This is a genomic window from Chryseobacterium luteum (assembly GCF_000737785.1).
GTDB lineage: Bacteria > Bacteroidota > Bacteroidia > Flavobacteriales > Weeksellaceae > Chryseobacterium > Chryseobacterium luteum.
On record NZ_JPRO01000012.1, the window covers coordinates 1 to 57,671 of the forward strand.

General features: G+C 36.4%; 55 protein-coding genes and 1 pseudogene. 24 read left to right on the plus strand and 32 right to left on the minus strand.

Annotated elements, in window-relative coordinates; all coding sequences use genetic code 11:
• From IX38_RS12800 to IX38_RS22645, 13 genes are all read right to left on the minus strand, one after another.
• The coding region (locus IX38_RS12800; protein ID WP_228377957.1) for a DUF7151 family protein at nucleotides 1-378 on the minus strand (378 nt) is incomplete at its 3' end.
• A gap of 98 nt (nucleotides 379-476) precedes the next feature.
• Nucleotides 477-1,643: a DUF7151 family protein gene (locus IX38_RS12805; protein WP_034705626.1), complete on the minus strand. Its 1,167-nt coding sequence runs from the start codon at nucleotides 1,641-1,643 to the stop codon at nucleotides 477-479.
• Between the two features lie 250 nt (nucleotides 1,644-1,893).
• A complete protein-coding gene (locus tag IX38_RS23220) occupies nucleotides 1,894-2,295 on the minus strand; it encodes a hypothetical protein (protein ID WP_228377958.1) in 402 nt (133 codons plus the stop codon).
• A 414-nt stretch (nucleotides 2,296-2,709) separates the two neighbouring features.
• Nucleotides 2,710-3,639: an alpha/beta fold hydrolase gene (locus IX38_RS12815; protein WP_034705628.1), complete on the minus strand. Its 930-nt coding sequence runs from the start codon at nucleotides 3,637-3,639 to the stop codon at nucleotides 2,710-2,712.
• 65 nt (nucleotides 3,640-3,704) lie between these two features.
• Nucleotides 3,705-4,598 (minus strand): clan AA aspartic protease, encoded by an 894-nt coding sequence (locus tag IX38_RS12820; protein WP_117585901.1) that lies wholly within the window; start codon nucleotides 4,596-4,598, stop codon nucleotides 3,705-3,707.
• 135 nt (nucleotides 4,599-4,733) lie between these two features.
• The gene (locus IX38_RS12825; RefSeq protein WP_034705632.1) at nucleotides 4,734-5,879 is read right to left on the minus strand and encodes a serine hydrolase domain-containing protein; all 1,146 of its coding nucleotides are present in this window, start codon (nucleotides 5,877-5,879) and stop codon (nucleotides 4,734-4,736) included.
• A gap of 254 nt (nucleotides 5,880-6,133) precedes the next feature.
• Nucleotides 6,134-6,949 (minus strand): hypothetical protein, encoded by an 816-nt coding sequence (locus IX38_RS12830; protein WP_165570737.1) that lies wholly within the window; start codon nucleotides 6,947-6,949, stop codon nucleotides 6,134-6,136.
• Between the two features lie 214 nt (nucleotides 6,950-7,163).
• On the minus strand, nucleotides 7,164-8,408 hold the full coding sequence (locus tag IX38_RS12835) for a DUF1266 domain-containing protein (RefSeq protein ID WP_034705636.1): 1,245 nt from the start codon (nucleotides 8,406-8,408) through the stop codon (nucleotides 7,164-7,166).
• A gap of 205 nt (nucleotides 8,409-8,613) precedes the next feature.
• Nucleotides 8,614-9,183 carry a suppressor of fused domain protein gene (locus IX38_RS12840; protein WP_034705638.1) on the minus strand — a complete coding sequence of 190 codons (570 nt, stop codon included), beginning with the start codon at nucleotides 9,181-9,183 and terminating at the stop codon, nucleotides 8,614-8,616.
• Nucleotides 9,176-9,355, minus strand: a complete 180-nt coding sequence (locus tag IX38_RS12845; RefSeq protein ID WP_034705640.1) for a hypothetical protein — start codon at nucleotides 9,353-9,355, stop codon at nucleotides 9,176-9,178. Before IX38_RS12845 ends, IX38_RS12840 begins: the two co-directional genes overlap by 8 nt.
• Before the next feature lie 231 nt (nucleotides 9,356-9,586).
• Nucleotides 9,587-10,144, minus strand: coding sequence for a hypothetical protein (locus IX38_RS12850; RefSeq protein WP_131368684.1), 558 nt, complete (start codon nucleotides 10,142-10,144; stop codon nucleotides 9,587-9,589).
• Nucleotides 10,145-10,442: 298 nt separating this feature from the next.
• Nucleotides 10,443-10,577 (minus strand): hypothetical protein, encoded by a 135-nt coding sequence (locus IX38_RS23370; protein WP_262483454.1) that lies wholly within the window; start codon nucleotides 10,575-10,577, stop codon nucleotides 10,443-10,445.
• A 343-nt stretch (nucleotides 10,578-10,920) separates the two neighbouring features.
• Nucleotides 10,921-11,097 (minus strand): topoisomerase C-terminal repeat-containing protein, encoded by a 177-nt coding sequence (locus IX38_RS22645; protein ID WP_117585902.1) that lies wholly within the window; start codon nucleotides 11,095-11,097, stop codon nucleotides 10,921-10,923.
• A 52-nt stretch (nucleotides 11,098-11,149) separates the two neighbouring features.
• On the opposite strand from IX38_RS22645, the gene IX38_RS12855 reads away from it, so the two are divergent.
• Nucleotides 11,150-12,343, plus strand: coding sequence for a hypothetical protein (locus IX38_RS12855; protein WP_131368685.1), 1,194 nt, complete (start codon nucleotides 11,150-11,152; stop codon nucleotides 12,341-12,343).
• 11 nt (nucleotides 12,344-12,354) lie between these two features.
• The gene (locus IX38_RS12860) at nucleotides 12,355-13,080 is read left to right on the plus strand and encodes a peptidase associated/transthyretin-like domain-containing protein (protein ID WP_034705644.1); all 726 of its coding nucleotides are present in this window, start codon (nucleotides 12,355-12,357) and stop codon (nucleotides 13,078-13,080) included.
• Nucleotides 13,081-13,176: 96 nt separating this feature from the next.
• On the opposite strand, the gene IX38_RS12865 is transcribed toward IX38_RS12860, so the two are convergent.
• Together IX38_RS12865 and IX38_RS12870 are read right to left on the minus strand one after the other, a co-directional pair.
• Nucleotides 13,177-13,410, minus strand: a complete 234-nt coding sequence (locus IX38_RS12865; RefSeq protein WP_034705645.1) for a hypothetical protein — start codon at nucleotides 13,408-13,410, stop codon at nucleotides 13,177-13,179.
• Nucleotides 13,394-13,993: a hypothetical protein gene (locus IX38_RS12870; RefSeq protein WP_034705647.1), complete on the minus strand. Its 600-nt coding sequence runs from the start codon at nucleotides 13,991-13,993 to the stop codon at nucleotides 13,394-13,396. Before IX38_RS12870 ends, IX38_RS12865 begins: the two co-directional genes overlap by 17 nt.
• Nucleotides 13,994-14,395: 402 nt before the next feature.
• Here IX38_RS12870 and IX38_RS12875 point away from each other — a divergent pair, with 402 nt between their 5' ends.
• The 7 genes from IX38_RS12875 (at nucleotide 14,396) to IX38_RS12905 (ending at nucleotide 23,358) form a co-directional block, all read left to right on the plus strand.
• Complete coding sequence (locus tag IX38_RS12875) at nucleotides 14,396-15,253, plus strand: lamin tail domain-containing protein (RefSeq protein WP_034705649.1); 858 nt, start codon at nucleotides 14,396-14,398, stop codon at nucleotides 15,251-15,253.
• Nucleotides 15,254-16,296: 1,043 nt separating this feature from the next.
• Nucleotides 16,297-16,734 carry a hypothetical protein gene (locus IX38_RS12880; protein WP_034705651.1) on the plus strand — a complete coding sequence of 146 codons (438 nt, stop codon included), beginning with the start codon at nucleotides 16,297-16,299 and terminating at the stop codon, nucleotides 16,732-16,734.
• A gap of 127 nt (nucleotides 16,735-16,861) precedes the next feature.
• Nucleotides 16,862-17,278: a hypothetical protein gene (locus tag IX38_RS21995; protein ID WP_051884727.1), complete on the plus strand. Its 417-nt coding sequence runs from the start codon at nucleotides 16,862-16,864 to the stop codon at nucleotides 17,276-17,278.
• 93 nt (nucleotides 17,279-17,371) lie between these two features.
• Nucleotides 17,372-17,878 (plus strand): cupin domain-containing protein, encoded by a 507-nt coding sequence (locus IX38_RS12890; protein WP_034705652.1) that lies wholly within the window; start codon nucleotides 17,372-17,374, stop codon nucleotides 17,876-17,878.
• Nucleotides 17,879-18,420: 542 nt separating this feature from the next.
• Nucleotides 18,421-19,911: a tellurite resistance TerB C-terminal domain-containing protein gene (locus tag IX38_RS12895; protein WP_034705654.1), complete on the plus strand. Its 1,491-nt coding sequence runs from the start codon at nucleotides 18,421-18,423 to the stop codon at nucleotides 19,909-19,911.
• Nucleotides 19,904-21,220, plus strand: coding sequence for an ATP-binding protein (locus tag IX38_RS12900; protein WP_034705656.1), 1,317 nt, complete (start codon nucleotides 19,904-19,906; stop codon nucleotides 21,218-21,220). Before IX38_RS12895 ends, IX38_RS12900 begins: the two co-directional genes overlap by 8 nt.
• A complete protein-coding gene (locus IX38_RS12905; RefSeq protein ID WP_034705658.1) occupies nucleotides 21,217-23,358 on the plus strand; it encodes a DEAD/DEAH box helicase in 2,142 nt (713 codons plus the stop codon). The genes IX38_RS12900 and IX38_RS12905 overlap by 4 nt, the downstream gene beginning before the upstream one ends.
• Before the next feature lie 131 nt (nucleotides 23,359-23,489).
• Here the strand turns inward: IX38_RS12905 and IX38_RS12910 are convergent, their stop codons facing one another.
• From IX38_RS12910 to IX38_RS12945, 8 genes are all read right to left on the minus strand, one after another.
• Nucleotides 23,490-23,828: a helix-turn-helix domain-containing protein gene (locus IX38_RS12910; RefSeq protein ID WP_034705660.1), complete on the minus strand. Its 339-nt coding sequence runs from the start codon at nucleotides 23,826-23,828 to the stop codon at nucleotides 23,490-23,492.
• A gap of 41 nt (nucleotides 23,829-23,869) precedes the next feature.
• Nucleotides 23,870-25,057: a site-specific integrase gene (locus tag IX38_RS12915; RefSeq protein ID WP_084680271.1), complete on the minus strand. Its 1,188-nt coding sequence runs from the start codon at nucleotides 25,055-25,057 to the stop codon at nucleotides 23,870-23,872.
• 138 nt (nucleotides 25,058-25,195) lie between these two features.
• Nucleotides 25,196-25,783 (minus strand): helix-turn-helix domain-containing protein, encoded by a 588-nt coding sequence (locus IX38_RS22395; RefSeq protein WP_034705662.1) that lies wholly within the window; start codon nucleotides 25,781-25,783, stop codon nucleotides 25,196-25,198.
• Nucleotides 25,784-26,010: 227 nt separating this feature from the next.
• The gene (gene mnmE / locus IX38_RS12925; protein WP_034705664.1) at nucleotides 26,011-27,396 is read right to left on the minus strand and encodes a tRNA uridine-5-carboxymethylaminomethyl(34) synthesis GTPase MnmE; all 1,386 of its coding nucleotides are present in this window, start codon (nucleotides 27,394-27,396) and stop codon (nucleotides 26,011-26,013) included.
• Nucleotides 27,397-27,496: 100 nt separating this feature from the next.
• Nucleotides 27,497-28,075 carry an NAD(P)H-dependent oxidoreductase gene (locus tag IX38_RS12930; RefSeq protein ID WP_034705666.1) on the minus strand — a complete coding sequence of 193 codons (579 nt, stop codon included), beginning with the start codon at nucleotides 28,073-28,075 and terminating at the stop codon, nucleotides 27,497-27,499.
• Nucleotides 28,072-29,094 carry a saccharopine dehydrogenase family protein gene (locus IX38_RS12935; protein ID WP_034705667.1) on the minus strand — a complete coding sequence of 341 codons (1,023 nt, stop codon included), beginning with the start codon at nucleotides 29,092-29,094 and terminating at the stop codon, nucleotides 28,072-28,074. Before IX38_RS12935 ends, IX38_RS12930 begins: the two co-directional genes overlap by 4 nt.
• A gap of 108 nt (nucleotides 29,095-29,202) precedes the next feature.
• Nucleotides 29,203-29,769: a Crp/Fnr family transcriptional regulator gene (locus IX38_RS12940; protein ID WP_034705668.1), complete on the minus strand. Its 567-nt coding sequence runs from the start codon at nucleotides 29,767-29,769 to the stop codon at nucleotides 29,203-29,205.
• 521 nt (nucleotides 29,770-30,290) lie between these two features.
• Nucleotides 30,291-32,060 (minus strand): aminopeptidase P family protein, encoded by a 1,770-nt coding sequence (locus IX38_RS12945; RefSeq protein ID WP_034705670.1) that lies wholly within the window; start codon nucleotides 32,058-32,060, stop codon nucleotides 30,291-30,293.
• Between the two features lie 347 nt (nucleotides 32,061-32,407).
• Here IX38_RS12945 and IX38_RS12950 point away from each other — a divergent pair, with 347 nt between their 5' ends.
• The 6 genes from IX38_RS12950 to IX38_RS12970 all read left to right on the plus strand — a co-directional run bounded on the left by IX38_RS12950 (nucleotide 32,408) and on the right by IX38_RS12970 (nucleotide 37,024).
• Nucleotides 32,408-32,845, plus strand: a complete 438-nt coding sequence (locus IX38_RS12950; RefSeq protein WP_034705671.1) for a DUF6526 family protein — start codon at nucleotides 32,408-32,410, stop codon at nucleotides 32,843-32,845.
• A gap of 32 nt (nucleotides 32,846-32,877) precedes the next feature.
• The gene (locus tag IX38_RS22400; protein WP_084680272.1) at nucleotides 32,878-33,045 is read left to right on the plus strand and encodes a phosphatidate cytidylyltransferase; all 168 of its coding nucleotides are present in this window, start codon (nucleotides 32,878-32,880) and stop codon (nucleotides 33,043-33,045) included.
• A gap of 9 nt (nucleotides 33,046-33,054) precedes the next feature.
• Nucleotides 33,055-34,161, plus strand: coding sequence for a DNA topoisomerase IB (locus tag IX38_RS12955; protein WP_034705673.1), 1,107 nt, complete (start codon nucleotides 33,055-33,057; stop codon nucleotides 34,159-34,161).
• Nucleotides 34,162-34,448: 287 nt separating this feature from the next.
• On the plus strand, nucleotides 34,449-36,074 hold the full coding sequence (gene pruA, locus IX38_RS12960) for an L-glutamate gamma-semialdehyde dehydrogenase (RefSeq protein WP_034705675.1): 1,626 nt from the start codon (nucleotides 34,449-34,451) through the stop codon (nucleotides 36,072-36,074).
• Between the two features lie 320 nt (nucleotides 36,075-36,394).
• The gene (locus IX38_RS12965; protein WP_034705677.1) at nucleotides 36,395-36,616 is read left to right on the plus strand and encodes a hypothetical protein; all 222 of its coding nucleotides are present in this window, start codon (nucleotides 36,395-36,397) and stop codon (nucleotides 36,614-36,616) included.
• Between the two features lie 198 nt (nucleotides 36,617-36,814).
• Nucleotides 36,815-37,024: a hypothetical protein gene (locus IX38_RS12970; RefSeq protein WP_034705679.1), complete on the plus strand. Its 210-nt coding sequence runs from the start codon at nucleotides 36,815-36,817 to the stop codon at nucleotides 37,022-37,024.
• Nucleotides 37,025-37,623: 599 nt separating this feature from the next.
• Here IX38_RS12970 and IX38_RS12975 read toward each other — a convergent pair.
• Nucleotides 37,624-39,261: an AraC family transcriptional regulator gene (locus IX38_RS12975; RefSeq protein ID WP_165570738.1), complete on the minus strand. Its 1,638-nt coding sequence runs from the start codon at nucleotides 39,259-39,261 to the stop codon at nucleotides 37,624-37,626.
• Between the two features lie 287 nt (nucleotides 39,262-39,548).
• On the opposite strand from IX38_RS12975, the gene IX38_RS12980 reads away from it, so the two are divergent.
• Complete coding sequence (locus tag IX38_RS12980) at nucleotides 39,549-40,709, plus strand: thioredoxin family protein (RefSeq protein ID WP_034705683.1); 1,161 nt, start codon at nucleotides 39,549-39,551, stop codon at nucleotides 40,707-40,709.
• A gap of 170 nt (nucleotides 40,710-40,879) precedes the next feature.
• On the opposite strand, the gene IX38_RS12985 is transcribed toward IX38_RS12980, so the two are convergent.
• Nucleotides 40,880-41,902, minus strand: coding sequence for a 3-oxoacyl-ACP synthase III family protein (locus IX38_RS12985; protein ID WP_034705685.1), 1,023 nt, complete (start codon nucleotides 41,900-41,902; stop codon nucleotides 40,880-40,882).
• Between the two features lie 73 nt (nucleotides 41,903-41,975).
• Between IX38_RS12985 and IX38_RS12990 the strand changes: the two genes are divergently transcribed.
• Entirely contained in the window at nucleotides 41,976-42,875 is a 900-nt protein-coding gene (locus tag IX38_RS12990) for a magnesium transporter CorA family protein (protein ID WP_034705687.1), read from the plus strand.
• Nucleotides 42,876-42,917: 42 nt separating this feature from the next.
• The gene (locus tag IX38_RS12995) at nucleotides 42,918-44,504 is read left to right on the plus strand and encodes a patatin-like phospholipase family protein (protein WP_034705689.1); all 1,587 of its coding nucleotides are present in this window, start codon (nucleotides 42,918-42,920) and stop codon (nucleotides 44,502-44,504) included.
• A 296-nt stretch (nucleotides 44,505-44,800) separates the two neighbouring features.
• Here the strand turns inward: IX38_RS12995 and IX38_RS13000 are convergent, their stop codons facing one another.
• Nucleotides 44,801-45,166 (minus strand): helix-turn-helix domain-containing protein, encoded by a 366-nt coding sequence (locus tag IX38_RS13000; protein ID WP_034705690.1) that lies wholly within the window; start codon nucleotides 45,164-45,166, stop codon nucleotides 44,801-44,803.
• 170 nt (nucleotides 45,167-45,336) lie between these two features.
• Here IX38_RS13000 and IX38_RS13005 point away from each other — a divergent pair, with 170 nt between their 5' ends.
• The 4 genes from IX38_RS13005 to IX38_RS13020 all read left to right on the plus strand — a co-directional run bounded on the left by IX38_RS13005 (nucleotide 45,337) and on the right by IX38_RS13020 (nucleotide 48,096).
• Entirely contained in the window at nucleotides 45,337-45,798 is a 462-nt protein-coding gene (locus IX38_RS13005; protein WP_034705691.1) for a hypothetical protein, read from the plus strand.
• Entirely contained in the window at nucleotides 45,776-46,654 is an 879-nt protein-coding gene (locus tag IX38_RS13010) for a hypothetical protein (protein ID WP_131368686.1), read from the plus strand. Before IX38_RS13005 ends, IX38_RS13010 begins: the two co-directional genes overlap by 23 nt.
• Before the next feature lie 18 nt (nucleotides 46,655-46,672).
• On the plus strand, nucleotides 46,673-47,242 hold the full coding sequence (locus IX38_RS13015; RefSeq protein WP_034705694.1) for a DUF6705 family protein: 570 nt from the start codon (nucleotides 46,673-46,675) through the stop codon (nucleotides 47,240-47,242).
• Nucleotides 47,243-47,649: 407 nt separating this feature from the next.
• Entirely contained in the window at nucleotides 47,650-48,096 is a 447-nt protein-coding gene (locus IX38_RS13020; RefSeq protein ID WP_034705696.1) for a hypothetical protein, read from the plus strand.
• A gap of 93 nt (nucleotides 48,097-48,189) precedes the next feature.
• Here IX38_RS13020 and IX38_RS13025 read toward each other — a convergent pair whose 3' ends face one another.
• Complete coding sequence (locus IX38_RS13025) at nucleotides 48,190-48,738, minus strand: DNA-3-methyladenine glycosylase I (protein ID WP_034705698.1); 549 nt, start codon at nucleotides 48,736-48,738, stop codon at nucleotides 48,190-48,192.
• Between the two features lie 239 nt (nucleotides 48,739-48,977).
• Here IX38_RS13025 and IX38_RS13030 point away from each other — a divergent pair, with 239 nt between their 5' ends.
• Together IX38_RS13030 and IX38_RS22405 are read left to right on the plus strand one after the other, a co-directional pair.
• On the plus strand, nucleotides 48,978-49,892 hold the full coding sequence (locus IX38_RS13030; protein WP_034705700.1) for an alpha/beta fold hydrolase: 915 nt from the start codon (nucleotides 48,978-48,980) through the stop codon (nucleotides 49,890-49,892).
• Between the two features lie 265 nt (nucleotides 49,893-50,157).
• A pseudogene (locus IX38_RS22405) lies at nucleotides 50,158-51,394 on the plus strand (IS3 family transposase).
• Between the two features lie 33 nt (nucleotides 51,395-51,427).
• On the opposite strand, the gene IX38_RS13045 reads toward IX38_RS22405, so the two are convergent.
• The 5 genes from IX38_RS13045 to IX38_RS13065 all read right to left on the minus strand — a co-directional run bounded on the left by IX38_RS13045 (nucleotide 51,428) and on the right by IX38_RS13065 (nucleotide 57,598).
• A complete protein-coding gene (locus IX38_RS13045; protein ID WP_034705704.1) occupies nucleotides 51,428-53,005 on the minus strand; it encodes a DHA2 family efflux MFS transporter permease subunit in 1,578 nt (525 codons plus the stop codon).
• A 133-nt stretch (nucleotides 53,006-53,138) separates the two neighbouring features.
• Nucleotides 53,139-54,248 (minus strand): HlyD family secretion protein, encoded by a 1,110-nt coding sequence (locus tag IX38_RS13050; protein ID WP_034705706.1) that lies wholly within the window; start codon nucleotides 54,246-54,248, stop codon nucleotides 53,139-53,141.
• A gap of 17 nt (nucleotides 54,249-54,265) precedes the next feature.
• Complete coding sequence (locus IX38_RS13055) at nucleotides 54,266-55,579, minus strand: TolC family protein (RefSeq protein WP_034705708.1); 1,314 nt, start codon at nucleotides 55,577-55,579, stop codon at nucleotides 54,266-54,268.
• Complete coding sequence (locus IX38_RS13060; RefSeq protein ID WP_034705710.1) at nucleotides 55,563-56,189, minus strand: TetR/AcrR family transcriptional regulator; 627 nt, start codon at nucleotides 56,187-56,189, stop codon at nucleotides 55,563-55,565. The genes IX38_RS13055 and IX38_RS13060 overlap by 17 nt, the downstream gene beginning before the upstream one ends.
• Nucleotides 56,190-56,479: 290 nt before the next feature.
• Complete coding sequence (locus IX38_RS13065; RefSeq protein WP_034705711.1) at nucleotides 56,480-57,598, minus strand: DNA polymerase III subunit; 1,119 nt, start codon at nucleotides 57,596-57,598, stop codon at nucleotides 56,480-56,482.
• Between the last annotated feature and the right edge of the window lie 73 nt (nucleotides 57,599-57,671).

Here is a 57,671-nt window from a genome sequence, read left to right on the forward strand (position 1 = left end):
AACAATCTCAGAGGCATCAAGGATCCCGTTACTATTCGTATCTTGTCCGCTTTCGATTTTTACTCCTCCTGTAGAACAATTACTTCCTGCGACTTCAGTAGTGGTTGTTACCAACGCATTGATACCGTTAGTTCCACCTCCTCCAAAATTAGAAACAGCAGATCCTGATACGGTACCGTTATCGTTGATTGTCAAAAGATTGGTTCCATCAGAATTCTCTACCTTCAATGACTGTGTTGCTGTCGTGTTACCTTTGCCTTTTACATTTAAAGTAGCTGTAGGAGTTGTAGTATTGATTCCCACATTGCCACTATATTGTGCACTAACATAGAAAAAACTACCAAATAGTAGAATAGAAGATAAAATTTTTAATTTCATATTTTAAATTTTAGTGATATAAACTTTTTGGAATAATTTATTTTAATAGAATATTATAATGACCTCAATCTAATATCTATTAAATTATTATATCCAATTTAGAATAACTTCACAATAGAAAGACGCGTTGTTCCGTTTGTAGAAGTAGATGCAGTAAAGTTAGTTTGTATGTTAATTCCTACTATGGAAATGGTATCATTAACAGATAATGAAACTACTGTAGACACAATCCCCGTTGCTCTCGAACCTGCAGGATAGTTTCCACTTTGTCCGATAACTCCATGCGCAATGACATTGGACCCTAATCGTATTGAGGGTCTTACTGCAACAGGATTGGTAGTGCTACTGTTACCACTTACGAGCGATGTATTGATTAGGTATACACCTGCAGAAGTCGCAGTAAATGTAGTACCGTCAAAAGTTCCTACACTACCAACTGTGTAACTACTAAACGTAATTGGAGTTTCCACTGGCGTAGTACTGGATCCCACAGGAAGAACTTGTTCCACAGTATTAGTTGCCATCACACCTATAGCTCCAGTAGCAGTTCCTCCGGAAGAAGAAGGTGTTGCCCACTGACCGTCTCCTCTTAAGTAGGTAGTAGCACTTGCAGTTCCGGTTGCTGAAATTTTGGCCGTAGTTACAGATCCATCGGCTAATTTTCCAGTTGTAACTGCAAGATCATTGATTTTTGCTGTATTGACAGCATTGGTAGCGATCGTTGTAGAACCGGTAGTGCTTATAGAAATATCTCCTGTTACTGTTGTTGGTGCTTGTGGAGAAAAAGGTGCTGCAGACCCCGTAAGATAAATCTGTCCACCTGTAGTACCGTTAGCGAGACTTGTACTGTTACTTCCATTAGAACCATTGCAGACATATCGGGTAGAAACAATCTCAGAGGCATCAAGGATCCCGTTACTATTCGTATCTTGTCCGCTTTCGATTTTTACTCCTCCTGTAGAACAATTACTTCCTGCGACTTCAGTAGTGGTTGTTACCAACGCATTGATACCGTTAGTTCCACCTCCTCCAAAATTAGAAACAGCAGATCCTGATATGGTACCGTTATCGTTGATTGTCAAAAGATTGGTGCCATCAGAATTCTCTACCTTCAATGACTGTGTTATTGTCGTGTTACCTTTGCCTTTTACATTTAAAGTAGCCGTAGGAGCTGTAGTATTGATTCCCACATTGCCGCTATATTGTGCACTGACATAGAAAAAACTACCAAATAGTAGAATAGAAGATAAAATTTTTAATTTCATATTTTAAATTTAAGTGATATAAACTTTCTGGAATGATTTATTTTAATAGAACATTGTAATGACTTCAATCCAAATCCTGTTAAATTAATATTACAAATATACAGATTAACTGTTCCGGCAACTAATTTTTAGTTAAAAAAATATATTTATGTTCAATATTTTATAAGAATAAATAAATTATGTTGACTATTAAGATGTTTTAAAATTCCTTCTTTAAACTTTGTACATTCTAGAGAAGTTTACGTTATAGTTATATCATACTATGGTAGATGCATCTGGTTGTACTGCAGGTATTATGATACCTGAATATCCTGCGAATAGCAGCAATTAGGTTTTCAATTCGCCCAATACTTCCTCCTACTTTCTTATAGGGAAGTATCCCGTTGATGCGCAAGTTCTGCAAAATCCCCAGTGACACCCTTAACTTACGCATATCAGCACTTTTTAACCATTCCTTATCTACTCCACTGTTTGTCTTACCTCCGATTAGTTCTCTAATTTCATTTAGTACTTTCTGCTTGAAAACCTGAAGATCCCTTTTGGTAATAATGTCTATTTCCATAGTTTTTTGTATTTCGGTTACACTTTCCTTGTTGAACCTAAAGATATTCTCCCGAGAGTTTCCGGCTTTTTGAATGGCGTTTAATGGCATCCCATGACTTTATTTGGCACAGTCATGTAGTTATTATTCCGCTCATTGTTCACTTCTAAAGGAAATGATAATCGAAATTCAATACAATCAATTTAAAGCTTATACCGGACACCATCAGTAAGAATATTAAAAACTACTGCAAAAAATTATGATGGACTAGTATTTTGAAAGACAATGGAAAATTTGACTGGTAAGCACTTTTAATACAAGAGCAGAACAATTTTACGGGACAGTGTGACTAACAGAAGTTGGCCCACTAAACAAGGAAAACCAAATTTGAAATGACATATTGTCGGAACTTTATCAAAAATGAAAAATTTGCATGAAAATAACATTGAAAATTCCTAGAACTTAAAAAAGTATCACAAGAAAATAATTTAATCTAATGGACTATAAAGATCAATTGTAATTACATTATGGCTTTAACCATCGTACAATCGTGTTGATAAATATTTGTTGTTGGTCAACAAACATATAATGTGAACAATTTTCAATTAATTTGAAGTTTTGTTTGCTTACTATTTTCTCCATATCGCTTAACTGGTTTTTTGAAAAAATAGCGTCCTGTTGTCCGTAAATCGCAAATAATTTAATGCGTTTTTTTAGATTGATCAGGATCGGTTTGGTGTCAATATTATTTTTACTTTCATTTTTATAGAATAAAATAGGTGCATAGTCATTTCTGATGTTGTTTTTACCAAACTCACTTAGTTCATAATTTTCACGGAGTTGATTTGCTTCTTTGGTGGGAAAAGGCATTTTGAAATAATTATTCTTGCTTGCAACTTCATAACACCGTTTTCTGTACTCAGCCGAATTTTTTGGAAGTTTCTCGATATCCGAAATTTTAGAAAGCATCAAAGTATCTTTTTTTTCTTTATAAATTTCTTTTGTTGTTTTTAGAATTTGGTCATATGTATCTTGTTGTGAAAAAAGAGCGCCGGCAAGTATCAGGGAATTTACTTTTTCAGGGTTTTGCTCTGTATAAAGTGTACCTACCAAGCCCCCAAAACTGTGCGCAATAATATTTGCTTTTTTAATATTGTATTTATCAAAAATTTGATTGAGATCAGCAATTGCTTCCTGATAAGTAAATGTAGCAGTAGTATCGATTGAACGACCTTCGCCACGTCTGTCATAAACGATTACATAAAATCCTTCTGTAGCTAATTTCTGGGCTGTTGTTCCTTCAAAAAGCGTAGAATTCCCTCTCGGCCCGCCATGAATAAAAATGATTGCAGGATTTTTACTTTTTCCATAAGATTTTGAATAAAGAGTATGGTTTGCTTGCGCATTTACTAGTGATGAAATAATAAAGAAAAACAGAAACATTTGTTTTTTCATAGATAAGATTTATTTTAATTGTTTTAGTAGTTATCCAAAATGAATTATTAGAAGATCGCCAATTATTAAATTTTCTTTAAATCCTTGCTTTGATCGATATAATATTCTTTAAACAAATGATTTGGTTTGAGGTAAACCACATTATTTTGAAAGTCCAGAAATAAATTAAACCGTTTTAAAACCTCGTTACCCAAAATATGAATATTTTTTCCTTTGACGGGTTTATTGGTTGTTGTTTGTTGAATAGGTACATTTTTTAATTTGAATTTACCAATGGTAAGCTGTTCTAAATTTGAGGTGATCACAGGAATTTCATTCCCCTGAGCTCCCCTCATGATTGCTTTTTTGATAGTTTTCATTTTTTGGACAGGAAAGTTTTTTTCGCTTAAAAGATTATTGTCCAGCATTGCTGTTCTTTGATAACCGGTATCAAATAGAAAAAAATCCTTACTTGAAACATTTCCCTGTTTTATTTCACTGCTTATCAAGAAGAAATATTTTTTGTAAAATTCCATATTGAGTTTTGAAAAGGCTTTGTTTTCTTCAATATTCTTAGGTAGTTTTGAATGAACGACCATCAAATCTTCATCATAATTGAGCTCTACCACTTTGTTTTTAAAAAGATCCCAGCCAAACCTGCCGTCAGTGCCGTGTCCTGTGAGTTCTGCGTCATAAACTTTGGTACTGTAAATTGTATTGCCAATCTGTAAATCATAAAACTTTTCATAAAGCTCTACTTTAGTTTTTATTTTATTCTTTCTCGTATTATTGGTCAATATCAATTCAGTAGTTCCGGTATCAAAATTTAAGGTTAATGTGTCAATTTTATTAAATACAGCTTTCACGTATATTGTATTTTGCTCATTTATTTTCATTACCAAGCTATCTGGTAATGTTTCCTGTTGTGCACAAATACCATTTGAGACAAGCAGTAATGCAGTAATTAATATCAGTTTCATGATGATAAGTTTAAAATTTAATTATAATGAATAGATCCATGACATTGTAAAATCACCTGACACTGTTGAAAAGAAATTTTAATATGAATTAGCAATTATGATTTTGCAGATCAATCTTTCACAAATATTTGCGAGCTATTTAGATTTGGGATTGTTTAATTTACTTTGTTTTAATACGTTTATTATTTGATGACTGATTTCGGGATTCAGATCACGTTTTTCTTTTAATAAAGTAAATACAGAAATCGTTGTATTTAATTCTGGCAAATACATCACGTCAGTTCCCCACCAACCACCATGGTAATAGCCTGTATTACCGTAGAATGACGGAAAATTATAGAGTCCCAAACAGTAATTGTTTGTCGTTTCCCTAGGATTGCTGTATGTGTATATTTGAGATAAGGTCTTTTTGTCTTTTATTATTTTACCTTCGAACAGATACTGAAAAAACAGTGCTAAATCTTTGGTTGTAGAAGCCAATCCGCCGCCTCCATACAAATCCCATGAAGGATTAAGTTCAAAAGAATCCCAACCGTAAGTGCTGGAATATTGGTGAGCAAATGCTAAAGCGTTTCCTGGTTTCTTTTCTAAATCGACAAACCAGGTAGCATTTAAATTGAGTTTTTCAAAATCTAATAAATCCCGAATTGCAATAGGGAATGATTTCCCGGTCTTTTTTTCTATAATTTCAGATAACAAAAGATAATTGATATCGCCATAAGCGAAAGTTTTTCCTGGCTCCAGAGGCTTTGCGATTTTCATCGAAAGTCCGATCTGTTCGTCTCTCGTCCATTGATGATCGGGATTTTTCCCAACGAAACTGAAATAAGAATCGGTCACGTAATCCGTGATGCCGGAGGTATGGGAGAGTAAATTTCTAACTGTTATTTTATCAAGGCTGTAGCCACTTTTCAATAATAACTTTTTAGTTTTTTCAGATAGCAGATTATTTATTGGCTGGTCTAAAAGAAGTTTTTTATTTTCTACCAATTTCAAGATTGTGGCAGAAAGATAGGTTTTGGTGTTGCTTGCAATTAGAACAGGCTGGTTTTTGTCAATTTTTTCCTTCCCGTATTTATCTGCTGAACCAACTGCATAGGTCCAGGAGATATTTTCATTAGGTGCTTCTACGTGAATCATGATACCAATCGCATCCTGATTCTTATCGTATGTAGAATCTAAGATCTTCTTAAACTGTAATTCATTTTGCTGACCGTAGGAAATTGAAGAAATAAATAAAAATAAAACTCCCAAATAATTTATTAATTTTTGTCTTTGCATTTTTTTAAAGTTGATATTTAAATTTATAAATCAATCATACTTTATTCAAAATAATATTTTAAGTATTTAGAACTAAAATTTATTGAATATTAATTTTCAAATCTACATCGACACATTCATTCTTAAAATGGTTAATAATAACCAATTATTAGTAGATTTCGTTTTCTAAATTTGTATGTAGATAAGATGCTATTGTTGGTTCATTTTACAGCTGTTATCGACGCAATCTTCAAATCCGGACTCATATTATAGAATTAGCCTGCTTTAAATCGTCCTTTGTAAATACGTATGAGACTTTCTAACTCACTGCGTTTTTGGTAATGGGTGACCTCTATATTTTCCCAGCCTCCCGGATACTGAATCTGAAGTGTGTATTCATTACCCCGCTTTGCATGAGTACTGACTGTTATTTTAATATTAAAAATATCATCCCAGCGTATAAAGCCTGTCTCTACAGTAAATATTCCCCAGTCATTCAGGATGATACGGGGCTGATGCCGGGATATATCTATCGCACTGCGGACAATGAAGTATAAAGAATAAGAAATCCATCCTGCTCCAACTATAATCAGGAAGGTTGATGATTCATCTGACCTGAAATTAAAAATCTCTGCCCCAATGCCCATAGCAAGCATGAACAGATAGAAAAAAATTCTGAGCAAAAGCTTGGGTGTAGAGTAGTAAATAATGGTTTCCGAATCAGTACCGGTGTCATCAATAAAAATGTCCGGCACCCCGGTTCTTTGCTGTAGTCTTCGCCACTGGTCCCGTTCGACCGCTGAATGTAGCTGAATCTTATCCAGGAAGCTGCCATAGCCGTAGTAAAGAAAAGCTTTTCTAGCAGCTCTCTTCAACTCTGCTACATCATTTACGTGGCTGAATGCCCAAAGCTTCCAGCGTGTAGTGCGCTTGCTCCAAAACCGAAAAGGCAGGTAAAAAAATATAAAGGAATTAACGATCAGTACTGTACAAAAGACCACCAAGGTTTTCGTAGGTAAAGCATGCTCTCCTGTTACGGCTATGAGAAATAAGGCAATTGGGAACATAAAAAGAGGTAGCCCTATAATCATTACTATTCTTGGTAGAAGCAACATTTGCCGCCCTTTCGCTAATGCCTGATCAACTGAAACTAATTCAGAATTTTCGTATTCATTCATAGGATTACAAGACAGTGTTTTGCAGAATATGAGACATGATTATATAAATCCGTTGCCCTGATTTTCGGGGTTATTTAGCATATTATAGGTAAATAGTCAACCTTGAAAAACATGGATAGACCTGAATTTAACTTCCCAGATTCATATAATATGTCGGAATACTACTTTGTTGTTGTTGTTGTTGTTGTTGTGTATTGTTTATTGATGTTAATCCTTCAAAAAAAATATGATCACCAAGGTCTTTATTAAGAAGTTGCTGCTCTAATTGATACATCAAGTCAAGTATAGTGAAGTTTTTTCCGTTAGCTGCTTTAAGCCTTGCACAAAGTTCCACCTGATACATTCCGTCATCGCTATTGTCTATATTAAACGCATCCTGTTCCTCATCAATTAATTGTTCATTGACGGCAATATCTTCTTTTCCTTTTATCCATACTTCATAAGACACATCAATTTCGGGTTCATCTATAGCTATTTGTTTAGTATCCGGATCAGCCAGTTCTTTAAGAATTACCGTTTGATATTCCGCTAATTCACTATTAAAATTCTCCCGGCTGTCATATTTCCTCCGTTGAAAAGCCCAAACAATATTTGACAATATTCCATTATGTTTTGAATCACTAATTATTTCGGATGCTTCCCAGGAAATATTGTTCCACGGACTTCCTTTTTTGGTTTTTAAATAACCGATGTATTTTTTAAGTACAGATTTTCCTGCGCTGTTATTAAGTCCTACACTGGATTCCCCATCAAAGAATTCTTCGCTAAAATTTTCCCAGTTTGTATAGTGTCTTTTTGCATAAATATTAACGTTCTCCAAAATATCCAGAGCTTCCTCTTTTCCAAGATAACCGACATCTGTAGAAGCAGAAATGATATGGGAAAGTACAGCGCAGATTAAAGCTTTTACACCTTTTTTTTCTGGATTCCACATGTGCAGATCTACCTTTTCTGAATGTGTTCCGTTAAGAATAGTTTCATTTTTATCTATACCCGCCAGATCAAAATATGAGGCTAAAACTTCAATACAGGATGTTCTGTCTGATATGCCAAAATCCCTATTCAGCACCTTAATAAATTCTCCTTTATGCTTTTCTAACTTTGGATATTCTCCAAATCCATACAGGTGAACAGGATACATTTCGTCGTCGTCAGTAAAATTAAAAAGAGTAAACCAATCTCCAAAAATTACAATTCGGAACGGTGCACCCAAGGCAGTACCAAATTTTTCGCGAGCTGAAATTCCATCGATTATGCTTTTATCAACATTAATCCCAGCTTCTTTTTGAGCTTTTTCCTGAGCCAGTTCATTCTTCCCTTCGGCAACACCTTCTTTAAATGAGCTGATGAGTTCTTTGAGAAAATTAATCATACTACTAGTTTTTATATTATATGTTTACTGATGGCAAACGACGTGCCTTAAACGTTTGTTAAACAAAGAAGACTTTTTTTCATTTTAATTACAGCCTCTTGATCATTATTTTATAGGAGCCCCTATTTTATCATTCAAAAAATTATAAAATGATCGATGACCCAGTTTAGCCGAACTTTCCATATAAAAATCAAACCATAGATGCTTAACCAATTATAATGGGAGCCCGGGTAACACTGTACATATCATAAGAAGGATGATTCATAAATTCTTCTAAACCTACAGCCTCGATGGTCTCTTCCTCTTCCTTATAGATTGGATATAATGCTACTAGATTAATATTTCTATCTTCGATTTTAATATTCTCATAATCGTCTGACTCAAGTATTGATGGGGCAAATACAAAAAAAGAAGTCATTTTAGAATCTTTCGATATCTGATCGCCAAAATGTATCACTTCGCCATATTCGAAATTATATTCTTCAATAAGTTCGGCACCTATAAAAGCGAGTGCTTTTCCCCAGTTCATATCAGTAGATTGCACCGTTAACATCAGTTCTGGGCGCCCTTCAGTCCATTCTGGATTGTTAAATTCTGACACTCCAAATGTAATAGATGTGATATAATCCTTTTCAGGTACATTTTCATAATTAAATGAGGCCACAGGCGCACAGGTTTTAATAGCCGAGTCAAATGCAAATATCTCTGGATCCTGAAGAAATATTCTTTCTATATATTCTCTGAAATCTTGTAATCTTCCCTTGCTGTTATCCATTTTTATATTTTTTAAAGAGGTTTAATTGTTCTTGGTCTTCATCTTCTAAAGCAAGAGAATAAGAGCTATGGCTTACCCCCATTGGTTGTTTTTTGCCAACCAAAATTTCTCCTACCTTGTTTTTAGTATATGCATCTGCACCATGTTTTAATAACAGCTCTATAATTTCCAAGTTGTTTGTATAACAGGCAGACCATCATGCATTATTGCCATAGCCATCTCTAATATTGAGGTCGGGTTTATACTTCAAAATTACCTACCGGATTTCTGATAAGTAATTCTTGTGATCCTAATGTTTGTCTAATAATTGTTTTCAGGTAATCTTTCCGTCTTTATAATCAAAATGCTCCTATTATTCTTTTTGGTTTCCCCCATTTATTTTTTAAATGGACAAATATTTTGTCTAGCACCTTAAAATAAAACCCAATTGGCCCCTATAATTTCCCTTAGCAAATGATCGGGGTAAAATCTGTTTTTTAAAATAGGACTCAATCACAGCATGAAGCTCTGCAATATCATTACTGGTCAATTGTTTGCACTGAATAAGTTCAGATTCCCTTTTCACTTTTATTACCGCACCTTTTTCATTGATGGTGAGGATATAGCTAAAAGAAATTTTATCACAGTCGCTGCAATTAGTTGTAACTTTTTTGGCTTCTAAGAAAGGGTTCAGGCACTCACTAAGAAACTTTAACCTTACATCATCATGCCAATCTATTTCCTGTTTTACTTTGTCCATATTTATCGTTGCTGTATCTAGCTGCGGGGGACTTGTTTTGTTTGACATATTTGAATCTCCAGACCTTTTTTTTACTGGGGTATTTTCTTTGTTTCCGTTCAAATTACAGGATGATGTCATGATAAAACAGCAGCACAGTATTCCTATATTTTTTGATATTTTCATTTTAATCAGAGAAGTGTATATTGTTGCTATTGTTTTTCGGAGGAAATATTTTTTCATAAGCCCATATTGTTTTTACCATATCACCCATGCTTTTCCCGGCCAAAAATCTGTTTTAGGATAGGGATAGCATCAGATCTTACAGAATGACTTGTACCAAAACAACCAAATTATCTTTTGATTTAATTTCTCCCAGTTTCGGTACGAACGAGGACAAACTTTTGCATTTTGTCTTTTACGAAATTTAAATAATCTCCACATCATCGCATTACCTCTGTGCACACGGAAGGGAACTTATAATCCGTTTTATTGATTGTAGGTTCCTTTGTCAGCTAAACGATCATAAACCTTATATTCATTAAGTGTTATCTGCTTTGAAGATATAATTGAAATTTTTCACCACTTCTCCTGATGAAGTCTTAAAATCTTTGTCTACTTCATCTGACTCTGCTTTTGAGTAGACCCGTCTGTATACTCCACGAAATACCATCAACCTAAGAGTGTTTTTTTGTCATCTTACTGGACGAACAACCTTAAGATATATTAATAACCCTTTTAATTCTGCTTTCATAATGGTTTATATTTCGTTGTATAGTCGGTACTGCAAAATTAGCACTCATTCCAGATGCACTCCGAAATTAATTAACCGTTGTTAGGATTAAGATTAAGCCAATTAATATAACGTGCTGTGAAAACGGCAATAATAATGCAGAACTGCTGTAGTAAATGTAATACTCTTTTTTTACGTACCCAAAAAAATCAGCATTTAGGGCGTTATTTACAGATCATTATGGCCCATGACGACAATTTAAAACTCTATAACAGCAATTCATATCTTAGTTCTTTTTACCTTTCTTGTTTTCAAATTCAAATGTGGTTTCGCCCTTTTCATTCAGCTTGATAAAGGCATTAAACTTATTTCCTGCTTTACTCTTCATTCCTTTTAGAGTGGTGTTTCCCTTACTTATCAGCGATCCAATATCTAAAATGCTTAACGTGTCTTTAGATGACATGATTTGTAAGTAAAGTACTAAAAGTAAAGCGCATAAAACAAAACCCGCCGATTTGAGATTATATATAGAAGTAAATTATTTTATTTATTTTTACAAAAGCTTAAAGGCAGATCAATTAACAGTATACATCATGTGTAATTCCAAATCATTAATCAAATCGGCTTTTTCGCTCTTTCTTATTCTCATTACTGCATTAATTTCATGTGATCATAAAGACAGTAACATCACTTCTCTGAACTGGTTTGACAAAGCCGATATTTATATAGGCGGCGAACTGGGCGACTCCACTACCTACTGGAAAAACGGAAAAGCCATTAGCCTAGACAAAAAAGGAATGTTTGCCAATGCAGTAACGGTATCCGGTAAAGACACCTATTTAGCAGGTTTTATCGCTATAAAAGATAGTTTAACTAACAACAATACAGCACGTGCGGTATACTGTAAGAATGGAAATATAGTTTTTTTGACTGACGGAAGAACTGCTGCGGTCGCTACTGCTATTGCGGTATCAGGGACAGACATTTATGTAGCTGGTTATGAATACAATGGCGACAAAAATACCGCTGAGCCCGTTCATTCTCAAAAATCAATAGCTAAATACTGGAAGAATGGGATTCCTGTGGTTTTATCAGATGGTCATGCAAACGCCAGTGCCACAGCTATTACAGTCAAAGGAACTGATGTGTATGTAGCAGGCTATGAAAAAGACGAGATCTCTGTAGCCAGATATTGGAAAAACGGTAAACAAACAGCGCTGAAGATTGATAGCAATTTATCAAATGGAGCAAATTATTCAGAGGCCTACTCTATTTTTATTGCAGGGACCGATGTCTATATTGCCGGAACGGAATGCGGACTTGCAGCCTATTGGAAAAATGGCATACCAGTTTTACTGGCTCCCAAAAAGAGTCCTAATCAATCAGGTACCGATAATGAAAGTTCAAAAGCGACTTCCATTGCTGTTTCAGGACAGGATGTACACGTAGCCGGAATCCAGGATACACTTGCATCCCTTTTCCATACCGTCAAATACTGGAAAAACGGAAAGGCCACTACCCTATCCAAAAAACCTCTTGATGCAAAGACCAATGCATTTATGGCGTTAAACGGCCATGATGTATATATTACCTGCACACTTGCGGATCCTGCATTTAATTACCAAACTATCGTCTGGAAGAATACTGTCCCTGCTATTTTAAGTAAAGAAACAATGCGTGTGACTTCTATTTTCGCAGCAGACAAATAATATCCAGCTATATGAAAACAACCTACAAATTAGATATTGAAAGTCCTTGCAAAAAGATGGATTGGGATGAAATGAGAATTGCTGACCAAGCAAAATTTTGTTCATTGTGTACTAAAAATGTTTTTGATTTTATAAATTGGACAGACGAAGATATTATTAATTTCCTTAATAAGACGGATGACAAAATTTGTGCAAGACTTAGCCACGGACAGATGGACAGAATAATTTCTATTAAAGAAAAGCCGAAAATAAATAATTGGAATAAGTTTATTATGAGTGCTTTACTAATTACTACAACAAATATTTATGCAACTGAAAAAAACAATGTAAATATTCGATATGATCAACTTCTTCGGTCAAAAATATCTTATAAAAATGACATCATAGACTATTCTGTCTCAAATGACACTATTAGGAATTTAATATCTGGAACTTTAATTCAAAAAGAGTCAAAAAAACCAATTCCTAATGTGATTATTGAAGTAAAAGATACTGACCTAAAGATTAACACAGACTCAATAGGGAGTTTTAAATTTTATTTACCTGAAAATTATACGAAATCCGAAATAGTTCTGGTTGTTGTTGCAAACTATGGATTTGAAGGGCAAACGCAGAGAACTTTCTATAAAAATGAACTTCCAATTACAAACATAATAATCGAACAACCAAGTATGTCAATTGGCGAAGTAATTTACTATAAACCAAAAAAATGGTGGCAATTTTGGAAGAAAAGATAAAAGCTATACAAGAAATATCAACTGCCGGATGGCAGTATCAGTGTAAGTAAGTTTTGGATGAATTGTCAAAGGAAGAATCCCTTTATAGCCTCAATACTAATTAATAATGTCTCCTTTATTATTTGTTAGCTTGTCCTGCCATTGCTGTATTTGTTTGGGTGTTTGCCTCAGCCATTCTGCGATTTCATACCAATTTATTTTTTCAGGATCGTCTTTCTGTAACCGGGCGATGAACCAGGCGGAGATGAACTTTTCAAAATCGTCTGATGCTTTATTCCATGCCTGAAGAAATACTTGAGCAGCTCCTTTAATATTACCTGTTTCCTCCACCTATCTGATGGTATATTTTTTTCCGCAACTCGGGATAGTATAATAGATCATTTTCCTTGATGTAATCTGGTCTTCTAATATTCGCAGGAATCAAATCGCCCTTATCCTGTAAAAATAAATACGCATCACCGATAACTCCTGGTACATTTATACTTGTCTTAAGATCCTCGTTTTCCAGAGTTCCGACTTCAATTTTTATAGATAGCTCGCCTCTATCCAGAGTTATTCCTCCGTTTTTATTATTTAAATGCTCCGGAAATTCCACTTTAGTATAGACTATTCCCCAGGTTAAAAGATTTCTTTTGCCATCAATATTTCTTGTAAACACCCTGGGAATTAAGATTTCTGTTGAAATTAGCTCTGGTGTATCAAAAATACCTTTATACATCTCTATTAACTGACATGAATTATGAGACATTAACAAATAAGGAAAGTAATCATTAGAAAAAATACTTGAGTCGGTTACATCTACTATTTTATGATACTGTTTATCAACATCAAAAAGCATTCTTCCAAACGAATATTTGCCTGATATCACTTCCAAATAAAATATGTCTCCTACTTTTAATTTTTGTTTCACCATTTTATGGATATTTAATAAGTTTCTTAAAATACTCAAATTTCACTTTACTCAAAGCATTTATTTTGTTCCAAATGAGCATTCACTTTTGAAGCCTTCGATTCAAGCGCCATCATGAAATGCTGTTCTCTAGCTACTCATTTTCCTCGTTGAATTACTTCATAAACAAGTTTGTCTTCATCTACTAGATATGATTTTATTACAGGGTACCGTAATTAGTGATTAAATTATCTTGTATCAAAAGGTTGGTAAATCGTTATGATATATCCACATATAGAGAGATAAAATGTATCAATTTTTCAATATTAATAGATTTATTAAATAATATTAAAAATGTGGTATCTATTGTTAATAAAATGGTATTTCATTTGTATTTCATCAATGAAACCAACAAAATATTATCATATGAAAAAAGCATTTACTTTTATCGGACTTGTTTCGATAGCAGCATTTTCTAATGCTCAGATTGTAATTAATGAAATTTACACGGGAGGCGGAATCTTAGGCGCAACGCTGACCAATGATTTCATAGAATTGAAGAATATCGGATCTGCTACGGCTTCTCTCAATGGGGCAAGCATTCAGTACGGACCGCAGTCAGGCGCATTCACCCAGTATCATACGATCCCTAATATAACGCTGGGCCCCGGACAGACTTATTTAATTCAGGAAGGTTCAGATGGCGGGGGAATCATCAATCTTCTCAATCCCAACCTTATTGTGAATGTAGTGCTTAATTTTAACGGAGCAAATCCGACGGTAGGGGCAGGAATAAACATTGGCTTTACTTCAGGAAAAGTTGCTTTGGCGAGTAATACTACACAGGTTACAGGGCCAACGGCTGCCAATGTCTTAGATTTTGTGGGGTATGGTCAGGCAGACCAGTATGAAGGTACAGGCGCAGCTCCTTCTCCAACCATATTAAATTCAATTACAAGGATTTCAGGAGATACCAATCGTAATAATATAGATTTTACCATTGCTCTTGCCTCACCACAATCCAGTGTACTGGCCGTAAGTGATGTCTATAACAATACTGCGCGGCATGATTTTATCAAAAATTCTTTGGTAAAAAATAATGAAGTTGTTTTCGGGTCTGACATAAAAGATGTTAAAATCTACTCAATTTCAGGGCAGTTAATCAAAACTTCTTCTGTAAAAGCCAATGAAACTTTAAATGTTTCAGAGCTTCAGAAAGGAAATTATATTATCACAGGAACCGTTAATAATCAACTGGTTTCCCGGAAAATTTTGAAAGATTAATTGAAATTAGTTACTTACTATTAGATAATTTAACAAATAAAAAATACCACAAAAAATCAATATTTGAGTGATTTAAGTATTGTAATGGTACAAATTTTGGACCTATCATAGCAGAAGTAAATACTTTCTTTTTTTCAAATACCTCTCATTTCCCTTGAGAGGTATTATTATTTAATGTATCAAAAATCAATAAAAACGCTCCTTAAAAAAGGAGCATCTGAAATGTCTCAAAAAAAATAAAGAGTTATGTCTATTTCAAAACTACATCTCTTTACTCTTATTTATTATGATTTACAGCATAATAAGTGGTAGTTTATCTTGTGTAGATTTTATACAGCTACCTTAATTTATAGATCAAATGGATGTTTTTGTTTTTTAAAGTGGCCTATTATTGCTGATAACGGATTAATGCAGTTGCCTCATTGATTCGTTTTAAAGCACATACCTTTACTTTAATAAAAGCTAAATAAATTGTTTCAATCTTTATTCCTTATTTTAAAGGCGGTAAGAGACCCCGATACTGTCATGGCTGATTTTCAGCTCTTGTTCTGAGATGCTTACAAGCGCATCTCGGTAAATTCGTTGTGACATGGTAAATAGTTTAAGTGAATGATTATTTTAACTAACTGATTAGGTTAGGTTCACTCAACTTAAGAAATTTTATTTTAATTCTCACCTGTGAGAATTAAAATGTTGATATATATTATTTAGTATATAGCTTTAATAGCTGAAACTGCCCAGCATTGACTAAAAACGACACCTTTCATTTAAATGTACTTATGCTCGGACATTCTTTTGTAGCAGTAATCATAGTTTATAAATGAAACATTTGACTGGGCTGTATTCTTTGATAGCAAGGTGCTACCGATTTCGAAAATTCAGTAAGGTTTGAATGAAAGCAAATAATATAAACGTCACCATTCGGAATTTAAAAGACGCTTCAATTTATCAACATACAATGAAGTATGTCTGCAAATAAAATATTAACTATCTTTAAACAAAGAAACGTAAAGCATTATAATAATCTCTAAAAACTGGTTTCTATGAAATTTTGGAACGCCTTTAGAATATTTTGGATCATCTTTTTTTTGTTTTTTGCGATTGGGCTGCCGCTCATTCTCCATTACGGAGGACATCATAAAGGCGATTATGAGATGACTCATACATCCCCCATAACAGCAGCCATCTTGCTTGGCATGGGAACGGCATTTTGGCTCATCGTCTTTATTTCTTACAGCAAGAAATTTTTGATTAATCCTTCTTTTAAAAAAAATGGCATTATAGCGCTTAATTTGGCCGGGCTGCTATTATTGATTGCTTTGGCAGCAGGAATATTAGTTTATACCTATATAAATGAAAGCCGTGGCTATGGTTGGCGTTATCTGTATTTTTGGCATCCTTACATCATTATTCCCTGCTCTTTTATTTGTTATTCAGGTCTTTTTTATGGCATAACCAGACGTATTTTTTCAAAATATTAGGACAAAATGGGTCTCATATATTTTACGAATATCTATCCTATCTTAATAGCTACAAGCTGTGTTCTTTTAGTATTCCGATATAAACAAGTGCTTCTTGTACATAGCAATGCATGTAAACCAAAAATATATGATCTTTACAAAGCTCAACAGGAAAACTCAGGTTAACCTGATACTCCAATGCATGGGTATGTTAATTGGCACCATTACTCATTTGCTGTGGATAATTAAACATGGTTTTTTTTCGGCAGAATATAACGTGGGGGTTTTATCAATGCTTTTTTGGGATAGCTTAACCTTTTTAGACCCAATAGCCGCATTTTTATTGATATTAAGACCTAAAGCCGGGATCTGGGTAACGGCTATTATAATTGTTGCTGACGTTTTGCACAATGGCAGCCTCTGTGTTAATGTGTTATTATCAACCGATGTACCTGTTATCAGCTGGGCTAAAAATGAATGGATGTTTTGGATGCAATTATTTTTTGGATTATTTGTTGTAGCAACTTTTAAAGGCAACTTAATCGCGTTGAAAACAAACAGGTAAAATGCAAAGTCATATAATATCCATGAATCGGAAATATTCACTACCCTTTTAAAGAAACACTTCATAATTTGATAACCTTTAAAACCAAATAATATGGAAAACTCAAAACCTACACCGATTACCGTTGATCCTACAGGCGGACAAATCCTATCCGTAGTGGGAGATAATTACCGCGTGCTTGTATCAGGCAAACAAACTGGCGGCGAATTTTCGACCATCGAAATGCTGGTGCCTCCCGGCCACGGTCCCGGACCGCATTCCCACGCCAATTTCTATGAATCTTTTTACATCATTGATGGTGAGGTGGAAGTTCATTCGGAGGCCGGCTCCTATACCGCTAAAAAAGGCTCGTTTGTCGTGATACCCGAGGGAGGCATCGTCCATTATTTTAAGAATGTAAGCGATAAGATGGCTCAGTTGCTTTGCACTGTTGTCCCTGCTGGATTGGAAGAGTTTTTTGAAGAAATTGGCCAGCCCGCAGCTGCCGGACAATTCCTTCCGCCACCACCAATGAATCAGGAAACTATCGAAAAATTACAGGCCATTGCAAAAAAGTACGGACAGGCAGTTTATCCGCCGGACTTCCTTGATAAGAAATAAACAATTGGTAGGTTAAATTGTCCTGACGATTGTTAGAACGAGCAAAACTTAGAATACTTTTTACCCTTGAATTTTAAATTTCTAACTTACGTTTTCCCGTAAAAAAAATTAGATTTAAGAATCTATATTTGAAGTTTAATTGTGAAGTTATTGTAAATATGATATCTTATTGGGAATAATTGTTCACAATTAATTTAAAAATATAAAAGTTGTGGAAAATTAAATTATATTTAAAAAAAATATTAATTAAAAATAACCACAAAAAAATCAATTTAAAACATTAACAACATGTTTAGTTAGCTACCGTTTAGATATTATTTTAGCTTTTATCGGAGTTAAAATGTTAATTGCGCCTTGGTATCACATCTCATCTCCGGTTTCGTTGGGGGTGTTGTAGGTAGAGTTTTGATAGTTTATGTTTTACTTTCAATTCTGCTTCCTGAGAAAAAAGAAGATGATTTCGTCAAATAATTTTATTATCAGTAATATTCTTTTCATTTGCGTCAGAATTTAAAAGGACATCACCACCAAAATCAATAGTCATGGAAAGACCAATCTTACCTCAACACAGCAACAATGATTTTATCACGGATGTGTCGGGAATGGAAGAAATTCCTATTCAATATCAACATAATTTTACTTCATCAGAAAATGAAATTCAGGGTAAGGATCTTAGTAGCAAATCATATCATTATGAGGTAGATACTTACAAAATAGGCACTAAGTACAGAAGAAAATTAACTCTTAATGATAATCAATGTATTCTTCTCGACCGTTTATCATTTAATAATAATGTTTTTAATGAGATAGAATATTGCAAGGTTCAAATTTTAAAACAATTTCTGAGGGTTACTGACTTTTTGCTTAAAGAATGCATACCGGTCAACCGTTCATACCAAACAGTTGTTGATGAGCTTAGTGAAATAATCATTGTTTTAGAATATAATTACAAACATGACAGCTTAAATTATAAATATACATTCGAATCCATCCAATCAGAAATCTTCAACCATCTTCTGAAGCTGTGTGAAAATAATGTGAGGGATTTTTATGAAATAAAACGTAAAATCAATACAGATTTTAAATATACAAAGCCGGAAATTTTAGAGAAGCTTAATAAGAAAATAATATCAAAAGCGGAGGCTTTTCTTGAACAACATAAGTATCAGATCTTGGATGCTGATTACAGAACTAATCTTATTCTAAATGAAACTAATACCAGCAGATGGAAAAGCAAATTTGAACTTATTAAATCAGATTATAGGAATGCAATTTCCTTTGAAAGGGAGGTTGCGAGACTAGCAGAAGTAAATGTTAAGAATCCATCCGTTGACAGCCTTTATTTTGAGGCGTCAAAATTTATCTCTGGTCATGATAAAAATTCTGCACTCCGTTTGTACATTCATTATTTAGATAAGGATCTAAATTCCCAAAAGTTTGATAACAGAAAACTTACTAAAACGATACAAAAAAGCTTATTCACAACAACTGATCAATTTTCCGAGTTTGAATCTATTGTCAATGAATTTGTTCAAAACAGAGATCTAAACTCATGTCTCGAAAAAGTTAAGACCATTTATTTACCTAAAAGAAAAAAAATTATCATAGACAGCGAGGCCATAGAGCAAGTAAAAAGGTTAGACGCGGAAATTGCCCACAAATTAGGAGAAATTCTAAGCGAAGAGGATGAGGAAAATAGTCCTGCAAATAAAACAAACAGAGAGGATGATAGTATAAATATAGCTTTCAGCATAGTTAATGTTCCCGATGATGAAATTATTAAATATGTTTCGAATTTAGGTTTCAATGACATCCAAAAGGGTGTTTTGGATTTATTTGAAAAGAACAGTTTTACTATTCTTCATTCAGAGTTTTCAGATTATATGAAAGCCAGACAATTATTTGTTGGAGCGGCAATAGAGTCGATCAACGAAGTTTGTTTTGAGCTGCTTGATGATATACTCATCGAAGAAGAAGACGAATACTTAACCATAAATCACGAATACTTTAAAAAACTACTTACCCATGATTAATAATATTAAACCAAAAGAAGCTACTTCAATAATTAATTCTTTAACTGGTGGTGTTGTACCCAAAGTGGGAGTTCAACACATTACAGTCGGAAGATCTGAAGAAGTTGATGCGGCAATCACTACACTAGAAGAGGTTAAAAACGGTCACAGCGTTGTCAAATTCTGGATAGGAGATTTCGGGAGCGGAAAATCATTTATGCTGCATTTACTCAATACGGTAGCAATGAAGCAAAAATTTGTTGTGGCCAATGCAGACTTCACCCCCGACAACAGATTGTATTCCAATGACGGAAAGAGCGTAATTCTTTATTCTGCCATCATGGATAATATTGCGATACAGACAAAACCAGAAGGCGGAGCGCTCCCCACTTTATTAGAAAAATGGATCGAGCAGGTAATCTCCAAAACGGCAGAAGACAACAAAATTTCATTAGTAGATATTCGTAATGATCAATATCGTGATCTTATCAGGAACTCTATTATGAAAACAGTAAACGAAATCACTGAAGTCGGAGGATTCGATTTCGGATCAGTAATTGTAAAATATTATGACGGATATATTACTAATGATGAATCACTGCGTAGAAATTCTCTCAAATGGTTAAAAGGTGAATATAAGACTAAAACGGAAGCAAGGCAGGATTTAGGAATTCGTGAAATCATTAATGATTCTAACTATTATGATATGTTGAAGAATTTCTGTAAGCTATTTGTGAACATGGGGTATAGTGGATTCATGATCAATCTGGATGAGGCCATCAATCTTTATAAGATTTCAACTTCTGCAGTGAGAGAGAAAAATTATGAAAAGATCTTATCCATTTACAACGACTGTTTTCAAGGTAAAGTCTCTAATTTATTTATCAATTTTGCAGGAACCAAGGAATTTTTGGAGAATGAAAGAAGAGGGCTGTTCAGTTACCAGGCTTTGAAATCCAGACTCCAGAGCAACAAATTTGAAACTCTTGAAATCAGAGATTACGCGCAGCCGGTTATTAAACTGTACCCGTTAAATCATAATGAAATCTTTGTTTTGCTCAAAAAATTAAAACTCATTTTTGATTTCAATTATAAAGCAGAACTTAATATCACGGATGAAGAAATTTCTTTCTTTATGGAAGAGATGTTCAATAAACCTGGAGCATCAGAGTTTCTTACCCCTAGAGAAGTTATCAGAGACTTTCTGAATATATTGAATATCATCAGACAGAATCCTGAAGTGGATAAAAAACGGCTTTTCGGAGAAATAGAGATTTCCGATGAAAGACCCAATGATCTTGTGCTTTTAGATAATATTGAGGAATTATGACAGCATTTGACCTTTTATCTGAGCCCATCAGAAAATACATCAGAGATGAGCGCTGGGAAAGTCTGAGAAAAATTCAGGAGGCCAGTATTCCAAGAATTTTAAATACTGACAATAATTATGTTATTATATCAAAGACGGCTTCAGGTAAAACTGAAGCTGCTTTCCTTCCTATTCTTTCAAAAGTGAACTTTAAAGAAAAGGGAGTTAAAGTCTTATATATTTCTCCACTTATAGCCTTAATAAATGATCAATTTTTAAGGGTAGAGAAGCTTTGTTGTTATTTAGATGTAAAAGTTACTAAGTGGCACGGAGAGGCTTCAAAAGCTCAAAAAGATCATCTGATTAAAAATCCTGAGGGCATTGTTTTAATAACACCTGAATCTTTAGAGGCGATGTTTGTCAATAGACCCCAAAATATTCAACATCTCTTTTCCTCACTTGATTACATCGTCATTGATGAAATTCATTCATTCTTAGGTTCTGAAAGAGGATTGCATCTAAAATCACTTCTCAGCAGACTTCAGCAGGTCAACCGTAGTCACTTTAGTGTAGTAGGATTGTCAGCGACAGTAAGTGATGTGAATCTGTATGCTGAACTTAAAGATTTTTTAGGAAACTCAGAAAATACAAAAATCATTCGTGACAATACACCAAAACCAATCAATGCAATTTTTAAATATTATCCTGGTAGTGTTGAAGAATTACCTCTTGATCTCTTAAAAGATTTGTACACCAGAACTCGGGATTCTAAAATATTGGTATTTCCGAATGCACGAGGTCGTGCAGAAGAGGTTGCCGTCAAACTGAAAAAGATATCGGAAAGAGTTGGCGGACATCCGAATTATTTTTCTCATCACTCATCTGTAGATAAAGAAGTACGTGAATATGTGGAATATTTCGCAAAAAGTGCAAAAATGGAAAATTTTTGTATTTCGTGCACATCAACCTTAGAATTGGGAATTGATATTGGAAATGTTGATGAGGTGGTGCAAATTGATGCTACTCACAGCATCGCGTCATTGATACAGAGAGTAGGTAGAAGCGGAAGAAGAGAAGGCAAAGCCAGTAATCTTTACCTTTACTCAACAGACCGTTGGAGTCTTCTGCAGTCTCTCGCTTGCTGGCTGCTTTATTTGGAAAAGTATATTGAACCCATTGCAACAACTGAAAAACCGTACGATGTATTACTTCACCAAATATTGTCAATTGTAAAAGGAAGCTCAGGATTGTATCTTAATGAACTTCTGGACAAAATAGCTCATAATTCAACGTTCAACAATATTACCGAACTTGAGATTATCGAGATAATAGACCATCTTCAACAAATTGATTTTCTAGAGAAGTTAGGTAATGAATATATTATAGGAGTTGAGGGAGAGAAGCTTGTCAATCATAAGGACTTTTACAGTATGTTTCACACTCCAACTTTTTTCAAAGTTTCAAGTCAAGGCGTGAAGGTTGGAGAGTTACCATTAAGCCCGCAAATTAAAGAAAATGAAAATATTTTTCTCTCTGCTAAAATTTGGAAAATTAAATACGTCGATTATGAAATGAACAAAATTGAAGTTATTCACGCCAAAGACGGAAAGAAGCCTATCTTTTTTAGTAATGCGGCTGATACAGCACATCGCATTAGAGAGAAAATGTTAGAAATTGTTTTTTCGACTGATAACTATGAGTTTTTAGATAAAGAGGGTATTCTTGTTCTTAATGATATGCGCACCAAATTTTCAGCATTTTCTCTTAAAGATTTTGAGTCCGACCGACCATTATTAAACAGCAATGATATTCTGGAACTGTATTCTTTCTCAGGTTCTAAAATTAATAAGTCGATTGGTTTTTTATATGATTTTTTAGGTCTTGAGTACGTGTATGACGATCATCGTTCATCTTTTAAATTTAAAGAAAAAACTGCGGCTGATTTAGTTTATCAAATTAAGGCATTCAGGATGACTGATTATCAAATTAATGAAGTTATAAGTTCGCATTTACAGCTAAATCCTAAGTTAATTACTATTTCAAAGTGGGGAACTTATCTGCCTGTAAGATTTCAGATTGAAATATTAAAAAATAAAGAATATGATTTTGAAGGTTGTTTTAAATTTCTTCAAAATATAAAATTTATCGAAAATAACTAAGAGAAGCAGCTCAATATCTATGAACAATATTTATAAGACATCTAAATCATTTTATACTAGAAGGAAATAAAGGGTAACAACTTCTCTTTACCATCTACTTCCACTTTATAAAGCCAATTCATAATTACTTACTATCGATTTCTCTTTCCCATCTTCTTAGTTATTTCTATAGCGCTAGAATTGATCTCATGTAATGACTTTTTTTTGCCATCCTGAATCCACTTTAATAATTCTAATTTTGAGAAGTAGAGGCGATTCCCTTGTTTGTAAAAAGGAACTTCACGTTTACAAACTTTGGTATATAGTGTTGGCAGGGTAAATTTTAGTATCCCACCAGCTTCTTTGGCACCTATAAAATCATTTTCTGCTAAATCTTTCTGATAGATTTCTAAAAGGGCTTCGATTTTATCTAATTTTTCTTCCATCCTAGCCAGAACATTAGGCAACTGTTCAAATGTGTAATTTTTCATACTTTTTTGATAATTGTAATTAAATTGGCAGCTTATATAACTCAATTGGCAGGATAAGGATGCATTTGGCTGTCATTGGCATTCACTGACGATGGAGTTGAAATTATATTTTCTCCAATATTGAAAATACTTAGTTTTATTTTTTCTGAGGCTTCTTTTTTCAGACTATCTACAATCTTAGCGTATATTTCAGTCGTTTTAATATTTTTATGTCCCAATAGTTTTGAAACTGTATAAATCGAAGTGCCGCACGCAAGTTGTAAGGTTGCAAAGGTATGTCTGAAACCGTGGAAAGTAAAATGTTTCTCTATTCCCGCATTTATAAGCCATTTTTTTAGTTCCTTTACAACATGATCATATTTAAGTCCTTCAAAAACTTTTTTAGTAGGATCACCCGATGATCCCAGCAATTGGATTGTTTGATCAGAAACTGGATAATATTCTACATTGTCAGTTTTTTCCTGCTGGTACAGAATATAATAATTACCCTTTGCACCTTGTATTTCGCTCCATAATAAGGTTTCTACATCAGAATATCGGAAGCCTGTCATTGCCGAGAATAAACCGGCTTTCTTCACAAGTACTGAATCACAGTGGGTTTCAGCCAGTTTCTCCAGTTCATGCATAAATAGAAATTCCCGATGCGTATCTTCAGGTGTAATGCTTTCCACAATTCTACCTAAGTCGATGGGTAAAAATCTCTTTTTATAGGCTTCTTTTAAAGTACTTTTAAATTTGGCAAAGTAGCTAACTGCAGTATTTGTTTTTATCTTACGCTTTGCCCTGCCTATCCCAGGAGCAGAAAGAAGAAAATCAGCATATTCCTCACAAAAAGTTTCATTTAGATGGGTAAAGGGAAAATCATCGCCAACGAATGCTTTAAAATATCTGACCGACATCTCCCAATTGGCACTCCCAGGTCTTTTGCCTGCCTCTTCTTCAAAAAAATCTATAAAATTAGATTTCAATTTAGATTCAGAAAGAAAATCAAATCTTCTATTCTGTATATCCAGCTGACGTTTCGCACGTATATGTTCTCCCAGGCTTAAAGTTTCTTTATTATGTTCTTTTTCCAGCTCCGTTCTTGGACGGCTGTAAACAAATATTTTCAAATAGTATTTTCTTTGCATCTTGCCTGTTTTTGGATTAGGAACAGGAGGATAGATATCTAAGAATAAGGTTTGCCTGCCTTTAGTGATTGCCTTTTTTCTTAAAGAGACTTTTGCCATGTCTTTAGGTTTGGAATTAATATTAAAAAGAATGGAATGGACGAATAGACGTATTTGAAGCTGTTGGCTATCATTGTCTTTATTTGACCCGGAAGTCAGATAAAGTCACACAGCTAGTTTGCCCCATAAATTTGCAGTTTAAGAATCTTCTACTATTAGTCTTTTGAATATAGAGTCAATATCTTGTTTAGCGATATAAACAAATTTGCCATTACTATATTTGGGGATTTTATGAATCGAGATTATACGGCGTAAAGTCGCATCAGCAATTCCATACCTTGAAAGTATCTCACCGACGGTGTAACAATCTTTTTTGGAAGGCTGCTTATCAAAATCAACCGAGCTATTTTGAGAATTGACTATAGTGGACTTATTGGAAAATAGAGCATCAATATCCTTTTTATGGATCCGGGTCTTTCTGACAGAAAGATTTATAGCATTGAGCCTGCCTTGCTCTATCATATCATAGATTGTGCGCGGATCGCACTGCAGCATAACCGCTGCTTCTCTGACTGTCAGGGATTCTAAAGTTTTAACAGCCACATAAGGAGTATTCCTGAGCTTTTGGGTTTCGACCTCACTTTCGGCGATCTTCTGTTTTTTAATCCTTGCCTTGTACGCTCTTTTCGCACAATCATCACCACAATACTTGGTAACTGTAGTTTTAGCAACAAATTCATGCCCGCAATGCTGGCAGATTCTTGTAATCTTAATATTCGAACTCATAAAATTTTATTTTTCGGATAGTAAGACGCATTAAGATGCATTAAGGTACATTAAGATATTAAGCGAAGTAATCTCTCCGAGTTTAAAAAAATTGTAAGAGTTCAGTTCTGAGGGACAAATAGGGGACAAATTTTACCAAAACAGAGCAAATTCCAACAAATCAAAATAAAATCAATTTTTATTAAGTACTTGATTTTCATCAATTTACTTTGTTTTGTTTTGCCTTATTATTTGCCGATACAAAACTTAGAAAAAATATTCCCCAGCACCTCATCATTTGTAACTTCCCCCGAAATTTCACCAAGATGTTCTAATGCATTTCTTAATTCGTATGCCAGCAATTCTGTGGAGATCTGGAAAGCAATGGCTTCTTTCACTTTATGGGCAGCATTTAATGATTTCTGCAGAGCTTCAAAGTGTCTTTGGTTCGTAATGACTACGTTATTTTCCTGGGATTTCAGCTGTTCAACGTAGGAAGATAATTCGTTTTTAAGGTCCTGAATATTCTGGTTTTCTACTGCTGAAATTCTTATAAAATCAAAGTCGTGATCTATTTTGCTTCTGAAGATATCTTCTACCGTTTCGTATTTTGGGGGCAGTACTTCGTCAATTTTTGTGGCACAGATGATCAGTTTCAGGTCATCTCTCTGCAGAGATCGGATCATTTCAATATCTTCCGAATAATCTTCTGTTGCAGCATCTGCCAGATATACGAGAATATTGGCATTTTCTACTTTTTCCCTGGCCTTTTTCACCCCGATCGCTTCAATTTCATCCTGGGTTTCACGAAGCCCGGCCGTATCAATCAGGCGGAATGCATGACCTTTGATATGTAAAATTTCTTCAATCGTATCCCTTGTAGTTCCGGCAATATTGCTTACTATTGCTCTTTCTTCCTTCAATAAAGCATTTAACAGGGTGGATTTACCGGCATTCGGCTTTCCGATGATAGCAACTGCCGTTCCGTTTTTAATGGCATTTCCGTACTGGAAACTTTCAATAAGGGAATCCAATTTCAATTCAATTTTATCCAGCAATCCCTTAAGAGCCGAACGGTCCGCAAATTCTACATCTTCCTCAGCAAAATCCAGTTCAAGTTCGATCAGGGAAACAAAATTCAGAAGATCTGTTCTCAGGATCGATATTTCATTGGTAATCCCTCCCTTCAGCTGGCTGATGGCTACTTTTCTGGAGGCTTCATTTTCAGACGCAATTACATCTGCAATGGCTTCCGCCTGCGAAAGATCTATTCTTCCGTTGATGAATGCACGAAGGGTAAATTCGCCCGCTTTCGCCATTCTTGCTCCATTTTTAGTCAGGGTTTCCAAAATACGTTTTCCGATATGCGGTGAGCCGTGAAAAGCTATTTCCACAGAGTTTTCTGTAGTAAAACTTTTCGGAGCCAGGAAAATAGAAACCATCACTTCATCAATAGCTTCCTCATCATCCATAAAATAACCGTAATGAATGGTGTGGGACTTTTGCTTTTCCAGTTTTTTGCCCGGAAAGCTTTTCTGGACAACCGATAAAGCATCGTTTCCTGAAACCCTGATAATTCCTAAAGCTCCTACTCCATTGGCCGTAGCCAGTGCGCAAATCGTATCGTTATTCATAGTGCAAATTTACGGTTTTTCAGGTTAATTCTTTACAGGGTCTTTTATATAGATTGTCTATTGCTTTGATTGCTTCGTCACCCCGTTCCTGCAATAACGTTTACTTCTGCCGTATGCCCAATGCTCTCACTTCCTTAAGCCATTGGCTGCGCTGTGCTTCAGTAGAAGTTCTTATTATGCCTATATAAGTCACTTTTACCGGCTTTATTCCACAGAATTCCAGAGTTGATTTTTTCAGCTGATTAACACTTGGCCGTCCATAAAAAAGCTGATAATACCAGCCCGGCTGGTCGAGGGTTGTGATGATGTGAGCCGTTCTTCCTTTCAGCAGCTTATCCCACCAAACCGAATTTTCTCTGTACTGGTAAGCAAATCCGGAAAGAAAAACCCTGTCAATAAAACCTTTCATCAACGCGGGCAGCCCACCCCACCAAACCGGATGAATCCAGACCAGATGATCTGCCCACTGTATAATTTCCCTGGCGTTCAGCAGATCCGGCTCCAGTTCCATTCTTTTCCGGTATCCAAAATGCAGAACAGGGTCAAAGTTCAGTCCGGCAATTACGATTTCTCTGACTTCCGCTCCCGATTGTACGGCTCCTTCTTTATAAGCCTCTGCAATTCCAAAATTGAATGAATCTTTATTGGGATGTCCGTTGATAATGACTATTTTTTTCATTTTGATCTTTTTATATTAATGGATCCATACGCTTTAAGCTTCTCCAGAAGTAATGACGGCTGATGAAGCTGATGGCTGAAGTAGATATTATTTTCGTGGGAATTCATCAGGAGCTCTTCCGTATGAAGTACTGCAGAAAGCGCCGTTAATTCGGCCTGCCCTTTTGTACTTTGCAGGCTTAATCTTTCATTTCCATCTTTGGTTTTTACAACAATCTCAAATATGCTCTGATCGCCGTTTCCACTGGATCCGAAAATCATTTTCCGTTCTTTTAAAGATAAGATATTAAAAATTCTTACTTTTTGAAATGCACCCAAAAGCCACGTTATGAATTTTGAATTGTAAGTCATTTTAACACTGACATTAGGGATCTTTTCAATCTGATTGAGAATATATAAATCCGGCACATCAAAGTTATACACTTCTCTTTTTCCTATTCCAAAAGAAAAATCAAAATCTTCCGAATCCAAAAAATGTTTTACGGGGATCTGCCTGTTGTTTTCATACCTGATAAAAGGTTTGGCTACATTTTCCGCCATAAAATGTGCTGAACTTTCTCCTGCAAGGTCTTTCACGGAATAATATACAAAAAGTTTTACTTCCTGAATATCTGCTGTGCGGCTTGAAAGTGTTTTTACCAGACCATTGACAATACCGCCCATCCATCCGGAGCTGAACACAATCCTGCTCCCTGTTTCTCTGCTTTTGGCCAGAGTATATGCTTTTACAAGATCGGGAGTAGGCTTCGTAATATCCAGATAGTCTATTTTATTTTCCATAACGAAACGAAGAATATGATCCTCTTTATCATTCACGGAAAGAATCACCAAATCTATTTTATTTTCCTTAATGATCTGAAAAGTAGCGGGATCGGTCACATCAATTTTAAGATGATTATCTGTTCCGCCTTTCCTGCCTCCGGTGAAAATATTGGCATGAGGATTTCTTGATTTCAGAATGCGGATAATTGTTTGACCTACAAGACCGTTTCCTCCAACGACGAGAATGTTATGCTCCATATTATTTTTTTTACAAAATTAGAGAGCTGTAATGCTGAAATACAGGACAAATGTCCAAAACTAAGATCTGTTGGTGATTTTTATTCTTTTGTAGATTTTACAGTTTTTTTATAGCGTAACTTCTTTTCTGATTCTGCTGAGATGCCTTTGGGTAATGCCTAAGTAAGACGCCAGATACTGCAGCGGAATCTTCTGAACATAATCCGGCTGATCGCCCAGCAGAGTTCCATAGCGTTGTGCAGCGCTGTCTCTCTGGAGCTGGAAAAATCTTTTTTCAAGTTCAAGGTATTCCTGTTCGGCAATCATCTTTAAAAATTTCGTCCAGTTAAGGTCATCTTTTACCAGGTGATCTACAGCATCTTTCTTTAAAACCATCAACTCGGCATCAGTAATGGCCTGCATGTTTTCCCTGCCGGGACAGTCTGAAATAAATGAGGAATAGCCAGCCATAAGCTGAGCAGGAAACCGGAAACAATAGGTCATATCTCTTCCTTCATCCGAAATGTAATAGGAACGGAAAATTCCCGATACAATAAACGCTATTTCCCTGCACAGGTCTCCTTCCCGCACAAAAAAATCATTTTTATACACCTTTCTGGTTTCAAAAAGCTGTAAGAAATCCCGGATTTCATTTTCTGAGAATACAGCAAAGCTCCGGAAATAATCCTCTATCATATTTTTCAAATGGCAACCCGGAATCCTATCAGGTTTTTAGCCTATTTTCAGCTAAATTAAACAAAATACAAGGTCATTGCAAGCATTTGAATTTTTTCTGATGCTATTATTTATGATAATATTATTTTAAAGCAAAGATCATCTTAAGACTTGTATATTTTAAGTGACTTGTAATAAAATCAATTAGCATTGATTTGAATAAGTAGATGTTCATTTTGTAATTACTGATGGAAAAAATAAAACCGTTTCAGAACGAAACGGTTTTACCTGCTTTGAATTTTACTAAGTATATGAAGATGAATGATGTTTTATTGTTGATACAAAGATAGATGACGCCGCATGATCTTGTGTCAGGGAAATCCCTAAAATTATATCCGTGAAAATACGGTTGCATTAATAAAAAAAGCCCTGCGGATTTCTCTGCAGGGCTTCAAATTTATCTAACAATTATTAATGTTCAAAATATGGACTCAATGTTTAAGTTTCAAAATTGCCCCTTTCACATTCATCATTCACATTAATTAAAGTGGACTTACCAATTCAAGGAACCATGTTTTAACATCTCCTTCAAGGTAAGGACCTATCTTTTCTTCACACTTTTTGTGGTAGCCATTCAGCCATGCAATTTCTTCTTCCGAAAGGATTTCTTTCACAATAGTATCTTTAAAGAACGGGCAGAATGTAAGGGTTTCAAACTCATAGAAAGTTCCGTGAATTGTTTTTTCCGCTTCTTTTACAGCAATCAGGTTTTCGTGTCGAATTCCGTATTCTCCTTCAAGATAATATCCCGGTTCATTGGAACATACCATTCCCGGAAGAAGATCCTGCGGGTTCATGTCTTTTCTGATATTCTGAGGGCCTTCGTGAACGTTCATGAAACTTCCCACTCCATGGCCTGTCCCGTGATTGAAGTCTTTTCCTTCCATCCACAAAGGAAGTCTTGCAATAGCATCAAGATGAACACCTTTTGTTCCTTTCGGGAACTTCACCACAGATAAACGGATGAGCCCCTGAAGTACTAAGGTTGAATTTCTTTTGAATTCATCAGAAACAGCTCCTAAAGCCAAAGTTCTTGTAATATCGGTAGTCCCTTCCAGATACTGCCCTCCTGAATCTACCAGGATGCTGGCATCATTGGTAACCACCTTACTTCCTTCACTTTTTGCGGAATAGTGCATGATAGCACCGTTATCTTTATATCCTACAATGCTGCCGAAGCTTTCTCCTACGAAGTTTTCTCCTTCTGCCCGGAAGCCTCTCAGTTTCTCACCGATAGAATATTCATTCATGTTTTCTTTTCCGGCATTATGGGTCAGCCAGTAAAGGAATTTCACCATAGCAACACCGTCTCTTACCATTACTGTTCTGAATCCTTCCAACTCGGTTTCGTTTTTCTGGGCTTTCATCAGATTACCAGGAACCGGAGCTTTCATAAACTGGTTGCCGTCTTTTAAGCTTTCAAAAATCATCTGATTGCTGTTTGGAGAAACCAGCACTTTTTCATTCCTGAATGCTTTCAGGTAGTTGTAAAACTCTTCGTAAGGCATCATTTTTACAAAGGAATCATCCATTTGTTTTCTGGCACCTACTTCCAGCTTTTCAAGATCGGTGAACAGCACTGCGTCATTTTTGGTAATGACAACATATCCTAAAAATACAGGATTGCTTTCTACATCGCTTCCTCTTAAATTCAATGTCCATGCTACATCATCAAGACTGGAAATAATATGAACGGTAGCTTCCAGATCTTCCATTTTCTGGCGGATCGCTCCCAGTTTATCGGTAACAGATTTTCCTGCTCTTTCTACAGTCTGTACGAAAATTGGATTTTTTGAAGGCGTACCTCTGTCTTTCCAAATCTCCTTTAACAGCGGAATATCCGTTAAGGTTATATTTTTTGACTGTAGTTTTTGCGAAAGCAGTTCCCAATTGGCATTTGAGGTGGCAACAGCATTAACGGCTACTTTTCCGCCGGCAGGAATCTGAGAAATAATCCAGTCTATATAATTGGGAGTTCCTTCCATTCCGTCTTTAAAAAGATCGATGCCTGAACCTTCCAGCTCAATGGCAGCCTGGGTAAAATATCTTCCGTCCGTCCAGAGACCTGCTTTATCTTTCGTAACTACCACAAAACCCGCAGAGCCTAAAAACCCTGACAGCCAAGCTCTTTCCTGCCATTCTTCAGGCAGATATTCACTCATATGCGGATCTGCAGAATATACTATAAATGCATCAACATTATTTTTCTGCATTTCTTCACGAAGTGCAGCCACTTTTTCCTTTGAAGTCATTCTTTTTCTTTTTTTAAACACCGAAAGTTACGAAAAAATTGAGGTTTGGAAATGAAATCTGTACCGTATTTTCGTTAATGATTTATTATTTTTTCTTTACCACGGATTCAATCTGTTAGAGATCATTTTGGCAAATCAACGTATTGTTTCATGAATTGATTGTATTTCTTTACTGAATGAAATGTCCTTGTTTTTTCTTGCCTTTGCGATATTCCCAAATAATTTTACTTTATGATTTATAAAAAATAATCAGCAGTATTAATTCTAATATGCATTTACGTACCACAAAAACAAAATTATCATTAAACATAAGAAGTTTTGGAAAGATTATTGCTATAATTCACCATATGAGAGAGCAGAATTACAAAAATCACAGGAAATTTTATCCGCCACACCATTTCATTTATCTTCCGCTGCTGATCGTAATGGAAATTTTTGGAATTTATGAAATCCTGAACGATCCCAGAAATCAGCTCACCTGGATATTATTTTCTATCGTAATATTTCTGCTTTTCTATCTGGCTTTTATGACGAGACAGCATTATGCTCTGGGGCTTCAGAACCGTATGGTAAGACTTGAATTCAAACAGCGGTATTTTGAAATTTTCGGGCAGAGGTCTGATGATGTGGCCGATAAGCTGGGGTTCGATCAAATAGCAGCCTTGAGGTTCGCCTATGACGATGAATTTAAAGAGCTTTTGTACCGGGCGCTTCACGAAAACATCTCCGGAGACGAGATCAAACGTTCTATCATGAACTGGAGAGCCGACCGCCAGAGAATCTGATTTAGCATTTAACACCAAAAAATATTTATATCATGAGAAAGTTGACTTTATACAGTATGACCATATTCACATTGCTGACGTTAACGAGCTGTGAGGCCATAGAAACTATTTTTAAGGCTGGAATGTGGTGGGGAATTATCCTGGTCGTTGCAGTGGTAGTAATCCTTTTTCTGATCTTTTCGAGGGGTAAGAACTCTTAACCATTTTTTATGGAGAAGAATACGGATCTGGAAATCATTTCTCACTTAAAGCCTTCAAAAATTGTCAAGATCATGAAGGATCCCGAAGCCTCCGCAAAGGCGGTGCATCTTGTATATACCACCGATGCGGAAACGGCAGGGATTACCCGCAAGAAAACGGGAAAGAAGTATTCTTATTACAAAGACGGTAAAAAGCTTAAAGATAAAGACGAAATCACGAGGATCAACAAGCTGGTCATCCCTCCTGCATGGGAAAATGTCTGGATCTGTGCTCTTGACAACGGCCATCTTCAGGCTACCGGTTTTGATGTAAAAAAAAGAAAGCAATACCGCTATCATCCCTTGTGGAGCGCTTTAAGAAATCATACGAAATTTTACAGGATGCTTCAGTTCGGGTATGCATTACCTGATATCCGGCTCCGGGTGGAACAGGATCTTGCCTTAAGAAATTTTGAGAAGAGAAAAATACTGGCATTGATTGTAAGCCTGATGCAGCGTACGAACATCCGTATCGGCAATAATGCTTATGAAAAACTATACGGTTCCTTTGGCTTAACGACTCTGAAAGGCAAGCACGTAAAAATTAACGGTCAGAAAATTTCCTTTTCGTTTAAAGGAAAGAAAGGGATTATGCATAATATTGACCTCAAAAGCCGGAGACTTTCAAAACTTGTGCAAAAATGCAAGGATATTCCCGGAAAAGAGCTTTTCCAGTATTTTGATGATGAAGGAAACCGCCATTCGATAGATTCGGGGATGGTCAATGAGTATATTAAGGAAATAAGCGGGGAAGATTTCACGGCTAAAGATTTCAGAACATGGTCGGGAACGGTAAGTGCTCTGATTGCTTTTAAAGAGATCGGATACGCCGAAAATAACACTCAATATAAAAAAAAGGTGAAAGAAGCTTTAGAAATCGTTGCTGAACACCTGGGAAATACCAGTACGGTCTGCAGAAAGTATTATGTGCATCCACTGGTGATCAATCTTTATGAGAATAATACGATCAAAAAGTATCTCGACGAACTGGAACAGATTGAGGAAAATGACGGAAAAGCAGGCCTTACTCATGAAGAAAAGCTTGTCCTGAAAATTCTGGAAAATGAAAAAATGTAAGTTTACAGAAAACATCTATACAGTTAAAAAACTTTGCGCCTTTGCGGTTTCCCAACAAAAGTTTAAACAAATTCATTGTTTAAATGCATCTAAAGGCATAATTAATTTTTAAAATCAACTCAAAAAAGCTAATTCTCACCAATCTTTATCATCAAAATTAATATTCTTTACATTTTAAGCAGTGTTGAATTTCATTTCATAAGAATAAGCCGTTTTTTTTCTTTGCGTTAATTATTGTAAATTTGTATATCAACATTTGTATCAATTTTAAAACAATACAACATAATATGTCAAAAGCAATTTCGCAAGTACCATTTGCAGTAAACGAGCCGGTAAATTCTTATGTACCGGGATCTCCGGAAGTTAAAAGCCTTATTGCCACTTACAAAAAAATGTGGGCCGAGAAGACAGAAATTCCAATGATCATCAACGGAAAGGAAGTGAAAACTGACGAGAAAGTTCAGCTTCAGTCTCCTCAGGATCATGCTCATGATTTCGGGTTTTACTATAAAGGTACGATGCAGCATGTAGATGACGCTATCAACGCGGCACTGGCAGCAAAAAAAGAATGGAACGAACTGGGCTGGGAACAGCGTGCAGCTATTTTCCTTAAGGCAGCTGATCTTTTGGCCGGGCCTTACAGAGACGTGATCAATGCAGCGACTATGATCGGACAGTCCAAGAATGTACACCAGGCTGAAATTGATGCGGCGTGTGAATTCATCGATTTCTTGAGATTCAACGTAGAATTCATGACTGAAATGTATTCTGAGCAGCCGGTTTCCGACAGCGGAATCTGGAACCGTGTAGAGTACAGACCATTGGAAGGGTTCTGTTTTGCGGTAACTCCATTCAACTTCACGGCGATCTCCGGAAACCTGCCTGCCTGTATGGCAATGCTTGGAAACGTTGTTGTTTGGAAGCCTTCCGACAAGCAGGTTTATTCTGCCAAAGTAATCATGGATGTATTAATTGAAGCGGGTCTTCCTGCGGGTGTTATCAACATGGTTTTCACAGACGGGAAAGAAACTGCTGAAAAAGTACTTGCACATCGTGATTTTGCAGGTCTTCACTTCACAGGTTCTACTAAAGTATTCCAGGGAATGTGGAAAATGATCGGTGATAATATTCATAACTACAGAACATATCCGAGAATCGTTGGGGAAACCGGTGGAAAAGATTTCGTGATCGCTCACCCTTCTTCAAATGTGGAGGCCGTAGCTACTGCTTTGGTAAGAGGTTCTTTTGAATATCAGGGACAGAAATGTTCTGCCGCTTCAAGAGCTTATGTTCCTAAGTCTCTTTGGGCTGATGTGAAAAAAGTGATGGAAACCCAGATCAATTCAATTAAAGTGGGTTCTCCGGAAGATCCTTCAAACTTCGTTAATGCGGTAATCGACAAAAATTCTTTTGAGAAATGTAAAGGTTATATCGACAGAGCAACTGCTTCTGGTGAAGCTGAAATAGCTATCGGCGGAAAAGTTGATGATTCTAAAGGATGGTTTGTATACCCAACCGTTATTGAAACGACAAATCCTCATTACGAAAGTATGGTAGAAGAGATCTTCGGCCCTATTTTATCCGTATATGTATATGAAGATCAGGACTGGAAAGAAACCTTGAAGCTGGTAGATTCCACTTCACCATATTCGTTGACAGGTTCTGTTTTCTCACAAGATCGTTACGCAATCAATGAGGCCTTCAAAGCTTTGGAAAATGCTTCAGGTAACTTCTACATCAATGATAAACCAACAGGTGCTGTGGTAGGACAACAGCCTTTCGGTGGTGGAAGAGCCTCAGGAACTAATGATAAAGCCGGTTCTAAGATGAATCTTTTAAGATGGACATCTGTGAGAAGTATCAAAGAAACTTTCGTTTCTCCAAAAGACTATAAATATCCATACCTTGGATAAAAATTAGGTTGTGAATTATTGGTGAATAATCGGTAATCAGCAATGAATAATAATACAGCCCTGGAATTTATTCCGGGGCTTTTTCATAGATCAATGATAATGATTTGCTGATCAAAAGTAATGATTGCGCGGATATTTAAAGCTTTAGATTTAACCTTTGAACTGATCAATTTGTCTTAAACTGTTATCTATTCCACTGTTATGCTGCAGACACCCATTCTCTAACATTTTTTTAACAAACTTTATCTATATTTAATATTTCATAATAACTTTTAGGAATAATTATTGAATTCTAACAATAACAACAAAAATAAAATATTATGAAAAAGTTTTTAATAGCAGCCATAGGTTTAGGATTAGTAGTTGTGAGCTGCGGAACCAAAGAATCTTCTATGCCTTCCGGCAATTCTGATTCGGCAGCAGTAGATAACGCCACAACTGCAGCACCTAGTACAACCGATTCAACGGCTGCAAGCATGGCAACTCCTGATACTGTTAAGATGAAAGTAGATTCGGCGGCTGCCACACCTCCGGCTAAATAGATACACACAGTTTAATTTAAAATGGAAAATCCGCAGATGAAAGCTCTGCGGATTTTTTTTGCAAATAAGTAAGCCTGATATAATTTTCTGTTTCTTTATTATTCTACTGAAGATTTCTCAGAATATGTAACTGACGGTTATAAAAAAGATCTTAATATTCTTTATATTTGATTGTAATAAACATCAAAATTAACTATTATGAAAAAATTATGGATAGGTGCTGTTCTGGGAATATTGTTTTTAGGAAGCTGTGCCCAGAACAAGGAGAAAAGAGAAGAGTTTAAAGATGAGCACAACAAGGATTCATTGAGAAATCATATGGGGGATTCCGCAGTTGCCAATTCTGAGCCTGCTCCGGTTGCCCATGATACGGTCAAAGTAAAAACCGACAGTCTGAAAACGAAATAACAAAAACAAATCCGCAGCAATGCTGCGGATTTGTACTTAAAAAAACTTGACTGAAAAAAACCGGGCAATCAACCCCGATTGTACTATAAGTTTTTATCGCATCAGGCAGGTTGTACCGCCAGATCAATAAATGTGTTGGCTATAATAAATACATCCGTCATCTTTTTTGCTTATAAATAGCATCTTAAGAAAAGCATTGGGGGAGAATCCCCCTCAGCTATGGATCCGCTGCTTGTTTTTCGCACCGGAATCCAGACTCGCAACCCGCACAGCTGTATCCATTATCGTCCCAAAGGCAGCATTAGAATACATATGCTATGCAATCGTTAAGGTTGACATCCGTTTAATTTACCGGAAGATTTCATGGTTTGAATAAAATAATTACCAGATATTTTACAATGTCCGGTAATTGTGTGTCTGAGATTGAACGCTGTTCTGCCTTATCAGAAATGAAAGATTAAAAAATGAGTGACAAACTGCAGCAGGTCCATTCCCTTAAAGCTTGCGCAAAGATATAGATGTGAAGGTCTTACGTAAAACAATAGGTTACCCATTTTCATGAAAATGAAAAGCCAGAATAGGTAAAAAACACCTGTTTCTTAATTGTTTTCGCGAAAATGGGTATTTTTATCTGATTGATTTTCAGCGTCCAGATATTTAATATATGAGGAAGGAGAAAAATCGGTTACCGCTTTAAATACGGAAGCGAATTTACTGTGTGAAGAAAAACCGCATTCGTCGGCAAGAATACTTATTTTGTACTGCCTGTACTTATCATCATTGATCAGTTTGTCTACAATATAATTAATCCTTAAACGGTTAATGTATGTTTTGACATCTGCATTTTTATGCCGGTTGATTAGATAAGACAGATATTTCGTGTTGGTATTGAGTTCCGCAGCCAAAAAGGATAAAGACATATTTTTATTGTTATACAGCTCCCCTTTTTCAAATTCGTCAAGACGTTCTAGAAGCTTCGATTCTGTTTCGGAAGTCATCAGGGATTCACTTTTGCGTTTACCCGTTTCTCCTGTCCTGTCATCCACTTCTTCTACGGAAATATTTGAAAAGTCAGAGTTTTCTTTTTTTAAAGGTGAGGATTCACTGCGCGAACTGATCATCCGCAGCTGGGTTCTTATAATATTCCTGAATTTTGCACGCTGTTTTTTCTGTTTTATCCTAAAGAAAACAACGATCGCAACGAGGGCAGCAAACAGGAGCATAATTGCTGCATTTTTAACCATACTGATCTGGGCACTTTTCCTATTAGGTTTCACCAAAGCCTCCGGACTTTTAATAGCGAATTCACGGTTTCTGGCAGTAAGGCTGTCATAAGCCTTTACATACTTTACAGCATAAATTGAAGCCTTTGAATTATCCCCTATTCCTTCATAATAATCATTGATATTGGAATATACGGCTTTTTTCAGTTTAAGGCTCCGGGAACTGTCGGCGATATTTTCAGCTTTTTTCAGATAGATTTCGGCCCCTTTCCAGTTTTTCTGTTTCAGGCGGATTCCGCCCATTCCGTTATACACAAGACCCAGGGTACAGGATTTATTTTTAAGCAACGATTGTGCTTTGTGGTAATAGCTCTCGGAAGTCACGTAATCTTTAAGCTTAAAATATACATCCCCGAGGATCTGGTAAGAAGCTGCTACAGCCCGTTTATTTTTTTTTTTATTATCCTCAATATTATCTTTGGCAAAAGAATGCAATGAAAGTTCGATATACTTTACGGCCTCGGGATAATCACCCTGTTCCATTTCATAATACGCCATTTCCTGGTTCAGCAATCCCAACATTTCCGCTTTTTCCCGGGTGTCGATGATGTGTTTTGCTGCTTCCATGCCTTGCAGCGTATATTTTTTTGATCTTTCAAAAAGGCCTACCAGCCGGTATTCTCTGGCCAAAAACTCATTGGTCCGGCACAACCATTCCGCATCATCAATATGGCTTAACATAGAATGGGCATTTTCACCATAGTATATGGATTTTTTAAATTCACCGGCAGCGTGGTAAAGTTTGGCAGAAAGTAAAAGACTCTTCACTTTATCCAGAGGATTTTTTGCCGTTATATATAGGGAATCAGCCGTTTTTAAAGCTTTGGGAATATCTTTTTGAGCCACCTGAACGGATGTTCTTGCGCAGATCTGGTCAAAACTGTATTTTTTCTGCGCAAGTAAAGGGACAGCAGTAATGAACAAAAACAAAAGTTTCAGCAGGCTTCTGGACATAAAGAAATAAATTATTATTTTGATTGTATAATAATTCATCATTCTCATGGTTGCCTTTTTGTTTTTACAAAGCTACTGATATTTTATATTTTATTAAAACATTCTTATCTTATTTAATTTTTTTAACTAAAAAGCTAAATATTGTTTATTTTAATAACATATCATCCACAATTATCACTTCAAATAGATTTATTATATATCAGACTAAATTATCCGTAACTATTTTGTTTATTCACCTACTTATTTGTTAACATAATTATTACATTTGTAGTCAATAAAAAAGTTTTATGAAAAAATTAGCAATATTTTCTTCTTTGTTTATAGGAGCTCTGGCTCTTGCACAGGGAATTAAATTTGAAGACAGCAATTTTGCTGCTATACTGGCAAAAGCAAAAAAAGAGAATAAACTTATATTTGTAGATGCCTATGCATCATGGTGCGGCCCATGCAAACTGATGGTAAAAAACATTTTTCCGCTGCAGACCGTGGGAGATTTTTACAATTCCCATTTCGTGAATGCAAAAATAGACATGGAGAAAGGGGAAGGAATAGGCCTTGCCAAGAAGTACAATGTAAAGGCATTTCCAACTTATCTTTTCATCAACGGTGACGGAGAAGAGGTTCACAGAACACTGGGCTATGTGGAAGAAAAAGATTTCATCCAGTTTGCTAAAGACGCCGAAGATCCGAATAAAAGGCTTACCGCATTGAAGCAAAAGTTTGAAAATGGGGAAAAAGATCCTGCATTTTTAAAGAATCTTGCAGAACTTACCATTTATAATGATTCAGAATTTGCGGGAAAAGTGCTGGACCGTTATTTCCAGCAGAAGACAACGCTTGATCAGGATGATGTACAGATGCTTCTTTCGGGGACACAGAGCACGGAAAGCCCGTTATATAAGATTTTTCAGTCAAAAAAATCCGAGATCATCAAAATTTTCCCGGAAGATAGATATGCAAAATTCGACAAAAATATAAAGCTTAATACGATCCTTAAAAAGTCTTACAATGCAGATACAAAAACCTGGAATGAAAGCTACTTCCTGACAGAATCACAAAAATTCATGACGAAGGATGAATCGGAAAAGATGCTAAAAAGAGCAAAGGCAAACAGGGCTCTAAAGGATAAGGATATCACAACCTACGAAAAGATCACACTGGAACTGTACAAAGATTATTCTACAGCCAATTCTGAAGAACTAAATTCTTTAGCATGGAATTTCTTTGAAAATATAAACACTAAAGCTTCTCTGGAAAAAGCAGTAGCCTGGGCTCAGGAATCTGTAAAAAAAGATGAAAACTATGCCAATACAGATACTCTGGCTAATCTTTACAACAAGATCGGAGATAAAAAGAACGCAAAGATCTGGGCTGAAAAGTCTGTTCAGCTGGCTAAAAGCACAGGACAGGATTCAACGGATACAGAGAAATTGTTGGAGAGCCTTTAATAGAATTATTATTATAAACAGGGAATCCGCCGAGCTTTGCTCGGCGGATTCCCTGTTTTATTTTTTGAACCACCCCGTCAGATCTTCGATCTACCATCCCTCCGGAGGAGAGGAATTATCGGTTGGCGGTTGGGTTATTTCTCGTTTACTATTGGTCTATAGGCCAACGGTTAATATTCAAACAGAACGCTTCCCCATGTAAATCCGCTTCCAAATGCTGAAAGAAGTACCAGATCTCCTCTTTTGATCTTTCCTTCTTCAATAGCTTCATTTAAAGCAATAGGAATAGAAGCAGCGGTTGTATTCCCGTATTTCTGAATATTATTATGGATTTTTTCATCCGGAAGACCGAATTTCTGCTGTACAAACTGGGCAATTCTAAGATTGGCCTGGTGAGGAATGAACATATCAAGATCTTCAATTGTTTTTCCTGCTTTATCCAGGGCTTCCTGCATGGTTTCAGGGAATCTTGTTACGGCATGCTTGAATACAAAATTGCCGTTCATGATCGGATACACTTCTTTGCTGGTCACATTCTCAGGTTCTTTTCTCATCCTGTCGCTCCATCCGAATTTGGAACCCGGGAACTGCGTACACAATTCGTCGGCATACTTCCCTTCAGAATGCATATTCACGGCCAAAATATCTCCTGCATTTTCATCTTCCGTTGCCGAAAGCACAATAGCTCCTGCCCCATCTCCAAAGATTACTGAAACTCCTCTTCCTTCGTCCGAGAAATCAAGTCCGAAAGAATGAACCTCAGCTCCTACTACAAGAATGTTTTTATACGTTCCGGATTTGATAAAAGCATTGGCAACACTCATTGCATATACAAATCCTGAACACTGGTTTCTGACATCCAACGCACCGATGGTATCACATCCCAGCATATCCTGAAGCAAAACACCGCAACCCGGGAAATAATAATCCGGAGAGAGTGTCGCAAAAACAATATAATCTATATCCTGAGCGGTAAGACCTGCCTTTTCAAGAGCCTTTTCAGAGGCTTTAAATGCCAGATAGGCAGTGGTCTCCTGAGCATCGTTTCTGTTTTTTCTGTGTCTTCTTTCTTTGATGCCCGTTCTTTCCGTAATCCATTCGTCATTGGTGGTCATCAGTTTAGCTAAATCATCATTCGTAACAACATTATCCGGGACATGAAATCCAATTCCCTTTATTGTACTTTTAATCATATAGTTTGTTTAATTTTGACAAAGATAAAATTATTTAACACATAGTTTTTCAAAATACTAGTATTTTTATTATATGCCAATCGACACGATATACAGAGACTCCCAGTGTGAATGGGTAGATGTAGAGGCTCCCACAGCGGAAGACCTGAAATTTCTTCACGAAAGATATGAAATCAACAATCTTCTTCTGGAAGATACAATGGATCCGAATCACCTTCCGAAATATGAAGAGGATGGCAGTATAAAATTCTTTCTCCTCCGCGAAAGTACAGAGCTGGAAAGGAAAAATCTCAATACCATAAGCGACATCAGCACGAAAATCGGGATTTTTCTGCTGGATAATACCATCATCACCATCCACAGGATGAAGACGAGAAGCATTTCGGAGACCAAGAAAAAGGTCACGGTTACGGAGGCAGAAGTTTCACCTTCGAAAATAGCTTTAATGATTGCCCTGCTGATCATGAAAAGTTTCGATGATGAATCAATAAGCCTTCTGGAAACAATGGATAATATTGAAAACGAAATTTTCCTTAAAAATACGAACCATACCAGCCAGATCAGAAGACTGTATAAGCTGAAAAGAAAATCGGGGCTGAATTCCAGGGTACTCAGCATTTCCACGGATGCTGTGGATAAGTTTAAATTATTAAACCTTCAGGATTCTGAAATTGTTGATTTAAAGGACAAGCATAAAGATGTAGTGACGGATTTTGATCATTTAAACATTCAGATCACCAACCTTATTTCAATGTTCCTTGCGCTTTCCGATCAGAAAGCCAACCAGGTCATGAAAGTTCTGGCTATTTATTCAGTGTATTTTTTGCCAATCACTTTTATTGCGGGTCTTTACGGAATGAATTTCGACAATATGCCTGAACTGCATCATAAATACGGCTATTTTATAACTTTAGGCTTTATGGCAATAGTGGTAATCTGTACGTTTATTTATGCGAGACGTAAGCAGTGGTAATTGAAATTAAAGAAAATGAAATGAAAACACCTAACCAAAGTCATGAAAACCGAAATCCTTCAAAAAATCCTTGAGGACGACACACTTTCCCAGGAATCAAAAGAAAAGCTGACCGCTCTGTATGAGAATATTTCTTCCAGAGAGTTTTCTGATCTGCTGGATGCCAAGGGAAACCAGTATGTAGAATTCGTACAGGAAGGAGGCGGTGTCTGGGGAAGCGCGTTGGTGGGCTATCTTTATGGCCTGGAAATCTTCGGGGTCCGTTTTCTGAAAGTAGCGGGAACCAGTGCCGGGGCAATCAATACCATGCTTATTGCTGCATGCAAAACCAAAGAGGAAGCCAAAAGTGAAGTGATCAAAGAAATTCTCTTCAACTGGAATTTTGCAGATTTTATGGATGGGAAAACCTATGTTAAAACAACCATGCATGCGATCCTGAACAATAAGGATTTTTTTAAGATTAATGCTATTATTGCGGCGGCCGTTATGGTTATCCTTGTTATCATTCCTTTTGCAGCTCAGCCTTCAACAACGCTTAATGCCAAACTGCTTTTCCTGATTCCACTGATCCCTGTGGTTATTGCTTTTTTCTGTATTAAAAAGTTTTACAATGATTTCCGGAAACAGAACAGCGGATTCAATCCCGGAAATACATTTTTAAATACAATGGAAAGTGTTCTGGACGGTTTCGGAATTAAAACAGTGGCTAATCTTAATGATAAATTTATACAGAAAGAACATCATCTCAACCTCAATTACCGTTACGGAAATGCCCGGGAATACTATACGATTGCCCTTAAAAGCATAGAAGCTATCAAGGAGAAAAATCTTGAACATATTGACCAGACGCGCTACAGGATATTTTATGAAAGTGCCGTTAACAATGATTATTACAGGACGAATCCGTTTTATCAGCTCCGTTCGGAATATGTTGTGATTACTACCGACATTAATGCGAAGATAAAGGTTGAGCTTCCCACAATGGCCAATTTATACTGGTCGGAAGAAGAGCTGAAGCATATAAGCCCTGCCGAATTTGTTCGGGCATCTATGTCGGTCCCTTTCTTTTTTGAACCTTTTCAGAAGAGGATCAATAAGGATGATGATTCCGTGAAATATGCCTGGAAATTCTGGATGAACACGAAGCCGGAAGACATCTACCCTGCCGGACTGTTCATAGATGGGGGAAGCATTTCCAATTTTCCCATTGATATTTTCCACGCCAGTGATGTATTTTATCCCAGAATGCCGCTTTTCGGGGTGCAGCTTACCAATGATTCTGACCTTCTTTCTGAAAAAGGAAAAACGAGTGAACAGATTCTCAAAACACCGTTTTCTTATGCCGGAAACATGATCAGCACGTTAAAAGGTTTCAATGACAAATCATTTTTAACGAAGCACAGCTTCTACCGTCTTTACAGCATCCAGTCCGTTAACTGCGGCACAAGCAGCTGGCTGAATTTCTTCATGAAAAGAGAGGAAAAAGAAGATCTTTTCAACAGAGGCTTTCGGGCCGCCCTGGATTTTCTTAACCAGTTTGACTGGGAAAAATATAAATACGAGAGGATGCTACTGTCGATGAAGGAGAAAAAGATATTGAAGGAAGAAGATACGAAAACGGTGGGGTAAGGAAATTAGAGGTTTCAATGTGTTTTTTGTGGTTCAGGAGGGATTTGGAGGGGTTATTTTAAAGATTATTTAGGTTGTTGAACCTAAAATAAAGGGTAAAATACCCCATAGGAAAGCTGGATAACCTCAACGTACCATTCCAGAACCTCAGCAGATCTGTACATAACCGGGTGACATCATAAAAAAACCTTAAACGTTGTGTTTAAGGTGTATATGTATATCTACGTATCGTCCTGAAGAAAAGAAGTGTGTTGCTTAAATTGGTTAGCCAATTGTGTTTTGTGTTAAAAGTTGTTTTATTTTTTCAGTAAGCTTTCTATGAGTTTGCTTTGGGATTCTACAAGTTTAGTAATATCCTGTTGATTTTTTAAAATACTATCAACCAGCTCGTCTGACATGTTGTTATTAATTGTTACCGCGCCTTCAATATAGCCAATAGATTTGTCATTATTAGTTTGAACAATAGACTTTTCATCCAACAAATCATAAACATCGGTTTCGTAGAAATCTGCAATCTTCATAAGATTTTCCATGGCAGGTTTTGCTTTGTCGCTCTCCCATTTGTTATAAGCATTTTGAGAAACGTGTAATCTTTCGGCGATCTGCACTTGTGTAAGTTTTCTGTCTGTTCTTAGTTTATTAAGTTTGGTTCCCAAAGTCATTCTCTTATATTTTATGCTAAAATAAATAAAAAATTAAAAAAACAACTAAAGTTTGAACATTTTACAACCAAAGTTGGTTGTACAGATTGAGATTTAATTTTAGTTCTGTAAAAATTCTCCATAAGGTGAAACAAAAATTTTATATATTTAACGCACTAAAAACAAAATGCATGAAGAAAAAAATTATTTTCCGGCTGGCCTTTCTGACCGCTGCAACCTTTTCCCTGCACTCCTGTAGGACGGAAGACGAGCTAAACCACAATCCTCAGGAAACGGTGAACCGTTTTCAGGTCTTTACTTCCCGGAATGGAGAACCTGTAAACTATCCCCTGGGATATAAAATCCTACTGGAAAGGTACGACAGTATATATAGTACTGCCCACACAAGAAAAGCCCTTTTGAAAAATAATATCCTGGAAAAATCGGTATCGGAAGAATATGTGGAATTTAACATCCGTTCTCAGGAGCTGATGATGAAAAACGGGAATGAGCGGTGGATTCTTTACCCGGTAGCTAAAGGCAAAGAGGTTATCGGAATAGAAGTAGGTATTCTTAAAAATAAGGAAACCGAATTGGAATTCTGGAGAATTTTTTTACAGCAAAAAGATATTGGCAGAGCAGGCTATGAGTAAAGGAGGTAACTGCGGATATACAGGAGAAGAGCCATGCGATACGGGTGAAGTGATTATCCATGTTCCCCGTCCCAATGGACCGAAAGGTGATCCCAATCTTTATCTTCCGGGGCAAGGTGGTGGTGGTTCAGACCCCGGAGTAATAGGTGGAGATTGCGGGGTATATGGAAACTGTGGAGACGGAGGCGGAAACAACGCCCCTTCTAACCCGGAGCCACCGGAGGATCCTTGTAAGAAAACAAAAGATCGTGTCAACAAGCCGCAAGTAAAGGATTCACTTACTTCTCTTAAAAATCACGCACACACTAATACAAAAGAAGAAAGAGGTTTTCAGGAATTAAAAAGTGGAACTTTACAGCCAGGTACCGTAACTGAAGATAATCAAATGTTTTTTGGGATAGGATCCAATTCCTTAGGTACTGTACACACCCATCAGCCGGGAACAATAGGTATACTTGCACCGCAGGATATCATGACATTTTTAGATATTGTAAGAGAACAGGATCCTAATAGTCTTGGGAATGCGTACAGTGGAACGGTTTCTTCCAGTGGTACTTATTTTATTAATTTTACAGGGACGGCATCTGATTTGCCTCCTGCTATGACGGAAGCGCAGGAAGCGGCGTATGTTGATAATCTAGTTAAACTTTATAGAAAGGATTATAGAATGTTATTGAAACAAGAAGGTAAGGCTTCAGGACAAATATTATCCAATACAGGATTGGAAAAGTTATTTTTTAATTTATTAGATAATATAGGATTAGGTGGAAAAATAAGTTTAATTAAAGAAAATAATGGAAATACTTCAACAATACAAAAAGATTCGAGCGGAAACCCAGTACCAAATCCTTGTTAATTCATTAAAACAATTATTATGAAAAAATATATTTTATTGCAACTGCTTATAGTATTGGCCATAGGCTGCAAAGCTCAAACTTATCCTTTAGACACTGATTATAAAACTATACCCAATTATTCCTATTTAAAAGATACAAATAATTCATTGCTATCCTATGTAGGTAATTGGAAAGCAAATTATAGTGGTAACGAAATGGTTTTAAAAATTGAAAAAATAGATCATCATCTAAATGATTTTGGTATTAAAAAATTTTATGAAGATGTGCTATTTATTCGCTACTCTATAAAAAATTCACAAGGAATCATCATTGAAACAACAATGAACTTAAATGTTACAGATGCAAGAATTTTTAGTGATTCAATATTCCCTAATGAAAGTTTGGTTTCTTTTACATATTTAGGAGGTAAATGTACTGTAGGATGGGGAGGAATAACATTACAATCAATTGATTCCACTCACTTTAAATGGAATTACCAACCTGAATCAACAGTTCTTACAAACAAAAACTGTCCAGACTATCCAGCAGGTGGCATAAAAATTAATTTACCTGATGAACCTAAAGATATAATTTTTACAAAGCAATAAAGATGTAAACCGCTGAAAGGCGGTTTATTTTTATAAATAGTTTCTGTGTAAAATTGATTGTATCAATGGCGTGTTCAGAAATGAAGAAAAAGAAGTAGAATTCCGGAAGTTCTTATTACACCGAAGTGATAGAAATAGTCTGTAAAGCCTTTATGAAAAAAGGATTGGAGAGCAAAGGAAGCGATTGTTGATTTGATGGGCAAGAACCCTGTGATGTAGATGAAGTCATTATTCCTGCACCAGCCAGACCGCAATTAAGTTATATAAACAAACTCCTGCGCATATTTTATTTTGGCTAAAGCCTGCTAAATTTGTCTTATTAAACGGACTAAAGTCCGTTTATATTGATACGGATATGGTTGAGATCACACAGCTTGTTACGGAATTTAAAATCTACAATATTGTTTATGATTACATTAGATGTTTTAAGAGACATTTTATCTGCTCAAGCAACAAGAAATAATCCCGATGCTAATTATTTCTATGAGTTTGATATCGTGGCATTTGATCATTCAATTGATGATACGGATTTCATGAGGACTTACTTTGCTTTAAAAGATAATAAAGAGTTGGCTGTAGATGAAATAACCGAAGCCGGATTCAAAAAAGCAATACATAAATGGTTTTTTGAATGTGAAAGCTCAAAGAATCTCAATGTGATTCATGCTGAAAGATCAGAAAAGGTGGAAAGTTTTTTTAACTCTTTGAAATCGGCCACCAAGGAAAAAAAGATTTACCATTTTCAAAATGTCAATAAAGAGCTTTATGAGTATCAGCTCGGAATCTACTTCGACTATTTTTACATTGAAGGCCAGGAAAATAATTTCCTCATTTATTTCAGTGCTCATGGTTGATACTCTCAGTTTTAGTCCAATTCTCTGACCGGAATTATTCTGACCAAATAGGTTCTAAAAACAACTGTTTACAGATCCTAAACTTTCAAACCTCTATTCTCTCCAAAGCGGTTTCTGTTCCAGCACATGTTGATAAACAGGGCAGCTCTCGGCATGCGCACCTTTCAGATATCCGGTGCTCATTAAAAACTCATTAACGATTTCTCCGCCCGTAAACTTGAATGTTTTTTTGAACAGTTTCATCCATTCCTGAAGAGTTTTCGGATGATGATGTTCCAGCCACTTTTCAAATGAACCGAATTCTTTTTGCAGCTCTGTAATGGTTTTGGCATTTTCAATGGCAGCATTCACTTTCAGCCGGTTCCTGATAATTCCCGGGTCGTTCAGCAGTCTTTCCCGGTCTTCTTCCGTATAGGCGGCAATGGTCCGGATATCAAAATTGCTGTAGGCTTTTCTAAAACTTTCTTCTTTCTTTAAAACAGTTTCCCAGCTCAGTCCTGCCTGGTTAATTTCTAGGATCAGTCTTCCGAAAAGCTCATTGTCATCATGGATCGGGAATCCGTAGTAATTATCGTGATAGTTTTTATGCAGTTCTTTTCTGCTTTCGGGCTTCATACCTTCTATGGCTAAACAATAACTCATTTAAATAAATTTTCTGTCTTGGTTAAAAATTGCTCTAAAATTCCCGGGAACATTTTATAATTCCTTAAAATTATTTGATCCATTATTTTTGTTTTTTCTGAAATTGAACATTTCTGAACAATTCGGACCGTAAAGATAAGGCAGGTTTGTGACAACTGTTAGTCAGCAGTACTTTTAATTTTCTTAATGGTCCTGAATTTTTAAAGAAAAATCTTAAATTAGACCCTTCAAAATACACTATGAAATCATTGCTTTCCTTTCTGTTTATTCTGGCCTTTGTTTTCTCAAATGCCCAGAAAATATATTCCAAATCTTATGGTAGTCCGGAGGATACACCTGTTATTTTCATTCACGGCGGTCCGGGTGGAAATGCCACTTTATTTGAAGGAACTACAGCCCAAAAGCTTGCAGATAAAGGATTTTATGTTATTGTATACGACAGACGCGGAGAAGGCAGATCCAAAGATGAGAATGCCTCTATGACTTTTAAAGAAAGTTTTGAAGACCTCAGCCTGATCTATAAAACTTACAGAATAAAAAAAGCAAATATTGTCGCCCACAGCTTCGGAGGAATCATCGGAACGCTTTTTACCAGGCAGTTTCCCGAAAAAGTGAGTTCTTTAACTTTGGTGGGAGCTTTATTTTCCCAGCAGGAAACTTACGATTATATTCTAAAGCAGGCTAAAGAGAAATTTAAAGACAATCCTTCAAAACTGAAAGAGATCTCTGAAATTGAAAATTTAAATAAAAACTCAGCAGATTACAGGAAAAGATGCTACAATACAGCAAGTGATATGCAATTATTTAGTATGCCTTCTCCAACCCCTGAAAGCAAAAAATTAAGAGCTGATTATGAGTCCGGTGAGTTTTATGCTGCCAATTTCAGAAATCCGGAATCGCCTTTGAAGTTTTATAAAAATGAAGCTCGTAATAATCTTGACAATACTAAAGTTCTGAAAGAAATCAAAAAACAGGGCATCCCGATTTTCGCAGTTTACGGAAAAGATGATGGAATATTTTCAGAGAAACAGCTCAACGATATGAAAAACATCGCCGGAAAAGATCATTTTAAGATCATTGACAACTGTTCTCACTACTTATTTGCCGACCAGCAGGATGAATTTCTGCAATTCATAAGTTTACATTTAAAATAAGAAGGTGCAGATGTTTCCTGCTCTTTTTGATCGGGATTTATTTATGGATAAAACGGGATAGGGGAATATTAATTTAAACTGAACCCGGATAAGGATAAAATAATCGCAAGGATAAGCAAGGATTTTTATAAGGCATTCTGTTGAATAAGGAAAAGTACATTACTCTATAAAAACCATTTTCATAAAAAAGCCTCCGGAAATTCCGGAGGCTTTAGATTATTGATTGTCCCGTCCTAAAATAAGTTGACATAAAACCGACTTATTTATGAAAAAGCAAGAAGTAAAGAGAGAAAAGCGAACGCAAAGAGATTACACAATGGCTTTTAAATTAAGTGTTATCTCTCAGGTTGAAAAAGGCGATTTAACTTACAAACAGGCTCAGACGCATTATGGGATCCAAGGAAGGAGTACCGTTTTGGTGTGGTTGCGGAGATTTGGTAACTTAGATTGGAGAAAACCAAAGATTCATATTATGTCCAATTCCAAAGAAACTCCAGCTCAAAGGATCAAACGTTTAGAGAAAGAACTTTCTGATGAAAAGCTAAAGAACAAAGTTCTGAATACTATGATTGATATCTCCGATAAACAGTATGGTACCCAGATCAGAAAAAAGTATTCCTCCCAACAGTCTTCAGGCTCCACCAACAAGGATTAAGTATATCCAGGTTATGTAGATTGTTTGGGATCAGTCGTCAAACTGTTTATCAGGCAAAACAAAGGGTTTTAGCCCGGGAACAAGAACTTCTTAGAGTAAAGGAAATGGTTCAACAGATACGGATGGAGTTACCTAAACTGGGAACCAGAAAACTTTACTATCTTCTTAAAGAACGATTTGAAAATCAAAACCTGAAAATAGGTAGAGATGCATTGTTTAGTTATTTGAGAAGGGAGAATATGTTGATACAACCTCAAAAGAAATATATCAAAACAACTTTTTCAAAACATTGGCTTAGGAAACATCCTAATTTATTGAAGGAATTGGAAGTGAAAAAAGCAGAACAGGTTTTTGTAAGTGATATAACTTATCTTAAAACAAAAAAATCAACCTGCTATCTGTCTTTAGTAACCGATGTTTACAGCAGGAGAATTATGGGATATTATTTAGGTTTAAACATGAATGCTCAAAGCGTTGCTAAAGCTTTGAAGATGGCTATAAAAAACCGGGTGAATAAGGATGATCTTATCCATCACTCTGATCGTGGACTGCAATACTGCTCTGACTATTATCAGAAAATATTGTGTAAAATAATATTAAGCCTTCTATGACTGATGGCTATGATTGCTATCAGAATGCCTGGGCTGAAAGGGTAAATGGTATTCTAAAACAAGAGTTCCTTTTCTATAGAACAAATAATATAAAGGATCTAAATCTACTGGTTAAAGAAAGCATTTATCTTTACAATGCAAGAAGACCACATCTTAGTCTTAAGATGAAAACACCGGATATGGTGCATAAAAAATCCGGAGAAAGAATAATTCCTCCGGATAGTAATATTGTTTAATTTAGTGTCAACCTATTTTAGGACGACTCAGATCTAGTGCATGGCTTCACTTAAATCTATTTTTTCTTTGCTTTTCCTTTCTTTAATGAAAAGGATAAATGGTATACATACGAGGAATACAACTCCTAAATAAAGGAAAACATCCATATACGAAAGTACCGTAGCCTGTTTTGTGACCGACATATCCAGCATTTTATAAGCTGCGTTCATCGCTGCATCGGGAGTCATTCCTTTTGCAACGAAACTGGCTTTTAATGCATTCAGGCGTTGCTGTACATCAAAACTGTTTTCATCCAGATGGGAGATCAGATTGAGCCTGTACTTCTGGCCTGCATTGGCAATAAACGTAGTGATCGCAGCAATCCCGAACGAACCTCCGAGCTGTCTCATCATCCCTGTAAATGCTGCACCCTGGCCAATCTCCTGCCCTTTCAGAGTACTTAATGACAATGAAGTGATCGGGATAAACAATAATCCAAGACCTGCTCCTCTCACCATCAACATCCAGAAAAAGGCTTCTTTACTCGTATCAGGTGTCAAAATTTTGTATCCCCAGAAACTATATATAAAGAATACGAATAATCCTAAAGCTACCAAAATCTGCTGTTTTGCCCCTTTAGACAGCAATCGGCCGATAATCGGCATCATGAAAGCGGTTGTTAATGCGGCAGGAATCATCAAAGCTCCGGACTGAAAAGCCGTCCATCCCAAAATACTCTGCGTATATAACGGAACGATAAAGGTAGAACCATACAACCCGAATCCTAATACAAAGGACATAATCGTACCAATCCTTAAGTTACTGTTTTTTAAAACCCTTAACTCTACAATCGGATATTTGAATGTTAGCTCTCTCCAGAGGAATAATATAAATCCTAAAATTGCTGATACTGTAAACAATATAATCCATCCACTCGCAAACCAGTCTTCTTCATGACCTCTTTCCAAAATATATTGTAATGAACCAACCGTAACTGCCAATAAAGCAATGCCGATCCAGTCAACATCTGAAGCTTTACGTTTTTCTGCATATTTCGGACTTTTCACGAACTGTAAAGTCATTAAAGTTGCAGCAATACCGATAGGAATATTAATATAGAAAATATACGGCCAGCTGAAATTATCAACAATATAACCCCCAAGAGGCGGACCTAAAGTAGGACCAATAATTACTCCCAATCCATAAATCGCCTGAGCCATACTTCTTTTTTCCACCGGATAAGATTCCGTAATGATCGTCTGCGAAGTTACCAATAACGCTCCACCACCAATTCCCTGACATAACCGGAAAAATACCAATTCCCAAATATTATCCGCATTCCCGCACAAAAATGAAAATATAGTAAAAATAATAATGGAGGCAGCAAAATAGTTTCTTCGTCCGAACTGTTGTGACAGCCAGCTCGTCATCGGTACCACAATTACGTTACCGATTGCATAAGCTGTAATCACCCAGCCTACTTCAGAAAGTGTGGCTCCAAGATTCCCCTTCATCTCATTCAGGGCAACATTCACAATTGTGGAGTCCACAATTTCAAGCAGAGCACAAAGGATTGCCGTGATCGTAATGATCACTCTCCGGGCTCCGTATTCTACTAATGATTCTTGCATAGTTTTTTACGATGTAAAAAGGTGAATTGTCAATGATTAATCAACTTCGTCGTCAATTTTCAGCTTCATATCATCTTCATTGATTGATTTACTCCAGCAAAATTGACAATTCACTTATTTCACAGTTTTAATATTATTTAAGCGATACTTCTGCCTTCACGTTCATTCCCGTTCTCAGTCTTTTTGCAATATTCTTATCAAGATTTACAAAATCAATCTTTACAGGAAGTCTCTGAACCACTTTTACGAAGTTACCGCTGGCATTATCCGGAGGCAGGATTGAAAAAGTAGCGCCTGTTGCGGGAGAGAATGAGCTTACTACTCCGTTAAACTCCTGGTCAGGGAAGGCATCAATTTCAATTTTCACTTTCTGTCCTTCTACCATTTTATCTACCTGTGTTTCCTTGAAGTTCGCCACTACCCATTTCTGGTCGTTTTTAACCAAAGCAAAAAGCTGTGATCCGGCTTGCAGATACTGGCCTGCCTGAGTGGAAACTTTACCTACATATCCGTCTTCCGGAGCCAGGATCACGGTGTATGATAAGTTTAATTTAGCATTTTCCACGTCTACTTCTCTCTGTTTTGCTACTGATCCGGCCACACCGATCTGCTGAGAACTTGCTGCAGTCTGAGAAGATGCAATGGTAGTCTGCTGTGCGATCTGGTTTCTCTGATCCACCAAAACCTGAAGCTGTCTATCTGCTGTCTGCTTGGCGGCTAAAGCCTGTTCATACTGCTGTTCCGTAATAGAATGGTCTTTTACGAGATTAGCATATCTTTTCAGATCCTGTGATGTTTTCCAAACGTTCACTTTTGCGGCTTCTATCTGTGCATTGGCTGTTGTTACCGCTGCCTGGGAAGAGCTGATATTTTTTGAAGTGGCAGTAGTGCTGGCTTCGGCATTTGAAATATTGCTTCTGGCCGTTGATAAAGCAGCCTGAGCCTGCTCAAGGGCCATCTTCTGATCCCTGTTATCCAGGATCACCAAAGTATCTCCTTTTTTTACCAACTGATTGTCCTTTACTTTTACCTCTGCTACATATCCGGAAATTTTAGAAATTACCGGCGCCATATTGGATGTGATCTGCGCATCGTCAGTTTCTTCGTGGTACTGTCCGTATGTAAAAGCTCTGTATCCATAGATTCCCCCACCGATTACTACGGCGGCTAAGATGATAGGGAAAACCAAACTTTTTTTCTTTTTAGGTTCAAGTTCAGTGGCTGGTTTATTATTATTTTCCATTTTGGTTTGAGTTCTGATTATTTAATTGTTAAAGTTCCTGTTGTCTGTAATAGTTTTCTGTAGGCTAAAGCAGCATCGGCCCTGGCATTAATCACACCTACGTTAGCTGATATCTGGGCAGCGTCCGCATCCAGAAGCTCGGTCATGGTGGCGAGCCCGTTGTCGTATTTGTTTTTCGTAATTCTGTAGTTTTCATTGGCCTGTTCAGCAGCTTTCTCATAAACGGAGATTCTCTTTTTAGAGTAATCTGTATTCTGATATTCTCTGTTGACGTCCAGCTTAATGTTATCATTCAGTAATTCATCGTTGGCTGCCAACTGCTTTTCTCTTGCCTGAGACTGTCTGAGTGAAGAATTTTCTTTCCAGATATTGGATAAGTTATAAGAAATTCCAACTCCTACATTAACGGCATTGTAAATGGTCAGGAATTTTGGAATATCCGCTGCCACATATCCTCCGGTAAACGCTATGGAAGGAAGGTTTTCAGCTTTTGCCGATTTTGTTCCCAGTTCTGCCGCTTTTCTTTGCTGAGCCAGAGCCTGTAAGTCTTTACGGTTTTCTTTAGCTTCATTTACGTAGTAATCAACTGTTTTTACTTCAGAACCTTCATCAATATAATTCGGGTCAACTTCAATTTCTGTAGTTTCCGGAATTCCCAACAGCAAATCCATATTGATGCCGGCAATATTGTAATTGTTTTTAGCTTCCAACAGCTGCAGCTCGATATTTGAAGTCTGAAGGTTTGCTTTTAAGCGGTCATTTCTTGCGATAACCCCATTGTTTTCAAGCTTAAGAAACGTTTCATCCCTTTTTTGTGAAGCCGTAAGGTTTTCTTCCAAAACTTTGATAGATTGGTTAGCTTTAAATAAATTATTATACGCCTGGGCAACGTTGTAAGCAATTGCTATTTTATCATTTTCTGTGCTTAATTTTGATGCTTCCACCAAATATTTGGCAGACTGGATACCGTATTTGATTCTTCCGCCACTGTATACCGGAACACTAAGGTTAACCGATCCATAGGCAACCTGATGCACTTCCGGACCTCCTTCGCCTGAAACACCTGAAATCTTTAGGTTAACAGTCGGTTTAAGAGGAAGGTACATATAGCTTCCCGAAACTTTCAGCTCAGGAAGCTGTCTGTTTTTAGCTTCCAGAAGATCGGCCGTAGCTTCTTCAATTTTAGCGGCATCAATCTTAAGGTTTTTACTGTTCTGGATTCCCAGCTGCACGGCTTCATCGAGGGTGAGCTGTTTTTTCTCCTGAGCATTAATGGCTGCCATTCCCATAAACAGGGATAATGCCAATACCGAGTTATTTATTCTCTTCATAACCTAAAAGGTCTTTTAGTAAATATTTTATATGTTTATTAAGTTCTGTGTAGTACTTTTCTTCAAAAACTTCATCCTCCTCCGTGTCGTTCAGGAATTCCTTGTACATCTCTTTGGCATTGGATGCATAAAACAAAGTTCCGCTTACGGTGGCATGAAGCAGATAGATAGGAGGATTTTTAGTGAAAATTCCCTTTTTCAGCCCGCTTTCAAGGATCTGGGAATACATGGAGATAAAACCCATCTTGGTCTCCTTAAGAAATTCCACGATCTGTGGGTTTTCCGTATAAAGCTGCTCGCGCTGCATGATTCTGTAGAAACATTTCTGATGCCTTACTCTTCCGGAAAACTGGTCTATAATCTTTTCTATCTTCTGCCATTCGTTGATATCTGTCCTTTCCAGAATATCTTGAGCAAAGAACTTACCCTCGCTCATCCTGTATTCTACTAACTTCTCGTATAGCTTTTCCTTGGACCCGAAATAGTAAGAAATCATAGAGATGTTTACATTCGCTGCCCTGGAAATCTCCCTGGTGGAAGTCCCTTCAAAGCCTTTTTCAGCAAAAAGCTTCTCTGCAGCAAATAATATATTTTCTTCTTTTGAAACCATAGTAATTCTATTTTTCAGGTTGCAAATTTACATAAGATTTTAAACAAATCAAACGATTGATTGATTTTTTAATCTAAATTTAATATTCCACCATGTAAGCATCTGGTTATTAATACCATTAAGTCATAAAAAATTAAAGAAAACTTCATAATAAAAATAAGACCATCATGCTGGAATTACTTATTAGAAGACAGAATTTTGTATATAAATATGAACGAGCCCGGGAAATACCCGGACTTTTTCATTAAAGAATATCATTAAAAATTCACCAGCTGTATATACCGATTGAATTATGAATTTTTGTGAATATAACGCGACAGTTTTATCCCAAGGTCTGTCCAGACAATTTTAGGATTTCCGTTTCTTGTCAGGTGAAGGTCTGCAGTGCTGATCTCTTCCAGAATACTTTCAATATTGGCACCGCTTATAAATTTGGAGAAGCCGTCCCAGTTGAAACCCTCTGCATTGATCTTTTTATAGACCAGATTTTCGGAGTGGTAGTTCTGAAGCAGAGCAAGCCTGAAGATCTCGGAGCAGTAGTTCAGGAAGTTTTTCTGTTTTTCCCTGTTCCAGCCTGCAATTTCCCGGGCCCAGAAGATGATGCTTTTAAGGAACTGAGGTTTCTTTTTAACCATGAATGCATCTCTTACCCACTGTATAAAAAGCCTTTCAAATTCGTCACTTTTATGTCCTGATTTCAGAATTTTAAGGGCTTCGTTAAGATCTCCCTGTGCTTCATGAACGATCTCTTTGATTTTTTCTTCCGAAATCTGAAAGTTTTTCTTAAAGTAATTTTCCAGATCTTCATCACTGATTCTGGGAACTTCCACCATCTGTGTCCTGGAAAGAATAGTGGGAAGAATATCATCAGCAGTTTCAGCAGTAAGGAGAATAAGTGTTTTTGCCGGTGGCTCTTCCAAAAATTTCAGGAATTTATTGGCTGCAGCAATATTCATTTTATCGGCTCTCCACACGATCAGAATTTTAGTACCGCCTTCAAAGCTCTTCAAAGCGAACTTCTGATTCTGGTCATCAATTTCATCTGCGGAAATAAAAAGCTGTTTGTTTTCAGATTCCAGGAAAGCTGTCCAGTCGTCATAACTTGCATAGGGAGAGGTCATGATCATTTCCCGGAAATCTTCAAATTTATTTTTGCTTAAAGAATTCCTGTTGTCTGTAAAAACGGGGAAACTAAAATGCAGATCCAAATGGTTCAGATGCTCCACTTTGGAAGCAGCATGTTCATTTTCCCGGCTAAAGATCTCTTTGGCATAAGCCAATACCATAGGAAATGTTCCATATCCTTCTTTTCCTAAAAAAAGCTGGGCATGGCTAACCCTGTTTTCAGCAATGCTTTCACGAAGAAGTTTTTTCAGATTTTCCTGTCCGGCGATGTTCTCCCAATTCATGTTCCAAAGATAAAAAATCTTATCTCAATGGAGAAAATTAAGTCTGTTTAATATGACATAAAACTATAGTCCG

Bases quoted from the DNA above. Each gene is read 5' to 3' on its own strand.
- IX38_RS13005 (WP_034705691.1), top strand. From the start codon at position 45,337: ATGAAGAAAAAAATTATTTTCCGGCTGGCCTTTCTGACCGCTGCAACC.
- IX38_RS12900 (WP_034705656.1), top strand. From the start codon at position 19,904: ATGATTAATAATATTAAACCAAAAGAAGCTACTTCAATAATTAATTCT.
- IX38_RS12850 (WP_131368684.1), bottom strand. From the start codon at position 10,144: ATGAAAAAATATTTCCTCCGAAAAACAATAGCAACAATATACACTTCT.
- IX38_RS13065 (WP_034705711.1), bottom strand. From the start codon at position 57,598: ATGAATTGGGAGAACATCGCCGGACAGGAAAATCTGAAAAAACTTCTT.
- IX38_RS12825 (WP_034705632.1), bottom strand. From the start codon at position 5,879: ATGCAAAGACAAAAATTAATAAATTATTTGGGAGTTTTATTTTTATTT.
- IX38_RS12905 (WP_034705658.1), top strand. From the start codon at position 21,217: ATGACAGCATTTGACCTTTTATCTGAGCCCATCAGAAAATACATCAGA.
- IX38_RS13055 (WP_034705708.1), bottom strand. From the start codon at position 55,579: ATGAAGAGAATAAATAACTCGGTATTGGCATTATCCCTGTTTATGGGA.
- IX38_RS12880 (WP_034705651.1), top strand. From the start codon at position 16,297: ATGAAATTTTGGAACGCCTTTAGAATATTTTGGATCATCTTTTTTTTG.
- IX38_RS13045 (WP_034705704.1), bottom strand. From the start codon at position 53,005: ATGCAAGAATCATTAGTAGAATACGGAGCCCGGAGAGTGATCATTACG.
- IX38_RS12995 (WP_034705689.1), top strand. From the start codon at position 42,918: ATGAAAACCGAAATCCTTCAAAAAATCCTTGAGGACGACACACTTTCC.
- IX38_RS12870 (WP_034705647.1), bottom strand. From the start codon at position 13,993: ATGGTGAAACAAAAATTAAAAGTAGGAGACATATTTTATTTGGAAGTG.
- IX38_RS23220 (WP_228377958.1), bottom strand. From the start codon at position 2,295: ATGCCATTAAACGCCATTCAAAAAGCCGGAAACTCTCGGGAGAATATC.
- IX38_RS12815 (WP_034705628.1), bottom strand. From the start codon at position 3,639: ATGAAAAAACAAATGTTTCTGTTTTTCTTTATTATTTCATCACTAGTA.
- IX38_RS12990 (WP_034705687.1), top strand. From the start codon at position 41,976: ATGCCAATCGACACGATATACAGAGACTCCCAGTGTGAATGGGTAGAT.
- IX38_RS13025 (WP_034705698.1), bottom strand. From the start codon at position 48,738: ATGAGTTATTGTTTAGCCATAGAAGGTATGAAGCCCGAAAGCAGAAAA.
- IX38_RS12915 (WP_084680271.1), bottom strand. From the start codon at position 25,057: ATGGCAAAAGTCTCTTTAAGAAAAAAGGCAATCACTAAAGGCAGGCAA.
- mnmE (WP_034705664.1), bottom strand. From the start codon at position 27,396: ATGAATAACGATACGATTTGCGCACTGGCTACGGCCAATGGAGTAGGA.
- IX38_RS12860 (WP_034705644.1), top strand. From the start codon at position 12,355: ATGAAAACAACCTACAAATTAGATATTGAAAGTCCTTGCAAAAAGATG.
- IX38_RS13020 (WP_034705696.1), top strand. From the start codon at position 47,650: ATGATTACATTAGATGTTTTAAGAGACATTTTATCTGCTCAAGCAACA.
- IX38_RS12940 (WP_034705668.1), bottom strand. From the start codon at position 29,769: ATGATAGAGGATTATTTCCGGAGCTTTGCTGTATTCTCAGAAAATGAA.
- IX38_RS22400 (WP_084680272.1), top strand. From the start codon at position 32,878: ATGAGAAAGTTGACTTTATACAGTATGACCATATTCACATTGCTGACG.
- IX38_RS12955 (WP_034705673.1), top strand. From the start codon at position 33,055: ATGGAGAAGAATACGGATCTGGAAATCATTTCTCACTTAAAGCCTTCA.
- IX38_RS12985 (WP_034705685.1), bottom strand. From the start codon at position 41,902: ATGATTAAAAGTACAATAAAGGGAATTGGATTTCATGTCCCGGATAAT.
- IX38_RS13050 (WP_034705706.1), bottom strand. From the start codon at position 54,248: ATGGAAAATAATAATAAACCAGCCACTGAACTTGAACCTAAAAAGAAA.
- IX38_RS12875 (WP_034705649.1), top strand. From the start codon at position 14,396: ATGAAAAAAGCATTTACTTTTATCGGACTTGTTTCGATAGCAGCATTT.
- IX38_RS12980 (WP_034705683.1), top strand. From the start codon at position 39,549: ATGAAAAAATTAGCAATATTTTCTTCTTTGTTTATAGGAGCTCTGGCT.
- IX38_RS22645 (WP_117585902.1), bottom strand. From the start codon at position 11,097: ATGTCATCTAAAGACACGTTAAGCATTTTAGATATTGGATCGCTGATA.
- IX38_RS12830 (WP_165570737.1), bottom strand. From the start codon at position 6,949: ATGATTATAGGGCTACCTCTTTTTATGTTCCCAATTGCCTTATTTCTC.
- IX38_RS12895 (WP_034705654.1), top strand. From the start codon at position 18,421: ATGGAAAGACCAATCTTACCTCAACACAGCAACAATGATTTTATCACG.
- IX38_RS13015 (WP_034705694.1), top strand. From the start codon at position 46,673: ATGAAAAAATATATTTTATTGCAACTGCTTATAGTATTGGCCATAGGC.
- pruA (WP_034705675.1), top strand. From the start codon at position 34,449: ATGTCAAAAGCAATTTCGCAAGTACCATTTGCAGTAAACGAGCCGGTA.
- IX38_RS22395 (WP_034705662.1), bottom strand. From the start codon at position 25,783: ATGAGTTCGAATATTAAGATTACAAGAATCTGCCAGCATTGCGGGCAT.
- IX38_RS12935 (WP_034705667.1), bottom strand. From the start codon at position 29,094: ATGGAGCATAACATTCTCGTCGTTGGAGGAAACGGTCTTGTAGGTCAA.
- IX38_RS13060 (WP_034705710.1), bottom strand. From the start codon at position 56,189: ATGGTTTCAAAAGAAGAAAATATATTATTTGCTGCAGAGAAGCTTTTT.
- IX38_RS12975 (WP_165570738.1), bottom strand. From the start codon at position 39,261: ATGTCCAGAAGCCTGCTGAAACTTTTGTTTTTGTTCATTACTGCTGTC.
- IX38_RS12930 (WP_034705666.1), bottom strand. From the start codon at position 28,075: ATGAAAAAAATAGTCATTATCAACGGACATCCCAATAAAGATTCATTC.
- IX38_RS12970 (WP_034705679.1), top strand. From the start codon at position 36,815: ATGAAAAAATTATGGATAGGTGCTGTTCTGGGAATATTGTTTTTAGGA.
- IX38_RS12840 (WP_034705638.1), bottom strand. From the start codon at position 9,183: ATGGATAACAGCAAGGGAAGATTACAAGATTTCAGAGAATATATAGAA.
- IX38_RS13030 (WP_034705700.1), top strand. From the start codon at position 48,978: ATGAAATCATTGCTTTCCTTTCTGTTTATTCTGGCCTTTGTTTTCTCA.
- IX38_RS12820 (WP_117585901.1), bottom strand. From the start codon at position 4,598: ATGAAACTGATATTAATTACTGCATTACTGCTTGTCTCAAATGGTATT.
- IX38_RS12950 (WP_034705671.1), top strand. From the start codon at position 32,408: ATGAGAGAGCAGAATTACAAAAATCACAGGAAATTTTATCCGCCACAC.
- IX38_RS21995 (WP_051884727.1), top strand. From the start codon at position 16,862: ATGATCTTTACAAAGCTCAACAGGAAAACTCAGGTTAACCTGATACTC.
- IX38_RS12805 (WP_034705626.1), bottom strand. From the start codon at position 1,643: ATGAAATTAAAAATTTTATCTTCTATTCTACTATTTGGTAGTTTTTTC.
- IX38_RS12835 (WP_034705636.1), bottom strand. From the start codon at position 8,408: ATGATTAATTTTCTCAAAGAACTCATCAGCTCATTTAAAGAAGGTGTT.
- IX38_RS12890 (WP_034705652.1), top strand. From the start codon at position 17,372: ATGGAAAACTCAAAACCTACACCGATTACCGTTGATCCTACAGGCGGA.
- IX38_RS13000 (WP_034705690.1), bottom strand. From the start codon at position 45,166: ATGACTTTGGGAACCAAACTTAATAAACTAAGAACAGACAGAAAACTT.
- IX38_RS12910 (WP_034705660.1), bottom strand. From the start codon at position 23,828: ATGAAAAATTACACATTTGAACAGTTGCCTAATGTTCTGGCTAGGATG.
- IX38_RS12965 (WP_034705677.1), top strand. From the start codon at position 36,395: ATGAAAAAGTTTTTAATAGCAGCCATAGGTTTAGGATTAGTAGTTGTG.
- IX38_RS12945 (WP_034705670.1), bottom strand. From the start codon at position 32,060: ATGACTTCAAAGGAAAAAGTGGCTGCACTTCGTGAAGAAATGCAGAAA.